We start from the raw sequence: 57211 nt of genomic DNA, 5'->3' as shown, positions 1-57211 counted from the left end.
CCGGCCAATCGAGACGACTTTTCCCATGAGGTGCGGGCGGCAATGCATACCTGCCTCGCCTGCAAGGCCTGCGCCGGCCAATGTCCCGTCAAGGTTAGCGTCCCGGCCTTCCGATCGAAATTTCTGGAACTCTATTACAGCCGATACCTTAGGCCCTTCAAGGACCCAATCGTTGCTGCCATCGAGACGACTCTGCCGCTAATGGCGCGTTTCAAACTAGGCTACAATCTGCTCACCGGATCGACCGCCGGCCAGAGCTTGATGCGGCTTGCCGGTCTCACCGCGCTTCCCGCCATGCCTGCGATATCACTGGAAAGGGAAGCCGCTCGGCTCGGCGTGCGGATCGCCACGCCGGAACGTCTGGAGAAACTCTCCTTAGCGGAGCGCCCCCAAGCGGTCGTCATTGTTGCCGATGTCTTCTCAACCTATTTCGATCCAGCCGTCGTCATCGCAGCACTCAAGCTCGCCCTGAAGATGGGCTTCAAACCGTTGCTCGCTATGTCGCAGAACAACGGCAAGGCCCTGCATGTGCATGGCTATCTCGGCCGCTTCGAGAAGGCGGCGGCGAAATCGCGTGACTATCTCGATCGTATCTCGCAAATGGGCATCCCGCTTGTCGGCATCGATCCGTCGATGACGCTGACCTATCGCAGCGAATATGTCGCCCTGCCCTCCGCCAAGCTGCGCGCGCCGGTGCTGCTGCTTCAGGAATGGCTCGCCGCCAATCTCGACCGAATACCAGCATCAGAGGCTGTGCCGCACGAACGCTTCACGCTGCTTGCCCACTGCACGGAGAGAACGAATGCGCCGGCCGCTCTCAAGCAATGGTCCGTGCTTTTCGGGAAATTGGGTATCAAGCTCGACATGGCCGATGTAGGCTGCTGCGGCATGGCCGGCACCTTCGGCCATGAGGTCCGCAATCGCGCCCTCTCGGAAAAACTCTATGCAATGAGCTGGCAGGACAAGATCGCCGAAAGCGGCATTCAAGCCGTTGTCATGGCGACCGGCTTTTCCTGTCGTTCGCAGGTTGCAAAGATCGATCACCAGATCATCCCGCACCCGATCGAAATCCTCGAACGGCTGATTGATTAGCCTTCAGAAAGTTTACTCAACAGCCGAAATACATGTGGCGCCCGAAGGCGCCACATACAAAACATCAAATAAAGTAGCCGCTTAGACGGCTTCTCTCATCCTGATTTTTTCCAGGCTGTAGACCTGCCCGAAGCGATTGGCGAGGAAATCGCCGAGATCGATCTCTTCCTGGCAGACGAAGCCTTTCGCAGGCAGTTTGCCTTGAGCCAGCAGATCGAGCACGGTGGTAATGCCGGCTGCGGTGGTGATCTGGATGGCGCTCATCTTCTTGCCCGCGACGATGCCCGCATAGACCTTGTTGGCATAGGTTTCCTGCATGTAACGGCCCTCGCGCCAACCGCAGACTGTGACGAAAACGACGACCACATCCTGCATGGTGGCCGGCAGCGCGTTCTCGAACAGATCCTTCAGCACATCGCGCCGGTTCTTGAGGTTGAGGTCGTTCAGCAGCGCCTTGATGATGGCCTGATGGCCGGGATAGCGGATGGTGCGGTAGTTCATCGTGCGCACGCGACCTGCCAAAGTCTTGGCGAGCGTGCCGAGACCGCCTGACGTGTTGAAGGCTTCATAGGTGACACCGTCGAGCGAGAATTCCTCGCGCTCTTCCATGGCCGGCACGGTCACGAGCTTACCTTCGACGATCGCTTCGCAGGGCTCGATATATTCGTTGATGAGGCCGTCCGTGCTCCAGGTCAAATTGTAGTTCAGAGCGTTGGACGGATACTGAGGCAGCGCGCCGACGCGCATGCGCACGCTGTCGAGACTGTCGAAATGCTTGGTAAGATCATTGGCGACGATCGAGATGAAGCCCGGCGCCAGGCCACATTGCGGGATGAAGGCGGTGTTTGCACCCTGAGCCAGTTCCTCAACCTTCTTGGTCGTGGCCACATCTTCGGTGAGGTCTAGATAATGGACGCCAGCTTCAAGCGCCGCCTCCGCGACGAAGCCGGTGAGATGGAACGGTGCGGCCGACAAGACGGCGAACTTGCCCTTCAGAACGCCAACGAGCCCGGCGCGGTCGGCGATATCGACGGCGGCGGTGGAAATCGCAGGATGGTGGTCGATCTTGTCCAGCTGTTCCTGGCTGCGGTCGGCGACGACGACCGTGTAATCGCCCGTTTCGGCCAGCATCAGAGCGATCGCCCCACCGATCTTGCCTGCGCCGATGACCACTATGTCTTTCATATGACTCCCCTGCATTTCATTGATAAGATTTTTATAAGTGTAGGTAGGAGTTGAACGATTCATAGCGACAAAAAATGCATTTCGTTGTACAAAACTATACAAACTGACGAATAGAATTTGCAAAACGCAGGAGCCGCCATGCAGGTGACCGATAAGGACCGCGAACTGATCGCCTTGCTCGGCCAGAATGCCCGGATGCCGGTCGCGACTCTCGCCAAAAAGCTGTCGCTGTCGCGCACCACCGTTCAGGCGAGGCTCGAACGGCTGGAGCGGGAGGGTGTGATTGCGGGCTATGGTGTGCGGCTGTCGGAGACCTATCTGTCCGGCCTTATTCGGGCGCATGTGCTGATCACGATCGCGCCGAAAGCGTTGTCAGCCGTGACGGCATCGCTGAATGCTATCCCCGAGGTAACAACGCTTCATTCGGTCAGCGGCACATTCGATCTGATCGCGATCATCGCAGCACCCTCGATCTCCGAGCTGGATCAGCTGATCGACGGCATCGGTACGATCGACGGAGTCGAACGCACCCTGTCATCAATCATTCTTTCGACCCGGATCTCGCGTTGAAGCCGGCAGATCAGCTAAGCGTCGCCGGCTCCATCTCGGGCGTAGTGGAAAGCACTGCTTCTTTCAAAGCCTGCGAATAGGGATGCTGCGGATTGTCGAGAACAGCGCGCGCACCGCCCTGCTCGACGATCTCGCCCTTTTTCATGATGATGATGCGATCGCTGATGTAATAGGCGGTCGCCAGATCATGGGTGATGTAGATGATCGACAGCCCGAGCTCTTTCTTCAGCTGACCGAAGAGGTTGACGATCGCCATTCTAAGCGAAGCATCGACCATCGAAACCGGCTCGTCGGCTACCAACAAGCGGGGCTGCGGTATGAGCGCGCGGGCAATGGCGGTTCGCTGCAGCTGCCCACCCGAAAGCTCATGCGGAAATCGCCCCTTCACCTCGGCAAGGGTCAAGCCGATATGGGCAAGCGCCTCGTCGGCAATACGCTCGACATCGGCTCGGCTTGGCCTTGGGCCCATCGGCGCGAAATTCCTTGCCGTTTCAAAAAGATATCGATCAACCCTCTTGAGTGGGTTGAACGCTTCGAATGGATTCTGAAGGACCGGCTGGACCTCCCGCATGAAGGCGCGCCGTTCGGATCGGCCATGAATGATCACTGGTCTTCCGCGAAAATTCAGGCTGCCCGATGTCGGTGCCGTCTGGCCGAGGATCATCGACGCAATCGTCGATTTACCCGAGCCCGACTCACCGACGATGGAGAGGATTTCCGGCTCCTCTCCCAGGCTCAGACTGACATCGCGAACCGCTGTGATATGACGGCGGCTGAGCATGCCGCCTTGACGATAGATCTTGCTGACATGCGAGAGTGAAAGAAGATCGCTCATCGCGCTCCTCCCGTCACCGCGAAACAGGCGACACGCCGATCCGGCTCGACGGTGACCATAGGCGGCACTTCGCGGCTGCAGATGTCCATGCGCTTCGGGCAGCGCGGATGGAAACGGCATGCCTCCGGCGGCATGGCGAGATTGGGCGGTCGTCCTTCCAGCGAGGGTCGCGTCGAGGCATCGCCGATCCGCGGCAGGCTTGCGACCAGATGCTGTGTATAGGGATGGAGCGGCAGGTGAAAAAGCTTGCGCGTCGGCGCCTCCTCCACCAGCCGGCCGGCATAGACGATGCCGATACGATCGGAAACCGCGGCGTGAACGCCCATGTCATGGGTGACGAACAGGAAGGAGGACCCCATCTCGCGCTGAATCTCGCGGATCATCTGCAGCACGTCGCGCTGGACGATGACATCGAGCGCCGTCGTCGGTTCATCGGCGATGATGAATTCCGGTGTCAGGATGGTGGCAAGCGCGATCGTCATGCGCTGGCGCATGCCGCCCGATAATTCATGCGGATAGGCATCGAGGAGGTGGGCATCGAGCTTCAGCCGCTGAAGGTGCGCACCAACCCGGTCGAAGAACGTCCCGCGATCGGCCTTCATGTGACGCAAGGCAAAATCCGTGAAGGAGTGCCGGATGCGGCGCACCGGATTGAGCACATTCATCGATCCCTGCATGACATAGGAGAGATGCCGCCAGCGAAGCGATGCCCGCTGCTCGGCCGTCATGGCGTAGATGTCCTGCGTCCCGTTGTTGAAATGGAATTTGACGGCACCCGAGACGACGCGAAGCGGCGGCCGGATCGCGCCCGCGATCGTCTTGATCAGCGTCGTCTTGCCGCTGCTCGATTCACCGGCAACGCCATAGATCTCGCCGCGGCCGATCGACAGGCTGATATCGTCAACCGCCCGCACCTCGCGATCGACGCCATAAAGGAAGGCCCGGTAATAAGCCTTGAGGTTGTTGACCTCGACGACAGCCTCCATCCCTCAGCCTCCCATCCGGTTCAAACGACTGCGGGGGTCGTTATATTCATTCATTGACATCGACAGCAGGAAGAGCGCCATGAACAGCACCACGATGGCGGCGACCGGCGCTGCAACCCACCACCATGTTCCGGCGATCAGCGCCGAATGCGCATTGGCCCAATAGATCATCATGCCCATGGTCGGCGTTTCGATATCGGTGAAACCGAGCACCGCGAGCGTGATCTCCATGCCGATCGACCAGATCATGTTGTTCATCGTCGTGGCAAAGACGATCGGCAGCACATAGGGCAGATGTTCCTCGACGAGGATCTTGCGCATACTCATGCCGGAATAGACGCTCTGTGTGGTGAAAGGCCGCGTCTTCAGGCTGATCGCCACCGAGCGGATCAGGCGTGCGTCATAGGACCAGCCAAGCGAGGCCATGACGATGATGAGCACCGTCCAGGTCATTTCATCCTTGAGCACGAAGTAGAACAGGATCAGCAGCGGAAACTGCGGAATGACCATGATGCTGTCATTGATCGCCATCAGCACTCGATCGACGGCGCCTCCGGCATAGCCAGCCACCAGCCCCACGACAAGCGAGATGATGCGCGAGAGAATGGCGACGCCGATGCCGAAATAGAGCGTGTTGCGGAGCGCCGTCGTGAGCTGCCAGAAGACATCCTGGCCGCGCGATGTCGTACCCAGCCAGTATTGCCCATCCGGCGGCATGTCGGGCGGCAGCAGATAAAGATCGGCTGGGCCATAGGGCGAGAAATAAGACAGGATCACCAGCCCGACGATGATGGCGAGCAACAGAAGACCGAAAAGGAATTCCATATTTTGGCGAGCAAGGTCGCGAACGATCGTCAGCATGGCCTACTCCACCTTTATGCGCGGGTCGATCAGCGGACCCAATATGTCGATGATGAATACGGCTGCAGCGACACCGACGATCGATAGCGCGCTGAGGCCCAGGACGAGGCTGTAGTCGCCGGCATGTACGGCCGAAATCAGGAGATTGCCGATACCAGGATAGCCGAAGACGATTTCTGTGATGACCGTACCGTTGAAGACCGCGCCGAGCGACATGGCAAGGCCGGTAAACTGCGGCACCATGGCATTGCGGGCGATGTAGGAGCGCAGGATCTTGCGCTTCGGCACGCCGCCGAGCTCGGCGAAAACGACATAATCCTCGGTGATGATGTTGGAGACCAGCGCCCGCATGCCGATGAGCCAGCCGCCCGTCCCGACGAGGATCAGCGACAGCGCCGGCAGGATGGAATGGCGAAGAATATCGAGCACCAGTGTGAAGGACAGTTGCAGGTTGGTGTTCATCTCATAGCCGCCATTGATCGGCAGGATCGGCCAGACATAGCCGAAGAGAATGATGAGCACGAAGGCGAGGATGTAATAGGGGATCGGCTGCATGGCGATGAAGACTAGGCTGACGGCCTTCAGCACCGAGCTCTTGCGATAATAGCCGGCGAGTGCACCAATCATGTTACCGAGAATGAACGTAAGGATGACGGAAACGGTCATCAGACCGATCGTCCAGGGCAGCGCCCTCGCGATGATGGCGGAAACGGGCGTGGGAAAGGCCGAAAGCGACGGCCCGAGATCGCCGGTCGCAAGACGCCCCCAGAAATGCAGATATTGCTGCCAGATGGAGCCCTCAAGACCATAAAGCTCACGCAACGATTGACGCATCAGCTCGACAGCGCGGGGATCGGATTGGCCCATCTGCTGGATGGTCCCGATGCTTTCCTCGACAGGATCGATCGGCGTCATGTGAGTGATGAAGAATGTTGCGGAAATGCCTAGGAAGACAACGAGCAGGAATTGGCCAAATCGTCTCAATACGAAAACTGGATAGGACGTCATGCCGCCGTCTTCCTCGCTGCTTGCGCTTCATCATCAATTCAAAAGATTCGCCGGACCTGCCTAGTGTCCGGCGAAAGGTGCCTGATGCGGCGGTTGCCGCATCAGGGTCGGGAGAAATCAGGGCTGTGCCGGCTTCAGTTTGACCATCATCAACCGGGAGTTCGCCCAATTGGGAACGGGGTCCGTATAGGGGTCGGCAATGGTCGGATAGCCTTTCCAGTAGGTCGTATCCATCGAGGTGAAGACGTTATAGGACATCAGCGGAATGGTCGGCATCTGCTGCGCGACCAGCTTCAGATAGTCCTTGCCAAGTTCGATGCCCTTCGGATCATCGGCGCTGACGCGGCGAATATTTTCGATGATCTTGTCGAGATCCGGATTGGACCAACGCTGCCAGTTGCGCGGTGCCTGGTTCTCACCCTTCTTGGCGACGAACTCCGAATGCCAGCTGTCGAGGAAGAAGGACAGATCGGGATCGCCACCCCAGGTCTCGACGCTCCATGCAATCGCAACCTGATAGTTGCCGGGCTGCAATCCCGCCTGCCAGACGCTGGTGGATGGAGCAGCTTTGGAATCGATCCCGAAGGCTGCCCATTGCTGGGCGATCAGAGTGCCCGCACGGGTAAAGACGGAGCGAGTATCGCCTTCGACCGTCAGTCGGATCTTGAACGGCTGCCCGTCAGGCGTCATCCATTTGCCGCCCACCTTCTTGAAGCCGGCTTTTTCCAAGAGCTCAGCGGCGGCCTGCGGATCGGGCTTCCACCAGCCGTAACCGAAGGCAGCACTGATGGCGGCCGGATCGGTCGGGATCTGATCCTTGTATTTCGGCTGCTTGCGTAGGATATCGGCGATTTGCTGACCGATCGTGGGATCATAGGGCTTTATCTTGCGCTTGCCTGTGTCAACTTCGAAATTCTTCAGCCAATCCTGCATCGGCGCCTGATAATCCGTCATGGCGATCGCCGTCGGCGGAACGCCGAGCGCGGAAAGCGTGGCCGCGCCACGATAGCTCGCCATATCGACAGCCTTGATATCGATGAGCAGTGCCAGCGCCCAGCGCACATCGGCATTCTGGAACAGCGGATCCTGATTGTTGAAAATCACAGCCGGCAGCGTCGGATCCGGATGCGCGAAGGGGAACCCTGGGAACCAGCTATCGACGGTCTTCGACTTTTCCTTCAGCGTGAACATGCCTTCCGGCGTGTTGTCGTGAATAATATCGAGATTGTGCTCGAGCTGCGCGATGGTGCGCTTATCCGGCGGACCGGGATCGACATAGGTGACATATTTCGGGGCCGGCTCGCCGAAACGGCCAAGCGAGGTGCGCTGCCAGTCGTCGCGCTTCTCCCAGGTGTACCATTTGCCCTGCGGATCGAACGCCTTCAGCTTGTAGGCGCCAAGCGAAACGGGATTGGCATTGTCGTAGCGAACCGGATCGGCGACCTTTTCGAAGACATGCTTGGGCATGATCCAGGCGCCGTTCCAGCGAACGGTGAAGATGGCGTGGAAACGCGAGTTCGGCTTCTTCAGCTTGAAGACGACCGTATAGGGATCCGGTGCTTCGACACTCGCGACCTGGACCGAGAAGGCCGCGCTCCAGTTCATGCCCGGATGGTCCATCTGGGTCTTGACGGTGTAGACGACGTCATCGGCGGTGAACTCGACACCGTCACTCCAATAGAGGCCCTTGCGCAGTTTCACCGTCATCTGGGTGAAATCGTCGTTATATTGCGGCTTGTCGGAAGCAAGTGAGTTGTCCCAGGCCGAGCCGCCCAGGCCTTTCTCTGGATCGATGTACCAGAGCGTGTCCATTGTCAGCTGCTGGAGGCCGGTCGAAACGCCGCCGCCGCCATTGACCCAAATGTTGAACCAGCCCGGATTCTTGATCGTTCCCTCAGGGTTTTCGACAATCAAGGTCTCCTTGCGGGGCAAGGCGGTATAGTCCTGAGCCTTGGCTGCCGCGATGAGGCCGAACGTGGCCAGCGCGACGCCGAAGGCAAGCTTCTTCCACTGCTTCATGATCTCCTCCCATTTTTATCGACTGCGCGGCACACTCAAGCGAAAGTGAGCAGACCGCAATTTTCACCCCTTTTCCCGGCCGGCCGCTCAAAGCAGCGTGCGGTGGTCCGGGCCTGCAACGGGTCGTCAGTCGCCTCCTCGCGACCATTTGTCCGTTTTCGGTGCCGGGGCACATTACCCCGGCGGCAAGACATCACACCGCCAGCCGGATTACCGTGTAGGACAGCGGCTTCAGCGTGGCACGAAGCCGGCCGTCCTCGATCTTGGCATCGCCCGTATTGGTCGGGACGACCGCGTTCGGATGCGCTGCGGTGTTGGTTGCCTGCAAATCGTTGTTGACGATTTCATGCTGTTCGACGACCCGGGCTCCGGCGAAGCCTTCGAGACGTGTATCTAGATCGAGCGCGCTGTCGGGATGGCGGTTGACTGCAAAGAGCGTAACCATCTTTCCCATCTCGTCGTGAACGGCCGACACATCGAGATAAGGCACGTCATCGGCCTCGTCGCTGTCATAGGTCGGACCATCCGTGACAAGGCGCAGCGCATAGCCGCGACCGTATTTCGAGGCGAAATAGAGCGGATAGTAGATCGTCTGCCGCCATGCCGGGCCGCCATCCTCCGTCATGATCGGTGCGATCACATTGACAAGCTGGGCGATGCAGGCAATGCGAACGCGATCGGAGCGGCGAATGAAGGTATTGAGAATGCCGCCGACCTGCAGCACGTCCTCGAAATTATAGATATCCTCGAGCAGATGCGGCGCATCCGGCCATTCATCGCGGGCAAGGATCTCCTTGTCCTGCTGGTTGGAGTGATACCAGACGTTCCACTCATCGAAGGAAATGCCGATGGTCTTCTTCGACCGCTTCTTCGCCTTGATATAGTCGATGACGCCGCCGATAGTGACGATGTAGCGATCCAGCTTCTCGGCCTTGGCCAGATAGTTCAGCGTGTTTCTCTCGCGGTTGGCGAAATACATGTGCAGCGAGATGTGGTCGGCGCTGTCGTAGCACTGATCCAGAACCTCAGCCTCCCAATCGGGATAGGTCTTCATGTCGGAATTGGACGAGCCGCAGACGACGAGTTCGAGCGACTTATCAAAGCCGCGCATGGCCTTGGCAGTCTCGTCGGCGAGGCGTCCATATTCGTAGGCGGACTTGTGACCCACCTGCCAGGGACCGTCCATTTCATTGCCGAGGCACCACAGCTTCACCCCATGCGGATCGGCCCAGCCGTGCTTGCGCCGCAGATCCGACCAGTATGTGCCGCCCGGATGATTGCAATATTCAACGAAGTTTCTCGCCGCATCCAGCCCGCGCGAGCCGAGATTGACGGCAAGCATCGGCTTGGTATTGGCCTTCTTGCACCAATCGACGAATTCATTGACGCCGATCTGGTTGCTCTCGCGTGTCCGCCAAGCAAGATCGAGACGCACAGGGCGCTCGGATCGCGGCCCGACGCCATCTTCCCAATTATAGGCCGAAACGAAATTACCACCGGGATAGCGGCAGTAGGGCGAGTTGAGCTCGCGCACAAGCTCAATCACATCCTTGCGAAATCCATTCTCATCCGCTGTCGGATGGCCCGGCTCGTAGATGCCGCCATAAATCGCCCGGCCTAGATGCTCCAGAAAAGAGCTGTAAAGCCGATCATCGATGTCGGCGATTCGGAAATCACGGTGGACGATCACATGCGCCTTCACGGCCTTCCTCCCATATATATCAGATATTTCGTTCTTATACCTTGATCTTGATACACTTTTGGAAGGTCGTCAACGCACTTGAGGCGGTAAACATCGCAAAAGCCATGAAGGCAACACTCGCGGATTGGCGAAATACTCCACAAAATCAGGCGTTTACGAAAAATGCGACTTATGGGAATTTAACTCTGCCGATATGCTATATATCAAAAGTTATGATACTATTGCGCCAAATCGATGCGCATAAGAATGTCGCGGCCATAGTTGCCGAAACCGCGGCCGAAAATATTGATGCCACCGGTGTTGCGCGCATCGTCGGCGATCCCGATCCGCAAGCGGATCGACGAATGCTGACTGATAGCAAGATCATCGATCGTCACATCGGAAGAGGCAACTCCGTCGATGAAGGTGCCCTTCTTGGAGATTCGCCAGGTCTTGAGCTTGCCGTATTGAGAGCCTTCAAGCTTCCACCAGCTTGGCGTAAAAGCCCCGCGCTTATCGCCATAATCGCCCGGAGACGTCCATGTGCCAACGGCCACGCCGTTGATCCACACAGTGATGTCGGATGGCCAGTCCGGATTGGTGCCAGGCACTTCGGAGGACAATTCCATCGAGAATTCGATGGCATTGACATTCCTGTTCAAGATCTTGGCATTGTTCGGGAATTTATATTCGACATGGCCACGCCCGAACCAGAGAAGACCTGCCTGCATGCGCTGCGGATCAAGGAAATAATCGGGGACATCAAGCAGGCCAATGACGCCCTCGGTCGAGCACAGGCCACAAGGCGCATGCGTCTCGCAGCTCGTATAGAGACCGATCGGCATGGCGACTTCGATCACGTCCTCATCATGCTTGAAGGCCTGATCCTCGAAGCTCAGCAGGATCTCGTCGTAAAGCGCGGTACAGATCTTCTGGTAACCCTTGCGCGCCTTTGCAGCCTTGGTCTCGACAAGACCGGCCTCCTCCAGGATCATGATACCAGTGGCGACAGTCGATTGCGGCAGATCAAGCTCCCGGGCGATCTCGTTGACATTCAGCGAGCCCCTTGCGCAGAGCAGCTTCAACATATCGACACGTGCCGGCGCCGATAGCGCCCGGAAAACCGCAGCGTTCTCACCCGCATAAATTGTCAGAAAGCCGCGCTGCATAAAATCCTGAATTCCCCATCAATAGATTTCATTTATATCAGGATTTTTGATTTCACAAGAGATATTACTCGAGATGGCCCGGCCTGGCGCCTTCTGCGCGCAATGAGAAGACGCCAGCCAGCTCGCGGGCTATACAACTTGGCGGGACGAAACTCCAGACGGCCGCTCAGCCTCAAGTTTTACCGGCATGTCTCTATCCGCTTCAGAGCAGCGGTAATGCCTGACAGCGAGTAGGAATAACTCGTTTCAGTACCTCGCTTAGAGGTTGCCTGCAGTTGCAGCTGCGCACCTCCCTTCATGGCAGTGACCATGGTCGGCTCCTGCGCCTCATTCCTTACCCAGCCGTGCCGGTCTTTCGTAAACATCGGGAATGTCTGGTCGCCGACCGTCGCCGTCATCTGAGCACCGTCTTTAAGGTCATAGCCCATCGCGGCCTCAGGAACCAATTTATCGCCGGGAGACAGACGCGAGACGATGAAGAAATTGTCGCCATGGTCGACACTGGCGGGCTGCTGCGCAACCGGCCTCGATAGAACATAGCAATTCACATTGTCGCCGGACTTATAAGAATATGCGCCCCAATGATCGAACTGATCGATACGGACGGGCACTTCCGCATGCGCGATACCGGCGCCGAATGCGACGAAGACCAGAGCGGGGGCGAAATTTCTTGCAAACATGGTTTCCTGCCATTTCTTGTTTCAAGGAGATTGAAAGCGAGAGATGCACTCACACGCGCGGCAGTTTCGGTGCGGTGCGTTATCTGATTGTTAATGTCTTCGTTAAAATTTGTTCATGTTAGGAAACACGCAGGAAACCATATATGAGAAGAACACAACCTCGTCGGCATTGACGATCAGTTCACAGATTGCGCTGTTCCATCCGCTGCATCCATGCACATATAGCCGCCTGAACCTACGGCCTTTGCAAACCATGCCATGAAGACGCAAACAGGCGGCGCCTTGGACGCTCTATGTATCTGCATGGACATAAGTGATGCGGGATCAGGCCGTGCTAACCGGATATAGTAGGATTGTACCATGAAGAAGATCGGTTTCCTTTCATTCGGCCACTGGACGCCCTCGTCCCAGTCGCAAACCCGTTCGGCTGCCGATACGCTGCTGCAATCGATCGACCTAGCCGTCGCGGCCGAACAGCTGGGTGCGGACGGCGCCTATTTCCGAGTGCATCATTTCGCACGCCAGCTTGCCTCACCCTTCCCACTGCTGGCAGCTGTCGGCGCCAAGACCAGCCGCATCGAAACCGGCACCGCCGTCATCGACATGCGCTATGAAAATCCTTTCTACATGGCCGAGGATGCCGGCGCTGCGGATCTTATCGCCGGCGGCCGGCTGCAGCTCGGCATTAGCCGCGGCTCGCCCGAACAGGTGATCGACGGGTGGCGCCACTTCGGCTATGCCCCAATGGAGGGCGAAAGCGATGCCGATATGGGCCGTAGGCATACGGAAGTGCTGCTCGATCTGCTGCGCGGCGAAGGCTTCGCACAGCCCAACCCTCGGCCAATGTTCCCCAACCCGCCAGGCTTGTTGCGCTTGGAACCCTATTCCGAGGGCCTGCGTGAGCGGATCTGGTGGGGTGCCGGCTCCAATGCTACGGCCGTATGGGCCGCGAAGCTCGGCATGAACCTGCAGAGCTCGACGCTGAAGGATGATGAAAGCGGCCTGCCCTTCCACGTCCAACAGGCAGACCAGATCAGGCTCTATCGCGAGGCCTGGAAAGAGGCCGGACACAAGCGCGAGCCGCGGGTTTCGGTCAGCCGCAGCATCTTCGCGCTGGTGAACGATCTCGACCGCGCCTATTTCGGCCAGAGCGGCAAGGATGCTGACAAGATCGGCTTCATCGATGAAAAGACACGCGCCATTTTCGGCCGCAGCTATGCCGCAGAACCGGATGTGCTGATCGAGGAGTTGGCAAAGGACGAAGCCATCGCCGCGGCCGACACCCTGCTGCTGACGGTGCCGAACCAGCTTGGGGTCGACTACAACGCCCATGTCATCGAAAGCATCCTGACGCATGTCGCACCGGCATTGGAGTGGCGCTAGGAGGGTTCTGAAACAGGACGAGACAAAACTGACCGCCCCGAAGCTCACCTTCGCGGGCGGTCGTTTCAGATTTTACCCCGTGAAGGGTACATGCTTGGCGGATCAAGCCAAGGCGGCGTGACGCCGCAGCCTATGAAGTGCTGCCAATACCAGCAGCGCCATGACAGCGGAGAAACCCGCAAGCGGCCATGCGCTATCGCCATCCAGCACGGCGACCGCCAGCGTTCCGACGACACTTACAATCAGACTCTGAATGCAGAAATAGAACGCGACAGCCGAGCCGGCGATATCGCCGAACTCGGCCAGCGCCCCATTCGCCGTCACCGATCCTGCGACAACGATGCCGACCGCCATGATCCACATCGGCAGCACGAAGCTTGCGAAGGACGGCGCCCCGTAAAGCTGACCGAGAACAAGAGCTGCCGCACCGATAAGAAGCAGTCCCATGCCCCGCGCAACACAGCCCGCAACACCCCATCTTTCGACAAAGCATCCGGCAAAGCGTGCCGTCGCGATCATCACGACGGCGACGGTCGCAAAGGCAAGACTAAAGCCGAGTTCTGAGTAGCCGGCCCTGCCGATGAGCACGCGCGGAGCGATCGAGAAGAATACGAAGAACGTCCCCATTCCCGCGCTGAAGGCGAGCGTATAGGTCCAGAACGACCGGCTTTTGAAGATGGGCCAGATGGGTCGGCGCGGCCCGGTCAAGCCTTGAGGTCTCGTTTCATGCCACCTCGCCAGAGCGTGAAAGGTGGCGGCCAACGCCAGAAGCGAAAGCAATATGAAAATGGCACGCCAACCGAACTGGTCGGCAATCATCGCTCCGGCTATCGGACCGAGCGCCGGCACGAAGGAGAGTATCGATCCGAATGTGGCATAGATAATGGCCTGCTCCGGGCGATTGCCGTAGACATCCCGCACAGTCGCGAAGGTCGCGACCAAGGCTGCCGACGCGCCGATGGCCTGCAGCAGACGGCACAGAACGAAGATGGGAGCACTCCCTGCAAGAGCTGCTCCAAAGGAAGATGAGGCAAACACAAGCGCGCCGGAAAGCAGGACCGGGCGACGGCCGATGCGATCCGAAAGAGGGCCGAACACGACCTGTCCGAGACCCAGCATGATCATATAGAGGCTCAAGGTCAGCTGGATCACCGCAGGTGTCGTGTTGAGAATGCCGGGCATCGACGGCACGACGGGAAGATAGATATCCATGGCCAGTGAAGCGAGGATATCAAAAGGCGCCATCAGCAGCAGTGCCGCCGGCAGCGAGTAGGCCCAGGACGGGCGTATATCAGACATGAGAAAATTCCGCTCGAAAGAGAGTTCGGGCGGCGCCTGCCATTGGCATCAATGGGAATGAGTTCGACAGCACGCCGCAACAACAAAAAGCTGTTGCGGCTTATCTATCTGCTGACTTGGAATTCCCCATGCCGATGGCCTCGTGTCGAGATACGTGATGGCCACAGCCTCTAGCAGATGACATCGAACGTGACAATGACGTGTGATGAGCACCGCCGCAACCAGCAGTTCATTCCAAACGGCTCCAGTCTCAGGTTCGGGGCCGTTTTGCCGCTGGTCTAGCCCGGCATCTCCTCGATTTCAGCCAACAGCCATTGGCGAAACACCTTCATGGACGCCGTTTCCGCCCGCGATTTTAGCCGGGTCAGCCAATAGCTGCCGGTCATCGCCATAATCTGGAACGGCTGCATGATCCTGCCGGCTTCGATGTCATGGGAAAACATGGCGACCGGCACCAACGCGACACCAACGCCGCGTGCTGCAGCCTCTACGAGCGTCAGCGACGAATCGAACATCCAGCCACGAAGATGCGGTGGCGGCAGGTCCGCCGCCCTGAACCAGAGCGACCATTCATCGACCCGATAGGATCGCAACAGTTCGACATCGACGAGATCGGCAGGCGTGCGCAATCGCGCGCCGATATCCGGCGTGCAAACTGGGGAGAGTGGCGCATCCATAAGATGGATCGCTTCCGTTCCATGCCAGGCGCCGTCGCCGAAGCGCAGGAAGAAATCCAGTCCGTCGAGCACGATATCGGCTCGGTTGTTGTTGGTCTTCAGGCGCAGATCGACATGGGGATGCTGTGCCTTGAAACTGCCGAGGCGCGGCAGGAGCCAGCCGATCGCGAAAGTCCCGACGACGCCGATCGTCAGGATCTCGGCGAAATTCCCCTCCTCCAACTGGCTGAGCGTGGCGCTCATGCGGCGGAAGGCGTCCGTCAGGACCGGCAGCAACGCATGCCCCTCGTCGGTCAGCGCGAGGCCGCGTGGCAGGCGCTTGAAGAGGGTCACGCCCAGCACGTCTTCCAACGCCTTGACCTGATGGCTGATCGCCGTCTGCGTGACTCGAAGCTCCAGGCCAGCCCGCGTAAAACTGCCATGCCGCGCCGAGGCCTCGAAAACCCGCAGCGCGTTCAGTGGCAGCTGGGAAATGTCCATTTGTGTCCTAAGGCCAAGTTTTTCTCATGTCTAAGCCCAGAATTGATCGTTTGTCTAGGGCAGAAACCAGAGCCATAGTCCGCCTCGCACGGTGATTTGCCAGACCCCAATGACGTCCGCGGGCTGATAGGCGCACCGTTGCCCAACGCAAAATCGAAGTGGAAACAAGATGACGATCTTATTGTCGCGCCGGCAAAGCCTTGCCGGCGGCTTGCTTGCGCTGCCTGTTCTGGCAGGGCTGAGCTCGGTTGGACGTACTGCAGACGATAATACAGGCGAGGCGCAGCTTGCCGCGCTCGAAAGCAAGCATCCAGGCCGCATCTGTGTCAGCATTCTCGACGTGGCAAGCGGCAGGCGCATCGAGCATCGCGCCGGCGAGCGCATCCTGATGTGCAGCACCTTCAAGGCGCTGGCGGCAGCTCTCGTGCTTGCCCGCGTCGACAAGGGAGAAGAGAAGCTCGACCGACGCGTTCATTACAAGAAGAGCGATCTCATCGACTATTCTCCGGCAACCGAACCCAATGCCGGAGAAAATGGCATGACCGTTGGCGAACTTTGCGCAGCGACAGTGACGCTCAGCGACAATACCGCGGCTAATCTGCTGCTCGCGAGCTTTGGCGGCCCAGGGGCAATTACGACCTTCTGCCGCAGCATAGGCGACGAGATCACCCGCCTCGACCGCACCGAGCCCACGCTGAACTATCACGACACTCCGAACGATGAGCGCGACACGACGACAGCTTCGGCGATGCTGGAAAACCTGCGGCGGCTTCTGTTCACCGATGTGCTGACGCCCGCCTCGCGATTGCAGCTTGCGGCTTGGCTGATCACCAACAAGACGGGTGACGCCCGCCTGCGCGCCGGGCTTCCGAAGGATTGGCTAGTGGGTGACAAGACCGGAACAAACGGCGACAAGCACGGCAATGCCAACGACATCGCGGTGCTATGGCCAACGAAGCGCGCGCCCATCATCGTGACGGCCTATTGCGAGATCCCCGCCATCGCAGCTGACGAACGCAATGCCATCATTGCCGAAATCGGCCGGATCGCTACGGCGATCTGAGATCGGGGCGCCGGATTACCACCGCCGCCAATCATCACCTCTTTTTCGACCATACGATTCTGCACGGTCGATCATCACAATGAGGATATCATCTTGAATATACGTACCAGTTCTTTGCAGAAGCTCGGCTTCGTCGCCAGCTGCCTTTTCTATGGGGTCGGCGCACACGCCGCCGATGGCAATGACCAGGATCGGCTGGAGCGAGCCGTCAACGAGATCATCCGCCCGTTGATGAAGGAAAACAACGTGCCGGGCATGGCCATCGCACTGACCGTCAAAGGCAAGCGTTACATCTTCAACTATGGCGTCGCCTCGAGGGAGAGCGGCCAGAAGGTGACGAACGACACGATCTTCGAGCTCGGCTCCATCAGCAAGACCTTTACGGCAGCGTTCGGCTCCTACGCTCAAGTCCACGGAAAGCTGTCCTTTTCCGACAAGGCGACGAAGTATATGCCGGAACTTGCAGGCAGCAGCTTCGACAGGATCAGCCTGCTCGATCTCGCCACATACTCGGCAGGCGGTCTGCCACTGCAGTTTCCCAGCGACGTGACGGATCAGGACAAGATGGTTGCCTATTATCGCAAATGGCATCCCACCTTTGCGCCCGGTACGTATCGGCAATATTCCAATCCCAGCATCGGCCTTTTCGGTTACCTGGCAGCGCAGGCCGTCGGAGAGCCGTTCGATAAGCTGATGGAGGAGAAAATTCTTCCTGGTCTTGGCCTCCGTCACACCTATGTCCGCGTTCCACCGGCCGAGATGGCCAATTATGCCTATGGCTATTCCAAGCAGGGCAAGCCGATCCGCGTCAACGGCGGCATTTTCGATACGCAGGCCTATGGCATCAAGACCACCAGCTCCGATATGCTTGCCTTTCTTGAAGCGAATATGGGCGAAGCAAAGCTCGACGATAAGCTTCAGCAGGCAATCGACGCGACGCATGTCGGCTATTACCGCGTCGACAACACGACGCAGGCGCTCGGTTGGGAGGTCTATGCCTATCCAACGACGCTTGCCCGGCTGCTTGCCGGCAATTCGTCAGACATGGCATTTGAGCCCCATAAAGTCACCCGGCTCGACCCGCCTCAGCAGCCGCGCAAGGATGTCCTGCTCAACAAGACGGGCTCAACGAACGGTTTTGGCACATACGCGGCCTTCATACCGGCCAGACAGCTCGGCATCGTTTTGCTTGCAAACAGGAATTTTCCGATCCCCGCGCGCGTCGCGGCAGCCTACAAAATCCTGACCGCCGTCGAGGACATGCAGGGATCCAATGCGGTCCAATAAAGTGCTGTTATGAGGATTTAATTGCCTCAACAAACGGCCGGCCTTGCGAAGCATCGAGGCCGGCCACCGTCATTTATCGATTGCCGGAAGACCGTCGCGCGGCAACATCAGCTTGGGAGGCTTCCGTTCCGTTGAAGAATTCCTGCAGAAGGCGGGTAATGCGCTCCGGTGGTGTACCCTTTGCATATTCTTCCTGCATCCGGCGTCTGACCAATATTTCTAAGACTGACATGTCTTTCACCTCATATATCCGGCGCAAGGAAAATGTCGCTCTCAATGGCGCGGGAGGCAAGTTACAGTTTTTTCATGATCTTAGCGGCGAGACCGAAGAAGCTCTGATCTTGCCAACATCGCATTCCACCCGAAGCGGAGTTGACCGAAGCGTGACCAATCTGCCACTTGCCAAATCCCGGCTCATCGTAGAATTGAAAGCGGCCAATCGGTCGGTTGTTTGCGCTTCCTTAACTTCCGTGCTTTAGCGGGCCACACCCCGACCATTGGATGATGTCGCCTGCAAGGAATGAATAATGCCCATAAAAAAAAGCTCTGCCTCTGACGTTTTCCAGCGCAAGATTTCAGATTTTTGCGATCTGCGGCTCAAGCCGCTGCTTCAGCCGCGTAGCTTCGAGAATATCAAAGGCTTCATGATCGGCCTTATCGTTTTCCAGTCGCGCCCTCCTCTCCGGGCAGGACGTGTGGATTTCCAGGAAATAGCCTCTCTTTGCGGCATGGACGAGGAAATGAGCCCCGAGTTCAAGCGGGCTGCCCAGCCTGGCTTCGATGCGATTCTTCGCTGGCTTGGAGCTGCGAAGACCAATACGCAACGCATGTCTCCGGTCGCCGCCAAACGACCTTTGCGCGTTCACGGCAAAGCGATGCCGGCAAAAACCGAGCGACGCGCTCTGGCCTCCTGATACGAACGGCATATCGCTCCCTGCAAGCGGAGCGATATGCCTCTTGCCTCACCTGCAAAAGGCTTGCGCAGGTGCGCGCCGGAAAAGTCCTCATCCGATACCCCGTTGTCGGAATTGCCGCGATGGCCCGATAAATGGGAAAGCCTACCGCCATCAATGCCGCATCCTTTACAAATCGAACAGTTGCGCGCTTGGGGCGGCAGGCACCGGCGATAGAGCTGCGAGCCGACCATCGATCACCGTCAGCACAATAAAAGCCAGGAGTATCGATCGTTTTCAACGCCGGCATGGTTTCGGGCAGCAATTGACCATAAATTCTATAGAGAAAGGAATGAAGAAGCGACGACATCTTCAAAAATGAAATGCCTTTTCTCGAAGCCTGGCTTTGAATGCGGCATCGTGGCGCCAAATGAAATCGGAGCCCGCCTATGAACGCGCAACTGCACCATATCAACGCTACGCATCCTGAGGCCACCTTGCTTGAGACCGAACAGCAGGCGCAGGCCGTCGCGCGGGAGCTGGCCCAGCGTTTTGCCGCCACCGCCTCGGAGCGCGATAGCGAAAGGCTGCTTCCCTTTGCCGAGATGGATGCGCTGGCACAATCCGGGCTCCTGGCAATTACGGTTCCCGAGGAGTATGGCGGCCTGGATGTCTCCAATGCCACCTTGGCGGAGATCACGGCGACGCTCGCCCAGGCCGACGGCTCGATCGGACAGATCCCACAGAACCACTTCTACATTCTTGAAGCCTTGCGCGTCGATGGTTCGGAAGATCAGAAGCGCTATTTCTTCGGGCGCGCATTGGCCGGCGATCGCTTCGGCAACGCTCTTTCCGAGCGCGGCACGAAGACAGTCGGGCATTATGATACGCGTATCACCCGCGATGGTCCCGGCTATCGCATCAATGGCCGCAAGTTCTATTCGACGGGCGTCCTCTTTGCCGATTGGGTCACCGTCTTTGCGCTTGACGAAGCCGACAAGCTGGTCATGGCCTTCATCCCGAAAGGAACGGAAGGCATCGAAATCATTGACGATTGGGATGGCTTCGGGCAGCGCACGACCGGTAGCGGCACCACGGTCCTCAACAATGTATATGTGAATGCCGACCATGTCGTTCTTCACCACAAAGGCTTCGAACGGCCGACGACAATCGGCTCCGTCGGTCAGATCATTCATGCTGGTGTCGATCTCGGCATTGCCCGGGCAGCCTTTGCCGAAACGCTTGATTTCGTGAAGACCCGATCGCGTCCCTGGATGGATAGCGGCGTAGAGCGAGCGAGCGACGATCCGCTGACAATCGCCAAGATTGGGCAGATCGCCGTCCGGCTGGAAGCCGCGACCGCGACCGTCGAGCGCGCCGGCCGCAAGGTCGATGCCGCCCAGGTCGAGACAACAGAAAAGAGGGTGGTCGAGGCGACGCTCGCGGTGGCGGCCGCAAAGGTGCTGACAACGGAAATTGCCATCGAAGCGACCAACACGCTGTTTGAGCTCGCCGGCACGGCCTCGGTCAAGCTGGATCTCAATCTCGATCGCCACTGGCGCAATGCGCGCACGCATACGCTTCATGACCCCGTCCGCTGGAAATATCACGTCGTCGGCAATTATCACCTCAACGACGTCATCCCGCCGAAGAATGGCGCGCTTTAACGGATAGACGAAAGCCCCGTCGCCGGCGACGGGGCTTTCACATAATCAAAAGCACAGATCCACAGCGCCACGCTGAAGCCAATTAGTGCCGATCTATATTGGTTTCCATGGGCTGACCGGCTGACATCGCGAGACTTTCCAGACCGGTTGCAACGACCGATACCCTGAATACGCCGTCGAGGGTCTTGTCGAAGATCGCACCGACGACGATATCGGCATCGGCAAAGACTTCGTCGCGGATGCGGCTGGCGGCCTCATCGACCTCGAACAGCGTCATGTCCGTTCCGCCGGAAATGGAGATCAGCACGCCGCGCGCGCCCTTCATGCTCATGTCGTCCAGAAGCGGATTGGAGACTGCGGCATCTGCCGCTTTCAACGCGCGGCCCGGTCCTGAAGCTTCGCCCGTTCCCATCATCGCACGTCCCATTCCCCGCATCACGGATTTGACATCGGCGAAGTCGAGATTGATGAGACCTTCCTTGATGATCAGGTCCGTGATGCAGCTGACGCCCGCATAAAGGACGCGGTCCGCAGTCACAAAGGCGTTTGCGAAGGTGGTCGTGGCGTCCGCAATGCGAAACAGATTCTGATTGGGAATGACGATAACGGTGTCCGCACTTTCACGCAGTCGCTCGATGCCCTCGTCGGCCGTGCGCATGCGCCGGTTGCCCTCGAACGTGAAGGGCTTGGTGACGACGCCGACCGTGAGGATGCCCGCCTGCCGCGCGACCTGAGCGATGATCGGCGCGGCGCCCGTACCGGTGCCGCCGCCCATTCCGGCCGTCACGAAGCACATGTGCGTGCCCTGGAGATGATCCATGATCTCATCGATGGATTCCTCGGCGGCGGCTCGGCCGATTTCCGGTAGGGAGCCGGCACCGAGGCCCTCCGTCACCTGTGCGCCAAGTTGAATGCGCCTGGTCGCTTTGGACGTCGCAAGCGCCTGCGCATCCGTGTTTGCCGCGATGAATTCAACGCCCTGAAGTTGTTGCGCGATCATATTGTTGATCGCGTTGCCGCCGCCACCGCCGACACCGACGACAGAAATCTTCGGTATCACCCCGGAAAGTGGTGCGCGCGTGTCAGCCATGAAGGACTCCATTGGATCGATTTCATTCTCAATCGAGATCGCCTGCCCTTCTGGAGGTTGAAAACGATTCGTGAGCGAAGAGATCCTAATGAGGAACGTGTGCGGATTGCGGCATGCGCCGGCAACCCTCCACAGAATAATGAATTGAGCACAGGATTTGTAAGCCGGATATTGAAACATCAATCATCCAGCATTGCGTAAAGGTCACAATCGGCGAGCCTGCTTGAAGCTGTGGTGTGTTCCAACCCTGACCCACACCACACCAGATATAAATGACGCTGACCGATCTTGAGTACAGGTGGTGTCAGCACCAGCGCAGCGCAGATTATGAGCCTATGCCCTTTTTAGACTGTGCCACGTCCTCGCCCTCGTATCAGCTGTAGAGACTGACTTCAGGAATCCGGTCGTTTAGAACGAATTCGCCAACTTCCTTGGCCTTGTAGAAGACCGGATCGTGCAGCGTGTGCGTCCGTACATTGCGCCAGAAGCGGTCGAAACGATATTTCTCCGCAGTCGAGCGTGCGCCGGTGAGCTCGAAGACGCGCGAGGTGACGTCGAGCGAAACATGGGTCGCATGCACCTTCGCCGCATAGGCTTCGGCTGCCGCCTCGCCACGCTCGCGCGCCGTTGCCCTGCTTCCTCTCGCAAGCGCCTCCTGCACCCTTGCCGCAGCCCTGTCGGCCAGCGCAGCGGAAGCCTTCAAGGCCGCAGTGAACTCGCCGACACGTTCAAGAATATAGGGATCGTCCGATGCACGCTCGACGCCGGAGGTGATCCACGGTCGCGTCGTCGTTCGGACATAGTCGACCGCCTCTCGCAATGCGCCTTCAGCCGTGCCGAGATAGAAGTTTACGAAAACGAGCTGAATGAGGGGCGTATTGAAGGTCGCAAGCACCGGCGCTTCGCCGCCGATGGTAGCTACCTTGTCGAGATCTTCTTCATAGACGGGAAAATCGTGAAATTCGACGCTGCCGCTGTCCGACAGTCTCTGGCCGAAATTGTCCCAATCGTCATTGGCCTTGTAACCGGCCCGATTGGTCGGAACGGCAAAGCCGACAATCTTGTCATCGAGGGCAGCATTGGCGTTGATGTAATCGGACACGTGAGCGGCCGTGGAGAAGGATTTGCGACCATTCAGGACATAGCCATTGCCACGGCGCGTCAATACGAGGCCCGGATCGCGCGGATTGACGGCAGCTCCCCAGTAGAGGCTGTTTGCCACCGTCTTGCTGCCGAGTTCCTGCGCACGCTCCTCTTCGAAGGCCCAATAGACATATTGGCTGTTGACGTAGTGATAGCCGAGAAGCTGACCAATGGAGCTTTCGCCGCGCGCAAGGATACGCACCAACCGCAAGCCATCCACCCAATCGAGGCCGCCGCCGCCAACCTGGGTAGCATGCAAGGCGTTCAACAGACCCGCATTCTTCAATTTGACGATTTCGCCGAGCGGTGGACGGCCTTCGCGATCAAGTTCTGGAGCGCGCTTGGAAAGATCGGCCGCAATTTCCTCCGCTCGGGCAAAAAGATCTTCCCGCGTGGCGTTTCGGCTGCCCGCAAAGACGACGTTGGACTGACTCATCATATGAACTCCGGTTCATGGACGTAGTCCGGCGAGATTAAGAAACTCTCGCCGGCGGATCGTGGACAGCTGCTTAGAAAAGCTTCTCCGGTATCCAGCTGGCGGTGACCGCATCGCTTGCATTGAAGGCCGGAACTTTCTTGGCCAGCTCCTCGATCGTCCGGACATTGGCGGCACGAAGCCCTTCCTGTGTCAGCAGCGTCGGCTTGACGGTGATCTGATGCGGAACTTCTTGGCCCGCCACCTGCAAAGCGGCGGCTCGGATGGAAACCGCACCGACGACGGCTGGATTGGTCGCTACCGTCGCAACCCACGGGCTACCCGGTTCAGTGATTTCCTGAATGTCGGCCGTCGATACATCGGCCGAATAGATCTTCAGCTTGCCCGTGATGCCGAGATCCGTCGCGGCAAGCTTCACGCCGCGCGCGAACTCGTCATAGGGTGCGAAAACGACTGATATGTCGGGATTGGCCGTCAGCGCCGCCTTTGCCTGGTCCGCAGTCGAGGTCGCCGTCGTATCGCTGACATTGCCGAAGCGAGCCTTTTCAACAACCCCTGCATTCTGCTTCTTGAAAGCGTCCCAAACTTCATTGCGGCGATCGAGCGGCGCAAAACCCGCTACATAGACATAACCTGCCTTAAAGCTGCTGCCGTTGTCCTTGACGACCTGCTTCAGGGCGAGATCGGCAAGCTCATGATCGCTCTGCTCGACCTGGGGGATCTTGGGATTGTTGAGATTGACGTCGAAGGCAACGACCTTGATGCCCTTGTCGAGCGCCTGCTGAACGACATCGCCGAGAGATTCCGGCAGGCCGTGATCGATAACGATGGCAGAGACACCAAGATTGATCGCCTGAAGGATCTGTTCGCGCTGCGCAGCCGCATCTTGGCGGCCGGGGAAGACGCGCAGATCGATGTCGAGTGCCTTTGCCTGAGCTTCTGCGCCAGCCTGATAGGCCTGGAAGAAGTCGCCGGCCGATATGTAGCTGATCAAGGCGATCTTCACGCCGCCCTTATCAAAGGGGGCGGGAGCGCCACTCACACCGCCAGCCAGCGCAGCCTGCGTAAGAAGAAGAGGAGCAACGGCCGTCAGGGCAAGCCGTGTGAGAAATTTCATTGTCGCGATCCTCACGATCAATCGGAAGCGTCGTCTAACGGAATGATGACCCTGCGACGCATGCAATTATTTAGATAGAAACTCTATGTTTTTAGTAGATTAAATCATCTGATTTTGCCCGCCTTCGGAGATTCTTTGTTCGCGACAGGAAGGCTTGGCGGCAAGGGCTTGCCTAAAAGATCGCGCAATCTCGAGGGCAGTCCACGCGGGTCAATGGCTGAGGGGCGATAGACCGGCATCCGAAAAAGTGACCATAAAGCTAACGATCATCACGCGGGCCGTGGAAACCCGATCTGTACATTAGAAAGGCAGATGACGGAAATTTCCCCTGCCGCTCCAGTTTTGGAAAAACGTTTCTCCCGCAAATCGTTTAAATCTACCTATCTTATATTCTATTGGCATTTAGGAATTGCTGGAGAGGATGCTTTCATGACCAAGGGACAGACGACCGGCCTCGGACGCCGGGATATTCTTAAACTGACGGCGGTTGCCGGAACGGCGCTCGCGGCCTCGAGCATTCTGTCGAAGACCGCCGCTGCTGCCGACGACGCATTGTCGTTGAAAGGCAAGCGGATCGCTATCAGCGCGACGGGAACCGACCACTATTTCGACCTGCAGGCCTACAATGCGCAGATTGATGAGGTGAAGCGGCTGGGCGGCACGCCGATTGCCGTTGATGCCGGCCGCAACGACGGCAAGCTTGTCTCGCAGCTTCAGACGCTGATTGCGCAGAAGCCGGACGCCATCGTCCAGATCCTCGGCACGCTGAGCGTCATCGACCCCTGGCTGAAGAAGGCCCGCGACGCCGGCATTCCCGTTTTGACCGTCGATGTCGGTTCGACCAATTCGATTAACAACACCACATCGGACAATTGGGGTATCGGCAAAGACTTGGCGCTGCAGCTCGTCTCCGATATCGGCGGCGAAGGCAATGTCATCGTCTTCAACGGCTTTTATGGCGTAACGCCCTGCGCAATCCGCTATGACCAGCTCGTCAATGTCGTCAAATACTTTCCGAAGGTGAAGATCATTCAACCTGAGCTTCGGGATGTCATTCCCAACACGGTTCAGGACGCCTTCGCGCAGATCACCGCGATCCTCAACAAATATCCGGAGAAGGGCTCGATCAAGGCGATCTGGTCGGCTTGGGACATTCCCCAGCTCGGCGCCACACAGGCTCTCACGGCCGCTGGTCGTACCGAGATCCGCACCTACGGCGTCGACGGCAGCCCGGAAGTCCTGCAGCTCGTCGCCGATCCCAATTCACCGGCGGGCGCAGATGCTGCCCAACAGCCGGCGGAAATCGGTCGCACGGCCATCCGCAACGTCGCCAAGCTGCTTTCGGGGCAGACCTTGCCGCGCGAAACCTATGTCCCTGCCCTTCTGGCAAACAAAAGCAATGTCGCCGACGTGATCAAGAAGCTCGGCATCGGCTGACCCGCAAACCGGCGATGCGGATTCCCCGCATCGCTCTCAAAAGGCGAAGGGCCTATTTCATGACCGCAGCCGATCATGCGACCAAAGCAGACAACGCGTCGCACATCCTGCGCTTCGATGGCATCGTCAAACGCTTCGGCGGCGCGCAGGCGCTGGCCGGAGCGTCGCTTGCCGTCAGGCGCGGCACCGTCCATGGGCTTGTCGGCCAGAACGGAGCGGGCAAATCCACCTTGATCAAGCTCCTGGCAGGTCTGCACACCCCGGATGAGGGACGGATCGAGATCGAGGACCGGGCCTATGACCGCCTGACGCCGCATCTGTGCGAAGAGCTCGGCATTCATTTCATCCACCAGGATCGGCTGCTGGTTCCAACCTTCACTGTCGGAGAATCGCTTTTTCTCGGGCGAGAGACCCGCCTCGGTAAGACGCCTTTCCTCGATCGCGGCGCCATGCAGCGGCGGGCCGCGGAACTCCTTGCCAATTATTTCGGCGTCGATTTGCCGAAGAACGCGCTGATCAGTGAGCTTTCGACGGCGGAACGGCAGATCGTACAGATCACCCGCGCACTGCTACATAAGCCGAAGATTCTCGTCTTCGACGAGCCGACCGCAGCGCTGGTGCGCCAGGAAGCTGAGATCCTGTTCCGCCTCATCCGCCGCCTGCGCAGCGACGGCGTGACCATTATCTACGTCTCGCATTATCTCAATGAAATCGAGGCCTTGTGCGACGATGTTACGGTTCTGCGCAATGGTGTCGATGTTGCTTCTCTGAGGGCAAGCGAAATCTCGGCAGGCAAGATTGCCAAGTTGATGGTCGAACGCGATATCGCCGACATGTTTCCCAAGCGGCAGGTCGAACTAGGGAATGAGATACTCAGAGTCAGGAATCTCTCGGCAACTGGCCGCTTTTACGATGTCAGCCTCTCATTGCGTCGCGGCGAGATCCTCGGCATTACGGGCTTGCTCGGCTCGGGGGCAAAGGATCTGGTCCGCACCCTCTTCGGGTTGCAGGCGGCAACAGGCGGGACGATCGATGTCGATGCGCGTGGCCTGAAGCCGCGCAACCCGGTCGAAGCTGTCGATCATCAGATCGCCTTGGTGCCGGAGGACAGACGCGGCCACGGCGTAGGCCTGGAGCTCAGCGTCCGTGAAAACATCACACTGTCGAGCCTGGGCCGCTATACCCGTTTCGGCTTTCTCAGCAGAAGGCGAGAATGCGCCGACGCCGACGAGCTGATCAAGCGGCTGCAGATCAAGACGGCTGGGCGCGAGGCACTGGTGCGGACACTCTCAGGCGGCAACCAGCAGAAGGTGGCGATTGCCAAATGGCTGAGCCGCCACTCGGAGATCTACCTGCTCGACGAGCCGACCGTCGGCGTCGATATCGGCTCGAAGGTCGAAATCTACACATTGATCGGCGAACTTGCCGCCCGCGGTGCCGGCGTAATCGTGCTGTCTTCGGATCTTCAGGAGCTTGTCGGCATCACCGACAGGATCCTTGTGCTGTTTCGCGGTCGCGTGACGCGCGAACTGATCTCCTCCGAGACGACAACGGACGAAGTTCTGTCGGCATCGACCGGTGCCTTGGAAGGATTGCGCCATGTCGGCTGACGTTCAATTTGCCTCCCTGCCCGAAACTTCGACGACAAAGGCGTCGCCGGCCAGCGGCAAGCTTGCCGCCGCCGCCTTGCGGTTCGGTTCGCTGCTTGCCTTTGCAGCCATTCTGGTGATTTTCGCGGCCACGGCGCCCTATTTTCTGACGGTCGGCAATATCGGCAACGTGCTCGGGCAATCGGCCATTTCGGGTGTTCTTGCCATCGGCCTCACGATCGTCCTGATTGCCGGCGGCTCCAATGTCGTCACCGGCGGTATCGACCTCTCGCTAGCCGCCAATATGGGGCTTAGTGCGGCAGTTTACGCCACCCTCATTCAGCTCGGCTTTAGCGATGTGGTCGCCGCGGCGGCGGCGCTGGCCACCGGGCTGGCGATCGGCATCGTCAATGCGCTGGCGATCGTTTTTGCGGGCATTGTGCCGTTGCTCGCGACGCTTGCCGTGATGAATGTGGTCGCCGGGCTGGAGCTGGTGCTGACGCAGAATACCGTGCTTCCGGCCTCGACTGACCTTCTCACCGCACTTTCATCGTCGGACGGGTTCGGCATTCCGATCCTCGCCTATGTGCTGATCGGCTTTACCATTATCGCCACGGCGATCGTGCAATTCACCCCGCTTGGCCTCAGGCTTTATGCCGTCGGCGAGTTTCCCGAGGCCGCACGCGCCGCCGGCCTGCCGTTGAAGAGCCTGGTTGCGGGGGCGTTCGTGGCGAGCGGGTTCTGCGGTGGAATCGCTGGCATCCTCTCCGTCGCCTATCTCAGCGGCAGCACCACCGGCTCCGGCGAGATGCTGCTTCCCGTCGTCGTCACCGCATTGCTCGGCTCGGTGTTTTCCCGCCGGCTCGTGCCGACCATCGCCGGCACGCTGATCTCGACGCTATTCGTCGGTTTTCTCATCAATGGCTTCCAGTTGCTCAACCTGCCGAGCACGCTGGTCAGCGGCGTTCAAGGTCTTCTGATCCTCATCGTGGTTTCGGCCACCACACTGCTTCGCAAACGGGAGATCTGAACCGTGACCGCTGCCATTGCCCCGACACGGTCATTCGCTGGCCTTGCCCGCTACGGGCTCATCGTCGCCCTTGTCCTCGTCTTCGCGCTGTTTTCGACCGTGGCGCCGACCTTCCTCAGCGTCGGCAATCTGCAGAGCATTCTTGTCAATAACTTCACTCTGCTTGCCATTGTCTCGATCGCCATGACCTTCGCTGTTGCCGCCGGCGGCATCGATCTCTCCGTCGGAACGGCAGTCGACTTCGCAAGCTTTGCGTTCGTCTCCGGCATATTGGCTGGTCTACCGGTACCACTGGCCGCCCTGGCGGGTCTTGGCGCGGGCGCATTGGTCGGTGCCTTCAATGCCATCCTGATCTCGGCAATCGGCGTATCGCCGTTCCTGGCGACGCTTGGAACACTGTTCATCGGCCGCAGCATTCAGCAACTTCTAACGGGTGGCGGCAATCCGGTCTATCTGCCGCCCTCCGGTGTTCCCGCAGCATTCCGCTTTATCGGGCATGGAACGCTTGTTGGCTTTCCGGTGCCGCTTCTGACCGCAGCAGTCATCATCGCGGCGGCAGCACTACTATTTGCCCGTATGCGCTTCGGCCGCGTCGTGCTTGCGATCGGCATTCAGCCGCGCACCGTTCGTTATTCAGGCATCGGTCTCGCAAAGCATGTCGCCGTGACCTTCATCCTTGCCAGCACGATTGCCGCTTTTGCCGGCCTGATCCTGACGGCGACCGTGACGGTCTATATCCCCTCTTCCGGCAACGGCTTTATGCTGAACGCCATTGGGGCCACTTTCATCGGCACGACCTTTTCGCCGCTGGGGCGGCCGAACGTCGCCGGCACGGTGCTTGGCGTTCTGCTCTTGAGCATCGTCGCCAACGGCCTGCTGCTGACGGGCCTGAACTTCTATTGGCAGCAGGTCGGCACCGGCCTTTTGATCTTCGCCGTGCTCGCCTTCAGCTTCGTCAACAAGAAAGCGGTTGGCGCCTGAGCGCCGACCGAACGATACAATCGCAGGAACAGCAAGATGACACGCGAAATCAGGCTTAATGCCTTTGACATGAACTGCGTCGGACACCAGTCACCGGGCCTATGGCGCCATCCCCGCGACAAATCCTGGACCTACAAGGATCTCGATTATTGGGTCCATCTGGCGAAGACGCTGGAGCGCGGCAAATTCGATGGCCTATTCATCGCCGACGTGCTTGGGGTTTATGACGTCCTGAACGGCAACGTCGATGCGGCCTTGCGCCATTCGGCGCAGGTGCCGGTCAACGATCCGCTGCAGCTCATCCCGACCATGGCCTATGAGACGGAACATCTCGGCTTCGGCCTGACGGCTTCGCTCTCTTTCGAGCATCCCTACACCTTCGCGCGGCGCATCTCGACACTCGATCATCTGACAAAAGGGCGCGTCGGCTGGAATATCGTCACCTCCTATTTGAACAGCGGCGCGCTCAACATCGGGCAGTCTGCGCAAACGCAGCATGACGACCGCTATTCCCTGGCCGAGGAATATCTCGAAGTCTGCTACAAGCTGTGGGAGGGTAGCTGGGAAGACGACGCCGTCATTCGCGACCGCGAGAGCGGCATCTTTACGAGACCGGAAAAGGTGCACCCGATCCGCCATTCCGGCAAGCATTTCAGCGTGCCCGGCATTCATCTCAGCGAGCCGTCGCCGCAGCGTACCCCCGTGCTTTACCAGGCGGGCGCCTCCAGCCGCGGCAAGGATTTCGCCGGTGCACATGCCGAATGCATTTTCGTCGCGGCACCTTCGAAGGCAGTCCTGAAGCGCTATGTCGCCAATGTTCGCGAAGCAGCCGAGCGCATCGGGCGCAATCCCCGCGAAATCCTTTCCTTCAATCTACAGACGGTGATCCTGGGCGAGACCGATGCCGAGGCGCAACGCAAGTTCAACGAATACCGTCAATATGTTTCGCTCGAAGGCGCGCAGGCGCTGATCTCCGGCTGGACCGGCATCGATTTCGGCCAATTCTCGCCCGACGAGGTGCTGCGCCATCGCTATACCAATGCAGTGCAATCGGCCGTCGAGACCTTCACCACAATCGATCCCGACAAGGAATGGACGGTGCGCGAAATGGCCGATTGGGTCGGCATTGGCGGCTTCGGCCCGGTCTTTGTCGGCTCGCCACAGACCGTTGCCGACCTGATGCAGGAATGGATTGAGGATACCGACGTCGACGGCTTCAATCTCGCCTACGCCGTCACCCCCGAAAGCTTCGAGGATGCCGTCGATCTTCTCGTGCCGGAACTGCAGAAGCGCGGCGTCTACAAGGCCGAGTACCGCACAGGCACCTTGCGCGAGAAGCTTGGCGGCAGCGGACCCAGGCTTGCAGCCCCGCATCCAGCGACCGGCTATCGCAATCTTGGCCAAGCCAACGCTCTTCCCAGACGCGTCGGATAGGCTTTAGACAAAGGCGCGTGTCTTTGGCTGAGACGGGACGATTCCCGTCTCAACCGCCCCATGTCTGTTCGAGGACTCGAAGCCAGTTTTGATGCGCGATCTTGGCAAGCGCCTGATCGTCAAACCCATGCGCGCGCAAGGCGTCGATCAGCTTCGGCAGGCCACTCGCATCACCGAGCGCTGCCGGAATGGTCGTACCATCGAAATCGGAACCCAGCGCGACATGCTCGATGCCGATGCGCTCGGCAATGTAAGCAACATGGCGAACGAGGACTTCGAGGGGCGTATCGGTGTTCCTGACGCCATCGTCGCGCAGGAACAGCACGCCGAAATTTATACCGACCAAACCGCCGGTATCGCGGATGGCGTCAAGCTGCTTGTCGGTCAGGTTGCGGCTGTGCGGGCTGATGGCATGCGCGTTGGAATGCGAGGCAACCAGCGGCGCATTCGACAATTTGGCGATATCCCAGAATCCCTGCTCGTTCATGTGCGAGAGGTCGATCATGATCCTGAGCTCGTTACAGGCGCGGATCAGATCCTTGCCAGCATCAGTGAGGCCGGGGCCGACATCGGGCGACGAGGGAAACCGGAAAGGCACCCCATAGGCAAAGACATTGGGCCGGCTCCAGACAGGTCCAAGCGTGCGCAAACCGGCCTGATGCAGGATGTATAGGGCATCGAGATCGGCCGCGACCGCCTCCGCGCCCTCAATATGGAAAACGGCGGCGAACTGGCCTTCGGCAATCGACCGCCTGATATCGGCGGCGGAACGGCAAACCTTTACGGCTCCTTGCGACCGGGCCTCGATCGCAAGCAAAAGCCGCGCCATGGCCAGGGTTTCGTTCAGCGCGTCCGGTTGGGCGGGCGTCGCAAAATCAGCATTTCCAGACTTCGGCTGATCCGGCGAAGGGATGAAGATGGCGCAGAGTCCGCCGGCAAGGCCGCCACGACGCGCGCGAGGCAGGTCGATATGTCCGGCAGCTTCGCCGTTCAGGAAAGCATCGCTGGAATTCAAGCCGCCGCGACGCAACCGGAGCAACACGTCGTTATGGCCATCGAATACGGGAATTATCGAGGATTCGGTCATGTCTCATTCCAAACACCGCAGTTGCTATCTGCCTAGGCAAGCTTGGCGAAATGGGCAACTGCAAATTATTCATAGCTCTGCAAAAAACGAATTGGCCGCTCACAAGACATCTGGCTAAAAACTCCTGCGAAAGTAAGACGGGGTGGAAGCCATGTCAGGTCGAGTGCAATAAAAACGGATAGAGTTGCGTTGAGCGTTGCAGAGGGCACGCATTGAGCGATTTGCGCTTTCGCTTCAAGCTCCTGAAATGGAGACGCCGACCCTCTGTCGCGCCGGCCAGCAAACGCATCTGCACAGATCGATGCGAACTGGTGCCATATATTGGGACAAGTGAAACGGGAATATTGATTTGCCAACCCGCGAGACTTGCCTTTTCGAAAAGGCGCAGCAAATGAAACCCGTATTGAGGTGAAAAAACCCGGGATAAGGCCAGGATCGCCGCGTATCGGCTCGCTGAAAAGAGCAATTCATAGCAAGTTTCGGGCTTATCCGATGGAAGCAGGCAGCAGGAACTATCGGTATGGCGGATGGAGAGTTGACAGCAATGCTTATCTTCCGCCCGACGGCATTCGGAGAGACTTGATTGTCTGATTTGCGACGCGAAGACCGATCCCAATCCGCATCAGACGAGGCGCAGGACGAGTCATGGCGTGGCGACAGGAAATCCATGCAGTCCGAACGGCGGCGCTTTCCGCGGCCGGAGAAGGCAGCGACGGAGGGCGCCCTGCCGCCGCCAGCCTTGCAGCCGTTGAAATTTTCGACACGTGGTATGGAGCCAGGCGATCAATTTGCCGCTTGGCAGACCTATGTCGCTCCCTTGGCCGACGTCCGGCTGCCGGATAATGCCTCTCCGGAAGCCGGCTTTCCGGCAGACCATACAGCATGGAATCTGGGCGGCATGCTTGTCGTTCAGCAGGATGCGCCGCCTCACAGTTACATGCGTTCGCAGGCGAAAGTGAAAGCCAATCACGTCGATCACTGGCACATTTCCGTATTGTCCAGCGGTCGGACGTGGACGGAAGTCGATGGCCATGTTCTGGACGGCGAGCCGGGCAAGGTGGAATTGCGTTCGCTAGGACACCCTTTTCGAGGGCGCTCGACCGAGGCGAAGGTTCTCTCGCTCTTTCTGCCGAGGGCGTTGTTGCTCGACGTTCCTGCACCGGTAGAAATCGAGAACAATATTGCCCTCTCCGGCGTCTTCACCAACATGCTGATCGAATTTCTCGATAGCGTCGAACACAATCTCGCGCGTCTTGCAGCCACTGATCTACCCCATGTCGTACAGACGGTGCGCAACATGATCGTGGCTGCCATTTCGACCTCAGCGGCTCAATCGACCGGCACAGAACAGCATAGCGCCCTCGCCCTGACGGAACGGGTGCGGCGGTTCGTCGAAGCCAACCTGATCTCGGGCGATTTGACCGCCGAACGCATATGCCGCGAGCTTGGCGTATCCCGCACCAGGCTCTATCAGATATTTGAACAATACGGCGGCGTGCATCACTATATTCAGCGCCGCCGTCTCCTGTCAGCGCATGCGGCTCTCAGCGATCCCGCCAATCGCGAGCAGATCGTCGACATCGCCTTTGCCGTAGGTTTCTCCTCGGCGGCGCATTTCAGCCGGGCATTCGGCAAGGAATTCGGCTATAGCCCTCGCGAAGCCAGAAACCTTACCATCCCACGCTATGTCGGACAGATCATGTCGCCGACGCCTGCCGGCAACAGCCACTCTTTCGACGAATGGCTGAAAACCCTCGGTTATTATCACTAGATAAGTCCGCATAGCGGACCTCGAGATCTCCTGAAAAACGCAGCCGAAAGGCTCTATTGCGCGGCGTCCTGTCGCGCACTCATCCATGCACAAGCCGAAACACCGCACTTCAGCAATTGCGAAAATGGACGCTGCTGCAAGTTTCCGGATGCATGGCTAACGACACGCGACAGGTAACTCATTAAAAACGAAAGGGAATAGTCGCTCAGACACCAAAGCCCCAATGTTTGGTGAATGTACCCTGCGTCCATCGGGGCAAGCCATAGGGAAAACAGCAATGGTATCTACTCGCCAAACAATAGAAATCAGCAAGCCCCAGCATCCCGTCAATGACTCATACCGCGCAGTCGAGCGCGAAGAGGTCCTCGAACTGGCCTTTCGCGATTTCGTCCAAACGGTGGTCGCCGCCGGCTGGAATGAGCCTGAGGTCGCTTTGACCTTGGCCGATATTGCCGACGACTACGTGATGGCTCTCGCCGGTAGAGTTGCGGAGAAATAGTGTTGCGGCCTCCGTCCGCGCTCCGCAGGGGTGAGCACGAACGGTAGAAGCAACTCTTCAGCATGCCGCCGGCGGCACCGTTCCATAAGAAGCGGGTCATCGGCGGCATGATTTTTTATTCGGCGAAAGGCAGGCGTAGCTCCTTTATGCCAATCGCCATCCATCCAGGATTTGATGAAAGCGCTACGATGAAGATCAGGCAGCATCTTTGGTTTCGCCGGGATATGGAAAGAGCGATAGAATTCTATACGGCGCTTATCCCTGGCTCGGCCGCCGGATGGATCTCGAACATATTGACCGATCAACCGAATGGACCGGCCGGCAGCGTAAAGTTTGCGGGCTTCAAACTCGGAAACCGTTCCTACATGGGATTCGAGGCTGGGCCATTCGCCCACCTGGAGCATAATTCTTCGGTCACCGTCGAGTGCACGACGGAAGACGAGGCGAACCATTTGCGTTATGCGCTGGGGAAGGGTCGCCCGGATGATCGCGGCGGAGTGACAGATCCCTGGGGCATATATTGGCAATTCCAAGTCAAGTCACCAGCTGCCGATATTGGAACATCAGCCAAAGCGCAACCGGAACGTGACGGCGATATCATTGCCGCAAAACCACGAGCCGCCGCAGCCTGACGCCCGAGTGAAGCAAGATCATCGGAAAGATGATCGCCTCAGCGGCACATGCGTCAACTTCAGCCCGTTGAAAGCATGCCCTGCCGCGAAGCAAGCGGAGGCCGATCCAAGCTCGGCTCCGCTCACATGCTGACTTTGAGCGTCAGTCGATAACCGGGCAGCCGCGCCGATTGGCGAAAACCATGCGGTCGGGGCCGCCGTCATTCCAGCCGCGGACGACAATTCGGCGCCCGTTGCTATCAACCGAATCGATGCGGCGAAAGCCTTCCGCGCGCGCAGCGCGCATCAGGTCACGTCTGTCGCAGCCCCGATCGCGGTCCCAACCTCTATCACGGTCCCAGCCTCTGTCGCGATCCCAACCACGATCGCGCGGCGGCCCTCTCCAGTCGCGACCTTGATCGCGCTGCCAGGGCGGCGGCGCATAACCGTCGTCGCCGCCGTAATACTGAGCCGATGCCGCAGAGGTCATCAGCTGCAACGCGACCAATCCGACCACGGCGACACGCGAGATCCGTACCAAACCTTCAAGCATTTTCCTTACCCCCAATTTCCTGTCTTGCGGATGAAAATAGAGATACGCCGATTCGCATGAACTCTGCCTGAACACAGCCAGAACCAGATCGCGCGCCCTGTCACATGGTCGCGCGAGCTTCGGATCGGCGCCGATCCGGCGTTCGGCTGGACAACATCTATTGTGACTTGGAACCTTTGGATGCGAAAGAGGATGATGTGCCATCGCGGCGTGGACGCGAAGCCACTTGCGAAAGCCGCGCATCCCTATGCCAGTCGGTGATTGCCGAATGAACGGATTGGGAAAGAAGCATCGCCCCTGCCAGGCAATAGAGCAACACAATGATGGCCGTTTCGACGATCAGCGGCAGAAAGGCAAAACGAGCGCTGGGGTTATCATCCTCTTCGGGGAGCAGATCCGGCAACCCAAGCATCATTGCCGTCAGCGGCGAAGCCAGGATCGCGAGGAAAGCGGCGCTATGAATCCACAGGCGCAAACGAGGCAATTTTCCCGCCATCCAAAAGGCTAGAAGCGGAGCGCCAATATTGCATAATAAGCCAAGCGAAACGGCGAACTCTATCGGCAGGATCGAATCGTCATGCATGAATTGCCAACCCTTCAATGCTGCACAGATTAGTGCCGCGCATCCGAAATGACAACTTTCTCTTGCGCTGCTCCTGCCCCTGCATTCTCCAAAAGACGATGCCGTCTTGACCTAAACCTTAACCGTCAATTCCCACGATCGTCGGCTTGAACACAATTGTTTTCCGCATCGGTTCCCGACCTATCCCAACTGCTTGACGCACCAATTGGGCCGCAGCCTCACCGATAGCGCGCCGGGGCGAGCGCGAGGTTGCGATCGGCGCGGGCAAGGAATTGACCAGATCCAGCCCGTTGAAGCCGGCAATCAGCATTTTATCAGGAACCGCAACCCCCAGTTCCATGCAGGCAAACAAGCCGCCGCTCGCCATATCGTCATTGGAATAATAGATGCAATCGAGGTCTGGCACCGCCGCAAGCAACGATGTCGTGAGCTGCTTTCCGAGCGCGATCGAAGAAAAGACGTCATCGGTCCGCTGCCCGGCAAACCCAAGGCCATGCGCATGCAGGACGCGCTCGAAGCCGGCCTTTCGCTTGCCCGCGCGCAGATCTCGAGCCAGGGCACTGCCGACATAACCGAACCGTCTTCGCCCGGCCGCAATCAACGCTTCGGCCATATCCTCTCCCGCAGCACCATGAGACAATCCGACATTGAAATCGATCGGCGTGCCGTCGAGATCCATGAGCTGGATGACCGGAATATTGGCGTGGCGGAGCAACTCCACCGTCTCCTCCGGTTGATCGAGCCCGGTGACGATGATGGCGCAGGGCTGCCAGGAGAGCATGTCGCGGATGATCTCGCGCTCTTTTGCCATGTCGTAGTCGGATATGCCGAACACGGCTTGCATGCCGGAACCATCGAGCCCGGCGGAAATACCGGCAAGTACTTCTGGAAAGACGATGTTCGACATGCTGGGAACGACGACAGCGACCAGGTTTGTGCGTTGCGAGGACAAGGAAAGCGCCAGCCTGTTGCCGACGTAATTCATCCGCGTTGCCGCTTCGATCACCCTGTCACGCGTTTCGCTGGAGACGTCGGCTACGCCACGCAAGGCGCGCGATGCCGTCATCTTGCTGACGCCCGCCTCGATCGCGACTTCCTCCAGAGTGGGTTTGCGCATCCCCAAGCAACCCTCGATGACCCATGGCGGCTGGCACAATGCCGCTCTTCTTCATAGAATGTTTCCGCGAAAAGGCAAACATCAGCCTATTGACAATTCCTGGGAAAATAAAGCTATGTTACCGATACCGGTATCGGTAACATAGCTAAAAATAGCAGAGGTAGCACTGTGCAGAACACGGAGAAGGCAGCCATTATCGGCCTGGGGTCCATGGGCTGGGGCGCAGCTCTCTCTCTTCTGAAAGCGGGCTTTGCCGTGCGCGGCTGCGATGTTCGCAGTGAGGTTCTCGCCCGTTTTGCTGAGAACGGCGGTACGCGCTGCACGACGCCGGCGTCAGCGGCGGAAGATGCCGACGTGATCCTCGTCTATGTCGTCAACAGCAAGCAGGTCGAAGACGTGTTTTTCGGCCAGGACGGCGCCCTGCAAACCGCACGGCCCTCGACCGTATTCCTGCTCTGCACTACCATGGCCCCGAGCGCCACGATCGCCATTGCCGAAAGACTGGAGGCAGCTGGCATGCTCGTCATCGACGCTCCCGTCTCCGGCGGCCATGTCCGTGCGCTTTCGGGTGAGATTACCGTCATGGCATCCGGCATGCCCGAGGCTTTCGATAAGGCATCCGCAGTGCTCGACGCCATCTCCGCCAAGGTATTCCGTCTCGGGGATCGCCCCGGCGCCGGTTCCCAAGTCAAGATGATCAACCAGTTGCTTGCCGGCGTGCATATTGCCGCAACGGCCGAGGCGATGACGCTCGCCGCCAAGGCGGGCATCGATCTGAAGACGCTCTATGACGTGATCTGTGTGTCCGCCGGCTCCTCCTGGATGTTCGAAAACCGCGGCGAACACATCGTATCGGGCGATTATACGCCGCGCTCGGCAGTCAACATCTTCGTCAAGGATCTCGGCATCGTCACATCGGAGGCCGGCAAAGCCGGTGCCGTCACTCCGCTCGCCGCCGCCGCGCTCAACCTCTTCGTCGAAGCATCGGAGGCGGGCCTGGGCCTGGAGGATGACGCAGCCGTTGCAAAAATCCTGGCGGCTAAAAGCGGTGCGAGCCTGCCGGGCGTAAAGGGCTAGGCCATGACACTCCTACTTGGCTGCATCGCGGATGACTTTACAGGAGCGACCGATCTTGCCGCGCTGCTGGCGCGCAGCGGACTGCCCGTTTCACTGCGGATCGGCATTCCGCAAGACAGACGCCACCCGAACGAGACGGCCGCCTTCGAAGTCATCGCCCTCAAATGCCGGACATCGCCCGTCGATACCGCCGTTAATCAGGCACATCAGGCGCTGGCATGGCTGGAGGAAGCCGGTGCTAGCCGCTTCTTCTGGAAATATTGCTCGACATTCGACAGCACGGCCGAAGGCAATATCGGTCCGGTCGCGGATATGCTGATGGCGGAGACCGGCGCGACCCAGACGATCTATTGCCCAGCCTTTCCGGAAAATGGGCGCAGCATCTTCATGGGTCATCTTTTCGTCGGCGAGCAGCTTTTGTCGGAGAGTCCGATGAAGGACCATCCGCTGACGCCGATGCGCGATTCAAACCTTGTACGGCTTCTGACGCCGCAGGTGAATGGCGCTGTCGGCCTTGCCAACCATAATATCGTCTCGAAGGGTGCGGAATCGCTGAGAGCAAAGTTGGCGCAACTCGGCAACGACGGCATTCGGCATGTAATCGTCGATGCTGTATCCGACGACGATCTTCGAACGATCGCAGCAGCATCTTTCGACATGCCGCTGGTGACGGGCGGCAGCGCGATCGCCGGCCAGCTTCCGCAATTTTACATGGAGCAAGGTCTCGTCAGCCTTTCCGAACATCGACAGGCACTGCCAAACATCACCGGCGGTTCGATCGTCCTATCCGGCAGCTGCTCCGCCATGACGCGGAAGCAGGTTGCCAATTACGCCGGCAAGGTCGCCAGCCTGCGGCTCGATCCGACCGCGCTTGCAGAGGAAGGCCCCGGTACCGCGCTGGAATGGCTGCGCCAACAATCCTCCGACGCGCCGAAGCTCATCTACGCCACCGCCGAGCCTAATGAAGTGCGGCAGGCGCAAGAGCGTTTGGGGCGGGACAAGGCAGGCCAGGTGGTCGAGGACGCTCTTTCCGAGATCGCCCGCACGGCCTTCGATTGCGGCACGCGCCGCTTCGTCGTTGCAGGCGGAGAGACGTCCGGCGCAATCACGCAGGCGCTCGCCGCGGCGCATCTGACTATCGGGCCGGAAATCGCGCCCGGCGTGCCTTGGACTTTCACGACCCTTGGGGGTGAAACAGTCGCTCTAGCTCTAAAATCTGGCAATTTCGGCGAAGAAACCTTCTTTACGGACGCTTTCGACCGATTGGAGACGGCATGAGCGAAGAAGCGAACTTGCGCGAACAGATATGCATGATGGCCAAGTCGCTCTACGACCGCGGGCTGACCGCCGGCTCTTCGGGCAATATTTCGGCACGCCTCAGCGACGGCAGACTTTTGGTGACGCCGACGGGCAGCTCCTTCGGACGCCTCGATCCGGCACGCCTCTCGCTATTCGACGACAAAGGGCGTCTGATCGGCGGCGACAAGCCGACCAAGGAAATGCCGCTGCATGCCGCCTTCTATGAGACACGGCCGAAGAAGACGGGCGCCGTCGTTCATCTCCATTCGAGCCATTCGGTGGCCCTCTCGATCCTGCCCGGCGTCGATGCCGACAACATGCTGCCGCCGTTGACGGCCTATTCGATCATGAAGCTCGGCAAAGTAAAACTCCTGCCCTATTTCATGCCGGGCGACCCAGCGATGGGCGATGCCATTCGCGGCCTTGCCGGCAAGCGCAGCGCCGTCATGCTGGCGGCACATGGACCTGTTGTTTCTGCGAAAGATCTGGAAGCGGCTGTCTATGCGATAGAGGAACTGGAGGAGACGGCAAAGCTTGCCATGTTGACACGCGGAGCCAATCCTTCGCTGTTGACGGAAGCGCAGATCGCCGATCTCATCCGCACCTATGATGTGGAATGGGACTGAACATGACGCGCTTTTCGGCCAATCTGGGTTTCCTGTGGCAGGAGCTTTCCCTTCCCGACGCCATCCGCGCCGCCAAGCGCGCCGGCTTCGATGCGGTGGAATGCCATTACCCCTATGACACGCCCGCTGAAGCCGTGCGTCAGGCATTGGAGGAGACTGGTCTTTCCATGCTCGGCCTCAACACCGCCCGCGGCAATATCGCGGCTGGCGACAATGGACTTGCCGCCATTCCGGGCCGCGAGGATGAAGCCCGTCGTCTCATCGATCAGGCCATCGATTATGCAGCCGCCATCGGCGCGCGAAACGTGCATGTGATGGCGGGCAAGTCCGCCGGCGACGTGGCACGGGGCACTTTCATCGCCAATCTGCGTTATGCCTGCGAACGCGCCGGCAAGACTGGGACGACGATCCTGATCGAGCCGCTCAACTATCGCGATGCGCCAGGCTACTTCCTCCAGACTGCTGATCAGGCACTCGACATCATTGCCGCGGTCGATGCCGCCAACCTCAAGCTGATGTTCGACTGCTATCACCTCCAGATCATGCAGGGCGACCTGACGCACAGGCTGCAGGATCATATGGCGGCAATCGGCCACATCCAAATCGCCGCCGTTCCGGATCGGCGGGAACCGGATCACGGGGAGATCGACTACCGTCATATTCTGCAGTTCCTGGAGAAGCTTGGCTATGACAGCCCGATTGGCGCGGAATATCGGCCGGCAACCACAACAGAGGCCGGGCTCGCCTGGCTGCAAGCATACAAATGAAAGGGTGATTGGCATCCTCGATGCCGGATAGCCATCAAAGACATTCGCTCGGGATCGGTCCCGAAGAGTAATATCAGCTTGGAGTGGTTCAGCTTTTCATTGAATCCTTGAGCCGCTCCGTCTGTTTGTTTTCTCGCAATTCCGGACGGAAAAGCTCTACGCACTTTTCCTGGAATTGCTCTATTGGGAGGAAAATCCAATATGCATGTTTTGATCCTGGGGGCTGCGGGCATGGTCGGCCGCAAGCTCGTCAACCGCATCGCCGACGAGCCGAAGATTCTCGGCAAGGCTATTGATCGTTTGACGCTGGTCGATGCCTTCCAGCCGCCGGTGCCGGAAGCGCTTCAATCCATATCAAAAGCCCTGACGATCGATCTTGCGAGCCCTGGTGTTGCGGAAAAGCTCATCGAAGATCGACCGGACATGATCTTCCATCTCGCCGCCATCGTCTCCGGCGAAGCCGAGGCCGATTTCGACAAAGGATACGCCGTCAATCTCGATGGCTCGCGGGCACTCTTCGAAGCCATTCGCCAGCAAGGCCTGAAATCGGCCTATACCCCGCGCGTCATCTTCGCCTCTTCCATCGCCGTGTTCGGCACCCCCTTCCCCGATGTCATCGGTGACGAATTCCTGACTGCGCCGCTGACGAGCTACGGCACGCAGAAGGCAATCACGGAACTCCTGCTTGCTGATTATTCGCGCCGAGGCATTTTCGATGGCATAGGCATCCGACTGCCAACCATCTGCGTGCGTCCCGGCACTCCCAACAAGGCAGCCTCCGGCTTCTTTTCCAACATCTTGCGTGAACCGCTGGTCGGCAAGGAGGCTGTCCTGCCCGTCAGCGATACGGTGCGGCACTGGTTTGCAAGTCCCCGCTCTGCCGTCGGCTTCTTCGTGCACGCCGCAACGCTCGATACGGTGAAGGTCGGGCCGCGTCGCAATCTCACCATGCCGGGACTTTCGGCGCTTGTTTCTGATGAGATCGATGCGCTCCGGCGTGTCGGCGGCGACAAGGCGGTTGCGCTCATCCGCCGCGAGCCGGATCCGGTGATCGAGCGCATCGTTTCCGGTTGGGCGACACAGTTCGACGCCAAGCGTGCGACCGATCTCGGCTTCAAGGCGGAACAGAGCTTCGACGAGATCCTGCAGGCGCATATCGAAGACGAACTGGGCGGGAGGGTCGCATGACGCAGGCATCATCGGATGTAAAAAATGCGATCGCATTGGTGACCGGCGGCGGTACAGGCATCGGCCGCGCCATCGCCAAGGCGCTCGGCTCGGCAGGCTTCAAGGTCGTCATCTCAGGACGCAGGGCTGACGTTCTCGAAAAAGCTGCCCGTGAGCTTTCGGAGGAGACCGGAGCGGAATTTCTTGCGGTTGCCGCCAATGTCAGTGACCCCGTATCGGTTCGCAGCCTTTTCGATGCGATCTCCAGTCACTATGGCCGCCTCGATCTTCTGGTCAACAATGCGGGCATGGGCCTGCCGGCCGTGCCGATGGAGGAGCTGAGCTTCGAGCAATGGAATGCGATTGTCGGTGCGAACCTGACGGGAGCGTTCCTGTGCACGCAGCAGGCCTTCCGCCTTATGAAAGGCCAGGTGCCGCAAGGCGGCCGCATCATCAACAACGGCTCGATCTCCGCAACGACGCCGCGGCCCCATTCCGCACCCTATACGGCCACGAAACACGCCATCACAGGCCTGACGAAATCGACAGCCCTTGATGGGCGTCCCTTCGATATCGCCTGTGGCCAGATCGATATCGGCAATGCCGCCACCGACATGACGGCGAGGATGAGCGCGGGCGTGCTGCAGGCGAATGGCGAGACCGCAACGGAGCCGACGATCTCGGCAGAGCATGTCGCCCGCGCCGTCGTCTATATGGCAACCCTGCCGCTCGACGCCAACGTTCTTTCCATGACCGTCATGGCAACGAAGATGCCGCTCGTCGGTAGAGGATAAGAGAGAACGGCGGCACCGCGAGTGCAATGCTGCCGTCTCAAGGATTAGCGCCATTCGTTAGATGGCAGGTCGTGCCGAAGGCTTGATCTGCCTTCGCTCGATCAGGCCGGCAACGCTGAAGATCAAGACCTCGATCTCCATGCCGATCTTGTCGCCATCAAGCAGCCGGACGACATCGTCTATCCCTGATACCGCATGACCGTCGATGGCAAGCAGGTAGTCACCCTCCTGTAGCCCGCCCTTTTCGGCCGGACTATCCTTCTCGACACGACGTAAACGCACCGCCGTCGAATGTGTGACGCCGGCCTCAAGCGCGATGCGCCGATGCAACTCGACCGTATCAGCGGCGATGCCGATATAGGCGCGCCGGACATGGCCGAAACGCAGGATTTCGGACACGACGTGCTTCGCCGTGTTGGAGGCGACCGAAAACGCGATGCTCTGAGCGCCCTGGATAACAGCGGTATTGACGCCGATGACCTCACCCGCCGACGAGACCAGCGGGCCGCCGGAATTGCCGGGATTGAGGGCGGCATCCGTCTGGATGATGTCTTCCATCAAACGTCCGCTGGCCGCACGCATGGAGCGGCCCAGCGCCGAGACGATGCCGGCGGTGACGGTCCATTCGAAGCCGAGGGGATTGCCGATGGCGATCGCGATATGACCACGCTTCAGCGATTTGGAATCGCCAAGTCGTGCCCAATTGCCCGGCCAGTCGTTGGCGCGAATGAGCGCAAGGTCGGTATCCGGATCGCGCCCGAGCACCCTGCCCTCAACGGTCGCCCCTTCCGGGGTCTTGATGCGTACCGCCTTGGCATCGTCGACGACATGATTGTTGGTGACGACGAGGCCATCAGGCGAAATGGCAAAGCCCGAGCCATGTCCGGCACGGCCGCCCAAACGCTCGATCCGGCTAACGGCCGGCCCGACGAGATCGACGGCACTCGATACCGACTGTGAATAGGCATCCAGCAGCCCGGCATCGGATGACGGCTGGATGTCGCGATCAATAAAGCCCATGAAAACTCCTCCGACGCGGACGCGTCTCATAGAGGAACGGCAGCAACTGTTGAAAAGCAGGAGGCTGTCGGTTCGACAGATTGAAACAGTGACTACTGAAATGAGGAGAGATCAACCCAAGTTCAAGAGCCACATATGCCCGTGCGTTTTTGAACCGCCTCTTATCTCACGCGTGCTGAAACAGTCTGTTGGCGTTGGTCACTGCTCGCCATCCGCCATGTGTTCCGGCCGTTGGCTTTGGCTCGGTAGAGGGCACGGTCTGCTTCCTGAATCAGAACTTCTCCGTTCTCGCCATTCTCCGGCGCCGCCGAAACGCCGATGCTGATACCGATATCGACGGTGGTGCCCTCAATGCGAAAGGAGGATTTGAAGGCAGCAATGCAACCCTTCGCCACATCGGCGACATCGCCCACCTCCCCGGTCATCAGGATGGCAAACTCATCGCCGCCCAAGCGCGCAACCATGTGGCCTCTGGCCGCGCCACGCAGCCGCTCGGCCACCATCTTGAGAACCTCGTCGCCGGCAGCATGCCCGAAAGTGTCGTTGACCGGCTTGAATCCATCGAGATCAAGGCAGAAAACGGCGACGTTCCTTCCATTATTTACCTTCAAGGCGTCATCGAGGGCCTTGTAGAAGCACATCCGGTTCGGCAATCCGGTAAGCATGTCGTGCCGTGCCAGGCGATTGGCTTCGGCCTCCGCGAGAATGCGATCGCTGACATCGGCAATGGTCAGCAGGAGACGGCGTTCCAGGCCTTCGTGGAGCAATCGAACGTAAACAAGCACGTGGCGCTCCGTCCCGTCGGCGACTCTTTGTCGCCAGACGGTTCTGGCCTCGCAATCGCCTTCGAGTTCGAGAAGCCCATCTGCAAAGCGATCCGCCTCGCTCTCGGCATGCATGTCGCACGCCCTCCGCGAGAGCAGCGTCGCTTTTGAAAAGCCATAGAAGTCGATAGCTGCACGATTTACCTGAAGGATCTGCAGATTGCTGCCATCGCATAGGAGCATCGGCATCGGATTGGCATCGAAAAGCTGCCGCAACCGCTCTTCGCGCTGTTTCAGCTCACTAATGTCTATCCGCATTCCGATGGCCCCGCCATCGGGCGTGCGCCGATCATCATGCCGAAGCCATCGCCCATCCTGGAGCTGCTGCTCCTCCTGTGAAACCGGCTGGCGAAACTTTCGCATGCGCTGCTTCAGCCACATATCCTTGTCTTCGACGACCTCCGGCATGCGGCCGCTGGCAAGGCTGATCTTCAGAATATCTTCGAAAGCGATGCCCGGTTTGAGGTGATCGGCGATATCCGGATAGAGTTCCGCATATTTCTCGTTCCACAAAACGTAGCGATCACTCGCATCGAAGACGCAGACCGCTTCCGGCAGCATCTCGATCACATATCGAAGGCGCAGATTGGCCTCTCTCGCCGCCACCGCGGCATGGCGGTCTTCGCTCCCTGGTTCGATAAGAACCGCAGTCAACCTTCCTGAAGCCGAGGGCCAAGTCATGACGTTGACCCGGCAATCCCGTCGATGGCCGGCGCCTGTCACGAGCAATGGCTGCGAGGCATCGCCCATCAGCGGCCAGTCCGGTATCAAATCCGAGACGGATAGGTCGTGAGGTGCATCCGAAAGAATAAAGAGCTCCAGGGCTCCCGCATTGGCGAAGACGATCGTGCCGACGGCGTCGAGCACAAGTGCCGCCATCGGACACGCTTCCAGGAATGCGACGATTTCCGCGTCCAGCATCTTCTCCCAGCGGGCCTTCAAATTTATCCCCAAGCCCTATTATAACATCGGATAGTAAAGAAATGTCGTAGATCATGACAAGACGTACCGTGCTCCTAAAATCGGAGCATCGTCCTCCGGCGATGGAATTCAGCTCTTGTCCTGCTGTAACAACCGCTCGAGCTCTCGCTCCTGCATCTCGATGGCTTGCGTGACGAAGCGCAAGATCACCTGCTTTTCCGCCTCGGAAAACTGTTTAAGCATCTGCGCGCCGGCCTGCTCGATTGGGCCATAGGCTTCGCGTCCCAGCCTAATCGCCTTCTCGGACGGCGCCACCAGCACACGACGTCGGTCGTTCGGATCGGGAACGCGGTGGAGAAGGTCGCGGGCCGAAAGGCGATCGATCAAGGCAGTAACCGATGGCGGCGCAAGGCCGATAGCCTTGGCGACGGCGTTTGCAGGCTGTGGCGCGCGCATGATCACGCTGAGGCATCGCCGCTCGGCGCTATTGAGCCCATGCAGCTTGCCAAAGGTTTCGTCGAAGCTCTCGGTCGCCTCCTGCCAGCGCATGCAGGCGAGGCTGATGGCTTCCACGAGATGACGCTCATCTTCATTTGACTTTTGTTCGATCATCGAATAATTCATTTATCAAACTATTAGAAGGAAGAACCAATGTGCCCCATTGACGATCCTGCCGCAACCATGAATCGAGCGACAAACCCCGAGGCGACCATCGGCATATGCGGCGCCGGCATAGGCGGGCTTGTGCTCGCGCTCCGGCTGGCAAGACTTGGCTTTTGCCCGATACTGTTCGAAGCGCGCTCCAAGGAAGCCACCTTGTCCGAAGGAGAGTTTCTGACGCTCGCGTCCAACGGCATGAACGGGCTGCGTGCGGTGGACTGCTACGAAAAAGTATTGCGCCAGGGTTTGGAAACTCGCGCCATCGAACTCTGCAATGCTCGCGGCAAAAGGCTTGCGCTCGTCGACCAGAGCGACCATTTGGCGGCATTCGGCACACCCGCCGTCACCATCAGGCGCGGCGTTCTCGCAGGCATCCTGATCGAAAAGTGCCAAGCCGAAGGCATCACCATACAATTTGGCCGGCGCGTGACCAAGGTCGACAATCATGCGCATGCCGTAACGCTTAATTTCTCCGAAGGGGCAGGCCTTGCCGTCGACCTGCTCGTCGCCGCCGACGGACTACGATCCTTCGTCCGCACGCAAATATTTCCGAATTATCCCCTGCCGCAATTTACCGGCCTGATCGGCACAGGCGGCATCGTCGATGCCGAGATACCGGATACAAATGGCGTCATGCGAATGACGTTCGGAGAGAAAGCCTTCTTCGGCTGCATCAAAACGGCATCCCATCCAGTATATTGGTTCGATTCCTTCCCCGCCGATACGCCGGACGCCGTGCGCGCATTGGAACCGGCAGCACTCGCCGCTCATGTTCGCGAGATGCATGCCGACGATCCCGAACCCAACAGATCGATCCTTCAAGCGGTCGGCCAGATCGAGCGTAGCTATCCAATTTTCGATATGCCGCAGCTTCCGGTCTGGTCGAGGGGGCGTGTCGTCTTGCTCGGCGACGCCGCGCATGCCATCGGCCCCCATGCCGGCCAAGGCGCCTCTATGGCCATAGAGGATGCCGTGGTCCTGTCATCCTGTCTGGCGGCGACGCTCGACTACGGCGCAGCCTTTGCCCGCTATGAGGCCCTGCGGCGCCCACGCATTGCCCGCGTGGTGAAGCTCACCCGGCAAAATGCTTCCAGGAAACGAAAAAACAGTCGGCTTAGCCTGTTTCTGCGAGATTTGCTTCTGCCTCTGCTTATTCCGTTGACCGTCAGAGCTAGCCGTAGATTGTTCGCATATCGGGTCGATCTCGATCCGCTGGAGGCAAATCCCTCGTTCGAAAGCGGTCGCAAGAATGCCGCCTGACATTCGATCGATCTGCTGAAACCGATCTAGGAAGGCGGGAATAGCCGGCGAAGTTTCCACGCCCCCGCCGACACAAGAAAGCTATCTCCGCGGCCAAGCCAGCCTGCTCCAATTTGCAATATAGATTACGAATGCAATGAACATTCCCGATCCAATAAGATCCAGTCGGTGCCGGCCGAACAGGAAGAGGCCGAGAAGTGCCAAGCCGATCGAGGAAGCGATCAGGAAGAGAGAGGGGATTACGCTTGTGATGGGCACCCCCGCCTCGCCTTCGGCTTCGACACCATCGCCGGTCACGTGACTATGGGAGCCTGGGGACCTATTGCCGAGCCTGACCGTCACCTTGCCGCGTCTGGTGGCGAGCCTGCCCCTAACCTTCTTTCTCGAAGTCAGAAGCACGAGTGCCATCGATATGAGCATGCTCCCGAAGCCCCAGGAGAAAACCGTGCATGCTGCCATGGCGGTCGCGTTTGCGTAGGTCCGATAAAGGTGAAGCGCCAAGGCTCCCATCGCTATGGCAATGGCAAGAAACACCGAACCGACAATCAGGAACGTGATCCTGCCGGACAATTGCGTTTCGCCTTCCACGCGACCTCCCATCGACATCAATCCACTCCGATTGTCCAAACTAGGAGACTATCGACGATCTTCAAACACTGGTGCGACATTTGTCGAGTTTGGCCGTCTGCCGGGATGACCTTTACGAAACCGCCAGCAGCGATAATTAGCTTCGGTGTCGGAGGATGGAGGTACCCATGAAGATTGCAAGTTTCGCCTCGGCGGTAGTCATCATCGGCTTATTTGCCATGAACGCCGAAGCCGCAGGGATCGATTGCGCAAAACCTGGTTCGACAGTCGACCACGTGATTTGTCGGGACAAATCGCTGCTGGCCCGGGATGCGATTGTGAGCGATCTCTATGCTGCTGCGCTGAAGCACGACGATGCGGGCAAAATCCAGGAACAGCAACGACATTGGATTGCGACGGTACAGTCCTGCAGCGACGCTGAATGCATCCGGCAGGCCTATGACGACCGGATTGCGTCTCTCCAGAGGACCAAGGGCGGACGAAGTGCCTCGACGGATTTTCAGTCGAAGAGTGCCGACGGCAATGAGGGCCATCTTGCAATCTTCGGGCCGGTCGATGGTCTTCTCGCGGTCTCGCTCGCTTCGACCTATGTTGGTCCGGGCGGCGCCGACGCCGGCGATGTCAATGCCGATGGTATCGACGGTGTCGTCCCGCTGACGAAGGAGCACGCTGAACTCACCAGAGAAACGTGCAAGATCGGCCTGGACCGTCTCAACGCAAGGACCTGGCGCGTATCACAGGCGGGTGTGTGTGATTTTGCCGATGGCGTGACCCTGCAAGGTACCTACCGCAAGGAATAATATGGTCCGAACTCCGTTGCCTGCTGGGTGAAGCATAGCTCGCAAGACCGGAATTACTGATCGCCGGATCGACGTCGGTAGCGAGGCGCTTTTTGACCCGGCCGCCAACGGCGGCCGAAGCCTCTTGAGACAAGACAAAAAATTGAGCGATCAGCTGCCGGCGGCGTCGGACGTGCACTTCTTGACGAAGCTGGTCTTTGCGGCGCCGGCAAGCTTCTTCGATGCTGCCTGAGTATCGCAGGCGGCTGCGGCATCCTTCTCGCATTTCTTGGTGAAACTGGTCAAAGCGGCGCCTGCCAGCTTCTTGTCGGCGGCCTGGGCCTTGCATGTCGCATCCGCCGCCATCGCACCACCGGCAATGCAGGTCGAGATAATGGCGATTCCGAGCAGTCTGATCATCGAATTCCTCCGGGGCTTACCGCGGCAAAAGGCCGAGGTAACCAGACAACTAACGCAATGTCAGCCGCAGTAAAGAGACGCGCAGATGATCTATGGAAGAGAAAAAACGCCATGCACTCCCGTTCAAACGGCGCGACCTCAGCTGATCGCCGCTTGAACGCATCGGCAAAAGCATAGAAACTCCATATAGACGCAGAAGCGGCATGCGGCCCCTCCTCCACGCCATGGCAAGCGTGGCAAGCAACAACATAAAATAAAGTCATCTCCGGTCCTCACATGAAGACAATTTCAGGCACGAATCTCGAACAGGCCAAATCGCATAATCGGCGTGTCGTGATCGAAGCCATTCGCACCAACGGGCCGATGTCGCGCGCAGCGATTGCGCGCATGACAGCACTGACCACACAGACGGTTTCGAATATCGTGGAGGAACTCGCGCGTTCGCACCTCCTCATCCCAATGGAGGCGCAGAGGATCGCCCGCGGCCAGCCCATCATCCCATACACCATCAATCCCATGGGAGCCTACTCAATCGGCCTCGAACTCGGCCGCCAGCGTGCGGCCGGGGTACTCACGGATCTTTCCGGCACGGTTTGCGCCCGCATTGACCGCCATGTCGACAGGCCAGGACCGACCGAGGCGATGCCGGTCTTTGCCGAGATCGTCAGGGATCTGCAGGAAGCCTTTTCCTTCGATCGCGCCCGGTTGCTGGGCATCGGTATTGCCCTGCCCGGGCGCTACGCCGATGGCGGCGTCACCTCGCTGAGCCCACTGAACCTGCCGGGCTGGCAGGATTTTCCCGTGGCCCGTGAACTCGAACGCCTGATCGGCCTGCCTGTGCTTGTCGAAAACGATGCCACAGCGGCGGCGATCGGCGAGCGGCTCCATGGTGTTGCCCGCGGCCTCGGAAGCTTCGTTTATCTCTTTCTGGCGGGTGACGGCGGCATCGGCGCCGGCATGTTCCTCGACGGCCACCTCTACAAGGGCAGCCGTGCCAATGCCGGCGAAATCGGCCACATCATCGTCGAGCCGCATGGCAGGCTTTGCACCTGCGGTAAACGCGGCTGTCTCGACCGCTATGTCTCGCCATCCGTCGCCTACGAATGTCTGGAGATCGAGGACGCGCAGGAGCTGGACCCGGATGAACTGGATGCGATGATTGCGGCCAACAGCCGCGGCCTGGAGGTCTGGTTGGAACAGGCGGTGCAGCCGCTTCGACAGACGATCGATTTTCTCGAACTGGCCTTCGATCCGCAGACGATCGTGCTTGGCGGCAGCGCTCCCACATCCCTCATGATCGGACTGGCCGAGCGCGTGGAACCGCTATACACTCCAGTGAATCCGATGGAAACGCGCACCATTCCCCGTTTGATGATCGGCGCCACCGGCAAGGATACAGCCATCCTCGGCGCGGCGGCCTTGCCCATTTTCTCGGAAACCAACCCTCAATTCGATGTGCTTCAGAAGCCGCTGACGCACCGCGCCGTCATGGGCTAGGCAAACGGCTCGACCTGCGTTCTGGCAACCTTGCTCAGGCGCGACCCGGCTGGGTCACGCCTGAGGGCCGTGCACCAAGCTGTCAAAATTGATGCAGGCCGTAAAGCAGCGGCATCGTGCCCGCGAGCGCCTTGAATCGCTCCCAGGATTTGGCCGAAGGCTTGGTCCAGCCGGCTTCCGCCAGCGCCGAAAGACGTGGGAAGACGAGCCGGTCGAAAACGGCGCGGTCGGTCATCGGTTCCGACCAGATGCAGGCCTGGATGCCGCGAAGCTTCTCCTTCTGCGCATCCGTCCAACCGCCGACGGGATCGAAGGTGTAGATCTTCTCCGCATCGGAATAGCCGGCCCAGCTGCCGCCTGGCTCGTCCCAGTCTGGGCGCATCGCCATATCGAGATAATAGACCTGGCCAGGGCAGACGACGATCTCGTAGCCACGTCCAGCGAGCTCAGCCGCCACTTCGACATTGCGCCAGCTGCAGAGATAGCTCTTGTCCTTGTCGATCCTGTCACCATGCGCCGCTTCTTCCCAGCCGCCGGTTATGCAGCCCTTCGAGGCAAGAAACGCCTGGATACGCTCCAGGAATTCGGCCTGTAGGACAGCAGCACCCGAGCCGTGAATATCGTCGGCCCCGTGCGTGTTGGTGATGACGTTCAGGCGCTTGGCATGGGCCTCCGCTACCTCGTCGCCGGCCAGTTCGCGCAGACGGGCAAGCGCCTCCGGGGAGCCGGACCAAGCGCCAAGCGGTACTTCATCGGCGCCGATATGGATCGTCTTGAACGGGAAGAGTTCGATCAGTTCGGAAAGGATGGTCTCGATGACCTCATAGGTCTTTTCGCGCGCCGGATTGATGCAATTATCCGGGAAGCCTTGCACCGAATAATAGCTGCCGACTTCGTTCGGATCGCGAAGCTCCGGGATTGCCTGCTGCATCGCATAGCAATGGCCGGGCATATCGATCTCGGGCAGGATCTCGATGCCGAAACCCTTGGCGTAAGCGACGATCTCGCGCACGGCCGCCTTGGTATAATAGCCGCCGGTGCGAGCCGGGCTAGAGCCGAGAAGCGGCGGCAACGGCAGTCCGTGGCCCCGCCATGCGCCGATCTCCGTCAATGCCGGATAGGCATCGATCTCGACGCGCCAGGATTCGTCGTCCGACAGGTGCCAATGGAAGCGATTGAGCTTGTTCCAGGCAAGAACCGCCATCAGCTTCTTGATTTCAGCCGTGCCGTAGAATTGGCGCGAGACGTCGAGATGCAGGCCGCGCCAGCTCATGGACGGCTCGTCGACGATCTCGCCGGCGGCCGGGAAATGGAAAGCCTGTGGATGCAGGCGTGCGCCGCGCCAGATCTGGCCGATGGTGACGAGGCCATAGACGAAGCCCGTCTGGGTGCTCGCCTCGACAGTGACGCTCTCCGAGGCAAACTCCAGCCTATAGGCTTCGGGGCCTAGACCTTCCGTTTGACGCAGTACCACCGTGGCTGCACCTTCCGCCTCGGAGCGGACGAGACCTTCGGCCGCGAAGAGATGCTCGACCAGAGCCGTGAAGCTTGCAGCCGCGGCCTGTGCTTCCAGTGTCGTCGCCTTCAGCGCAAAGCCTGCCGGCAGCGGACGGCGCGACGAAACGGCAACGCGGTTCGGCCAGGGAATGATCGCCAGTGGAACGGGAGGATTGGCCGGAACGGGATAGATTTCGGCGCCGCGCTTCAAAGGCGCATTGCTTGACGATGTGCGCGTCGGCTCAGTGGCAAGGGACACGGCAGTTCCATCGGAAAGCGCCAGATAAGCACTGGTGGCACCGTCGGTCCAATGGCGAAACGGCCAGCTGAGCGCGTGCACCGTGATGGTCCATGTCTCACCGCCAGCCAGCACGAAGCCTTCCGGCGGCTGGAATTCGGTGAAATTGGACAGCCGTTTCGTGACCGTCGCGCCTTCGACGACGCCGGCGGGATCGACGCGGCCAGGGCCGCTGACGCAGAGCGCGAAGCCGGAAAGCGGCTCCGACGATAGGTTCTTCAGCCGCAGGACATAGGAAAACTCCTTGTCGTCGGCGGGCGGGTTCCAGGTTGTTTCAAGCCGCAAAGCCAGGGATCGCGGTGTGGACATGAGCATTCTCTCTTCCTGAAGGTATCGTTCAAAGCTTGAGCATGCCGGCGTAGATGCCGGGTGCGGAATTGGGGATCTGGATCGCGCCGACCGTCTTCTCGTAGAATTCCGATGGGCCGACATCGCCGATGACCGTATAGGCGTAGCCCATGGCCTTCTGATCGTTGAGGCAGGCAAACAGCAGCGCGCGCCCGATGCCGAGGCCGCGAACGCTTTCGTCGACGCCGGTTGGGCCGAAGAAACCGCGAGCAGTCGCCTCGTGGCAGGCAAAGCCGACAAGCTCCCGATTGCGCGTGGCGATGAAGCATGTCGGCGGCTGGCGGGTCATCGCGACCGTCGTCTCGCTTGCCCAGCCCTCGCTGAAATGTTCGGCCACCCAACCGGTAATAACACGCAGTTCCGGCGGCAGTGCGCGCCTTACGGTAACGCCCGTCTTCGCCATGCGCTCGGCCGATTGCGTGTCGACCGGCAGGGTCGATAGATTGACCAGGTAGTCCAAGGGGAATTCCTCCTAATTCGATGCGACGAGCGCACGCATGAAATGATTGGGACCGACCTCCTCGACCTCAGTCGAGATCGGCCGGCTGAGCGCGCGGATCTTCTCCGCCTGCTCCAGGAAGCGGGCGCTGCCGCCGGTCACGAACCTGCGGCCACCATCCGGCACCGCCGAAAGCAGAAGCTGCGTATAAGGATGCTTCGGATTGGCGAGGACAGCATTGCTCTCGCCCCACTCGACCATCTGGCCGGCAAACATCACCACGATCTCCTCCGCAACATGAGCGGCCGTCGCAATATCATGGGTGATGTAAAGCATGGCCAGATCGTTTTCCCGTTTTACCCGTGCCAGCAGATCGAGAATATCCTTGCGGATCGAGACGTCGAGCATCGAAGTCGGCTCGTCGGCCACCAGTACGCTCGGAGAAACCGCAAGTGCTCGGGCAATATTGACGCGTTGGCGCTGACCGCCGGAGAGTTCGTGCGGAAACTTCTGGCGTGTCACCGCAGGATCGAGCCCGACACTCTCCAGCAGCTTCGCTATATCCTCGTCGCGTTCGGCCTTCGGCTTGTCCCCACCGTGCAACTGCAGTGGCCTTGCGATGTGATGATTGATCGTGAAGGCCGGGTTGAGCGAGGAGAACGGATCCTGAAACACCATCTGCACATCCTTGCGGTACATCCGCTCGTCCTTGCTCGCCCCTCGCGCCGTGCGATCCTGTCCGCGAAAGAGGAGCCTGCCGGCCGTCGGCTTGTCGAGCCGAGCGATGATGCGAGCGCATGTCGTCTTGCCGCAGCCGGACTCGCCGACCAATGCAAGTGCCTTTCCCGCGAATAGCGAGAAGGAGACGCTTTTCAACGCGTGCACGGGGCCGAAATGGCGCTGGATATCATCCAGCCGGATGACGGGTTCTGCAGTCACAGCCTGTATCTGCGGTTTCATGCGAAAACTCCGAGAGGATGGGCGCTGGCCGGAAGCTGCGGGATGGCATTCCAAAGCTTGCGCGTGTACTCATGAACGGGCGACTGGCTGACCTGAGTGACATCACCGACCTCGACCAGTTCGCCCCTCAGCATGACGCCGATGCGGTGGCAAAGCTGCGCCATCAGATGCAGGTCATGGGTGATGAACAGCACCGAGAAGCCATAGGTCTGCTGCAGGTCGAGAACCTGTTCGAGAATCTCACGCTGCACGACGACATCGAGCGCCGTTGTCGGTTCGTCCATGATGATGAGTTCAGGATGCAGCGCCAGGCAGATGGCAATGACGATGCGCTGGCGCATGCCGCCGGAAAACTGGTGCGGATAATCGCCGACGCGATGCGGGGGGATGCCGACCAGCTTGAACATTTCTTCGGCCCGCGCACGCGATTCCTGACGCGTGCATCCGGTGTGGCGACGCAAGACGTCGTGGAATTGTGCCTCCACCCGCATGAGCGGATTGAGAGAATTCATGGCGCTCTGGAACACCATGCCGATACGTTTCCAGCGAATCTTCTGCAGATCGCCTTCCGGCATCTTCAGCAGATCCTGGCCGTCAAGGCGGATGCTGCCACCGCTGATCCAGGCCGGCACCTTGGAGAGCCGGGTGATCGCATAGGCGATCGTGCTCTTGCCGCAGCCGGATTCGCCGGCAAGACCGAAGATTTCGCCGCGGCCGATATTGAAGGATACATCCTTCACCGCGCGGAAATCGCCCTTGTCGAGCAGATAGTCGATATTGAGATGTTCGATCTCAAGCAGATTGCCGCTCATTGCTCGGTCCTCATCATGCGGTTGCGAGCGCGTGTCAGGCGGAACCAGCGGGTCAAGGCCGGGCCGGAACGCAATTGCGGATTGGCGATTTCATCGAAGGTGAAGTTGATCAGCGCGAGACCAAGCCCCGTCAGCGCGATGCCGATGGCCGGTATGCCGATATCCCACCAGGCGCCGACCATGATGGCCGAGGCATTCTGAGCGTTGTAGAGCATGGTGCCCCAAGTAACCTTCAGCGGATCGCCGAAGCCGAGATATTCGAGCGTGGTCTGGGCGACGATCGCGTAGATGATGCTGCCGACCAGGTTGATGCCGATGAGCGGCGTCAGGTTCGGCAGGATCTCGACGAAGATGATACGCCATGCCGGCTCGCCGATCATCTTGGCGGCGGTGACGAAATCGCGGTTGCGCAAGGCCATCGTCTGCGACCGCGTCATGCGCGCCCCCCAGGGCCAGGACGTCAGGGCGATGATGGTCATGATTGTCATCGGCCCGACCGTGCCGGCAAAGGAAGCGAGCAGGATGAGGAGCGGCATGTTCGGGATGACCAGGACGGCGTTGGTGGCAAGGTCGAGCGCAGCGTCCGTCTTGCCGCCGGTATAGCCAGCGATCAGGCCGATGGCCGTGCCCAGCACGGTAATCGCAATGCCCGTGGCGAAGCCGACCGAAAGCGAGCTTCTGGCGCCCCAGACGAACTGCTTGTAGACGTCGCGGCCCATCTTCGTCGTGCCGAAGACATGTTCGACTGATGGCGGCTGATGCGAGCGGCCGACACGGGCGCCTGGTTCGCCCGGCGCGATGATCGGGGCGAAGATTGCCATCAGGCATAGTGCCGCAACGATGACGAAGCCGACAAGTGCCTTTTTCTGGCTGAAAATGGATCGGAAGGAGAAGCTCATCGGCCTGCCTCCTTCAATCGCGGATCGACGAGGCCATAGAGGATGTCGACGAGGAAATTTGCGCCAAGCGTCGCAAGCGTCATCAGCAGCAATTGCCCCTGAACGACGGGATAGTCGCGCGCCACGCTGGCGGTAAACAGCGTCAGCCCAAGACCCGGATAATTGAAGACGATCTCGGTAACGATCGAGCCGCCGAAGACGGCGCCGAGTATCAGCGCAAGATTGGTGAGCACCGGCAAGAGCGCATTACGTGCGCCATAACCGAACATGACGGCGAGGTTGCTGAGGCCCTTGGCGCGGCCCATCGTCACGTAATCCTCGCCAAGCACGACGATCATCGAAGAACGCATGGTGGTCTGGAACTCACCGATAAGGAATGGCGACAGCGTCAGGACCGGCAGGATCGCATGCACGAAGACGCTGCCGAAGAAGGTGAAATTGAAACCCGGATCGAGGTTGGGATCATAGGCATATCCCACGGGAAACCAGCGCAGCGACACGGCAAAGACGAATAGGGTCGTAAGCGCCACGATGACTGGCGGTATCGAGAACAGGATGACTGCGAAAGGCGATACGACGGTATCGAACCGCCCGCCGCGCCTCCAGGCCGCGATGGCGCCGAGCACGACACCGACACATAGCGAAAATATGATCGCGGTGACCACAAGGAAGATGGTCCAGAGCGTCGCCCGGCTCAGCACTTGGACCACCGTCTGCGGGTAATACTTGACCGAAACACCAAGATCGAAGGTGGCGAGGCCTTTAAGGTAATCGAAGAACTGCATCATGATCGGCTGATCGATCTCGCCGAAACGGGCTTTGATCGCCTCCACGGCCGCGGGGGTGGCCCGCGGCCCAAGCTGGGCGACCATGGCATCGACGGGGCTCCCCGGCATAAGCCGGGGAAGAATGAAGTTCACGACGATCGCGAAAGCCAAAGCCACCG

Annotated in this window: 54 protein-coding genes (2 of these 54 cut by a window edge); 23 read left to right on the top strand and 31 right to left on the bottom strand. The window is 59.3% G+C overall.

What is annotated here, in order from left to right; genetic code table 11:
• A protein-coding gene (gene ydiJ / locus AC13QE_RS04290) for a D-2-hydroxyglutarate dehydrogenase YdiJ (RefSeq protein ID WP_488482716.1) crosses the window boundary here: on the top strand, window positions 1–1092 show its end. The gene continues 1944 nt to the left of window position 1, outside the view; only the last 1092 of its 3036 coding nucleotides appear in the window; its start codon lies off the left edge, out of view; its stop codon occupies window positions 1090–1092.
• An 81-nt stretch (window positions 1093–1173) separates the two neighbouring features.
• Here the strand turns inward: ydiJ and AC13QE_RS04285 are convergent, their stop codons facing one another.
• Window positions 1174–2277 carry a saccharopine dehydrogenase family protein gene (locus AC13QE_RS04285; RefSeq protein ID WP_132718220.1) on the bottom strand — a complete coding sequence of 368 codons (1104 nt, stop codon included), beginning with the start codon at window positions 2275–2277 and terminating at the stop codon, window positions 1174–1176.
• A gap of 138 nt (window positions 2278–2415) precedes the next feature.
• Here AC13QE_RS04285 and AC13QE_RS04280 point away from each other — a divergent pair, with 138 nt between their 5' ends.
• Window positions 2416–2847: an Lrp/AsnC family transcriptional regulator gene (locus AC13QE_RS04280; RefSeq protein WP_041678395.1), complete on the top strand. Its 432-nt coding sequence runs from the start codon at window positions 2416–2418 to the stop codon at window positions 2845–2847.
• A 10-nt stretch (window positions 2848–2857) separates the two neighbouring features.
• On the opposite strand, the gene AC13QE_RS04275 is transcribed toward AC13QE_RS04280, so the two are convergent.
• From AC13QE_RS04275 to AC13QE_RS04240, 8 genes are all read right to left on the bottom strand, one after another.
• Window positions 2858–3682 (bottom strand): ABC transporter ATP-binding protein, encoded by an 825-nt coding sequence (locus AC13QE_RS04275; protein WP_488482715.1) that lies wholly within the window; start codon window positions 3680–3682, stop codon window positions 2858–2860.
• The gene (locus AC13QE_RS04270) at window positions 3679–4668 is read right to left on the bottom strand and encodes an ABC transporter ATP-binding protein (protein WP_488482714.1); all 990 of its coding nucleotides are present in this window, start codon (window positions 4666–4668) and stop codon (window positions 3679–3681) included. The genes AC13QE_RS04275 and AC13QE_RS04270 overlap by 4 nt, the downstream gene beginning before the upstream one ends.
• Window positions 4669–4671: 3 nt before the next feature.
• Window positions 4672–5529 (bottom strand): ABC transporter permease, encoded by an 858-nt coding sequence (locus AC13QE_RS04265; RefSeq protein WP_015342901.1) that lies wholly within the window; start codon window positions 5527–5529, stop codon window positions 4672–4674.
• Window positions 5530–5532: 3 nt separating this feature from the next.
• On the bottom strand, window positions 5533–6537 hold the full coding sequence (locus AC13QE_RS04260) for an ABC transporter permease (protein WP_113390417.1): 1005 nt from the start codon (window positions 6535–6537) through the stop codon (window positions 5533–5535).
• A gap of 117 nt (window positions 6538–6654) precedes the next feature.
• Window positions 6655–8556: an ABC transporter substrate-binding protein gene (locus AC13QE_RS04255; RefSeq protein WP_488482713.1), complete on the bottom strand. Its 1902-nt coding sequence runs from the start codon at window positions 8554–8556 to the stop codon at window positions 6655–6657.
• A gap of 193 nt (window positions 8557–8749) precedes the next feature.
• On the bottom strand, window positions 8750–10258 hold the full coding sequence (gene arfA, locus AC13QE_RS04250) for an arabinosylfuranosidase ArfA (RefSeq protein ID WP_488482712.1): 1509 nt from the start codon (window positions 10256–10258) through the stop codon (window positions 8750–8752).
• A gap of 218 nt (window positions 10259–10476) precedes the next feature.
• Window positions 10477–11406 (bottom strand): ArsR/SmtB family transcription factor, encoded by a 930-nt coding sequence (locus AC13QE_RS04245; protein WP_095436627.1) that lies wholly within the window; start codon window positions 11404–11406, stop codon window positions 10477–10479.
• Window positions 11407–11585: 179 nt separating this feature from the next.
• On the bottom strand, window positions 11586–12086 hold the full coding sequence (locus AC13QE_RS04240) for an invasion associated locus B family protein (RefSeq protein ID WP_488482711.1): 501 nt from the start codon (window positions 12084–12086) through the stop codon (window positions 11586–11588).
• 360 nt (window positions 12087–12446) lie between these two features.
• Here AC13QE_RS04240 and AC13QE_RS04235 point away from each other — a divergent pair, with 360 nt between their 5' ends.
• Complete coding sequence (locus AC13QE_RS04235) at window positions 12447–13469, top strand: LLM class flavin-dependent oxidoreductase (RefSeq protein WP_488482710.1); 1023 nt, start codon at window positions 12447–12449, stop codon at window positions 13467–13469.
• 102 nt (window positions 13470–13571) lie between these two features.
• On the opposite strand, the gene cml is transcribed toward AC13QE_RS04235, so the two are convergent.
• Window positions 13572–14768 carry a CmlA/FloR family chloramphenicol efflux MFS transporter gene (gene cml, locus AC13QE_RS04230; RefSeq protein ID WP_488482709.1) on the bottom strand — a complete coding sequence of 399 codons (1197 nt, stop codon included), beginning with the start codon at window positions 14766–14768 and terminating at the stop codon, window positions 13572–13574.
• A gap of 278 nt (window positions 14769–15046) precedes the next feature.
• The gene (locus AC13QE_RS04225) at window positions 15047–15925 is read right to left on the bottom strand and encodes a LysR family transcriptional regulator (RefSeq protein ID WP_488482708.1); all 879 of its coding nucleotides are present in this window, start codon (window positions 15923–15925) and stop codon (window positions 15047–15049) included.
• A 169-nt stretch (window positions 15926–16094) separates the two neighbouring features.
• On the opposite strand from AC13QE_RS04225, the gene bla reads away from it, so the two are divergent.
• The gene (gene bla, locus AC13QE_RS04220; RefSeq protein ID WP_488482707.1) at window positions 16095–16988 is read left to right on the top strand and encodes a class A beta-lactamase; all 894 of its coding nucleotides are present in this window, start codon (window positions 16095–16097) and stop codon (window positions 16986–16988) included.
• Between the two features lie 99 nt (window positions 16989–17087).
• Window positions 17088–18275 carry a class C beta-lactamase gene (gene ampC / locus AC13QE_RS04215; RefSeq protein WP_488482872.1) on the top strand — a complete coding sequence of 396 codons (1188 nt, stop codon included), beginning with the start codon at window positions 17088–17090 and terminating at the stop codon, window positions 18273–18275.
• 73 nt (window positions 18276–18348) lie between these two features.
• Here ampC and AC13QE_RS04210 read toward each other — a convergent pair whose 3' ends face one another.
• Window positions 18349–18507 carry a hypothetical protein gene (locus tag AC13QE_RS04210; protein ID WP_015342889.1) on the bottom strand — a complete coding sequence of 53 codons (159 nt, stop codon included), beginning with the start codon at window positions 18505–18507 and terminating at the stop codon, window positions 18349–18351.
• Window positions 18508–18850: 343 nt separating this feature from the next.
• The gene (locus tag AC13QE_RS04205) at window positions 18851–19099 is read right to left on the bottom strand and encodes a hypothetical protein (RefSeq protein ID WP_488482706.1); all 249 of its coding nucleotides are present in this window, start codon (window positions 19097–19099) and stop codon (window positions 18851–18853) included.
• Between the two features lie 518 nt (window positions 19100–19617).
• On the opposite strand from AC13QE_RS04205, the gene AC13QE_RS04200 reads away from it, so the two are divergent.
• Window positions 19618–20835, top strand: a complete 1218-nt coding sequence (locus AC13QE_RS04200) for an SfnB family sulfur acquisition oxidoreductase (protein WP_488482705.1) — start codon at window positions 19618–19620, stop codon at window positions 20833–20835.
• 82 nt (window positions 20836–20917) lie between these two features.
• On the opposite strand, the gene ftsZ is transcribed toward AC13QE_RS04200, so the two are convergent.
• From ftsZ to AC13QE_RS04185, 3 genes are all read right to left on the bottom strand, one after another.
• Window positions 20918–21925, bottom strand: a complete 1008-nt coding sequence (gene ftsZ / locus AC13QE_RS04195; protein ID WP_488482704.1) for a cell division protein FtsZ — start codon at window positions 21923–21925, stop codon at window positions 20918–20920.
• 373 nt (window positions 21926–22298) lie between these two features.
• Window positions 22299–23504, bottom strand: a complete 1206-nt coding sequence (locus AC13QE_RS04190) for an acyl-CoA dehydrogenase family protein (protein ID WP_488482703.1) — start codon at window positions 23502–23504, stop codon at window positions 22299–22301.
• Window positions 23505–23577: 73 nt separating this feature from the next.
• Complete coding sequence (locus tag AC13QE_RS04185; protein WP_488482702.1) at window positions 23578–24621, bottom strand: substrate-binding domain-containing protein; 1044 nt, start codon at window positions 24619–24621, stop codon at window positions 23578–23580.
• Window positions 24622–25050: 429 nt separating this feature from the next.
• On the opposite strand from AC13QE_RS04185, the gene AC13QE_RS04180 reads away from it, so the two are divergent.
• From AC13QE_RS04180 to AC13QE_RS04160, 5 genes are read left to right on the top strand one after another with little or no spacing between them, the layout of a single operon-like run.
• Window positions 25051–26058 (top strand): sugar ABC transporter substrate-binding protein, encoded by a 1008-nt coding sequence (locus AC13QE_RS04180; RefSeq protein WP_132718176.1) that lies wholly within the window; start codon window positions 25051–25053, stop codon window positions 26056–26058.
• A gap of 59 nt (window positions 26059–26117) precedes the next feature.
• Window positions 26118–27668 (top strand): sugar ABC transporter ATP-binding protein, encoded by a 1551-nt coding sequence (locus tag AC13QE_RS04175; RefSeq protein ID WP_488482701.1) that lies wholly within the window; start codon window positions 26118–26120, stop codon window positions 27666–27668.
• On the top strand, window positions 27658–28677 hold the full coding sequence (locus AC13QE_RS04170; RefSeq protein WP_488482700.1) for an ABC transporter permease: 1020 nt from the start codon (window positions 27658–27660) through the stop codon (window positions 28675–28677). The genes AC13QE_RS04175 and AC13QE_RS04170 overlap by 11 nt, the downstream gene beginning before the upstream one ends.
• Window positions 28678–28680: 3 nt before the next feature.
• A complete protein-coding gene (locus AC13QE_RS04165) occupies window positions 28681–29658 on the top strand; it encodes an ABC transporter permease (RefSeq protein ID WP_488482699.1) in 978 nt (325 codons plus the stop codon).
• A 36-nt stretch (window positions 29659–29694) separates the two neighbouring features.
• Window positions 29695–31092, top strand: coding sequence for an LLM class flavin-dependent oxidoreductase (locus tag AC13QE_RS04160; protein WP_488482698.1), 1398 nt, complete (start codon window positions 29695–29697; stop codon window positions 31090–31092).
• Between the two features lie 49 nt (window positions 31093–31141).
• Here the strand turns inward: AC13QE_RS04160 and AC13QE_RS04155 are convergent, their stop codons facing one another.
• On the bottom strand, window positions 31142–32179 hold the full coding sequence (locus AC13QE_RS04155; RefSeq protein WP_488482697.1) for a dipeptidase: 1038 nt from the start codon (window positions 32177–32179) through the stop codon (window positions 31142–31144).
• Window positions 32180–32846: 667 nt separating this feature from the next.
• Between AC13QE_RS04155 and AC13QE_RS04150 the strand changes: the two genes are divergently transcribed.
• From AC13QE_RS04150 to AC13QE_RS04140, 3 genes are all read left to right on the top strand, one after another.
• A complete protein-coding gene (locus AC13QE_RS04150) occupies window positions 32847–33950 on the top strand; it encodes a helix-turn-helix domain-containing protein (RefSeq protein ID WP_132718666.1) in 1104 nt (367 codons plus the stop codon).
• A 277-nt stretch (window positions 33951–34227) separates the two neighbouring features.
• Window positions 34228–34449, top strand: a complete 222-nt coding sequence (locus AC13QE_RS04145) for a hypothetical protein (RefSeq protein WP_112422300.1) — start codon at window positions 34228–34230, stop codon at window positions 34447–34449.
• A 188-nt stretch (window positions 34450–34637) separates the two neighbouring features.
• Window positions 34638–35081 carry a VOC family protein gene (locus tag AC13QE_RS04140; protein ID WP_488482696.1) on the top strand — a complete coding sequence of 148 codons (444 nt, stop codon included), beginning with the start codon at window positions 34638–34640 and terminating at the stop codon, window positions 35079–35081.
• 142 nt (window positions 35082–35223) lie between these two features.
• On the opposite strand, the gene AC13QE_RS04135 is transcribed toward AC13QE_RS04140, so the two are convergent.
• From AC13QE_RS04135 to AC13QE_RS04125, 3 genes are all read right to left on the bottom strand, one after another.
• Window positions 35224–35613 (bottom strand): hypothetical protein, encoded by a 390-nt coding sequence (locus tag AC13QE_RS04135; RefSeq protein WP_488482695.1) that lies wholly within the window; start codon window positions 35611–35613, stop codon window positions 35224–35226.
• Between the two features lie 157 nt (window positions 35614–35770).
• Window positions 35771–36196 carry a hypothetical protein gene (locus AC13QE_RS04130; RefSeq protein ID WP_488482694.1) on the bottom strand — a complete coding sequence of 142 codons (426 nt, stop codon included), beginning with the start codon at window positions 36194–36196 and terminating at the stop codon, window positions 35771–35773.
• Window positions 36197–36314: 118 nt separating this feature from the next.
• Window positions 36315–37313: a LacI family DNA-binding transcriptional regulator gene (locus tag AC13QE_RS04125; protein WP_488482693.1), complete on the bottom strand. Its 999-nt coding sequence runs from the start codon at window positions 37311–37313 to the stop codon at window positions 36315–36317.
• A gap of 168 nt (window positions 37314–37481) precedes the next feature.
• On the opposite strand from AC13QE_RS04125, the gene ltnD reads away from it, so the two are divergent.
• The 6 genes from ltnD (at window position 37482) to AC13QE_RS04095 (ending at window position 43043) form a co-directional block, all read left to right on the top strand.
• A complete protein-coding gene (gene ltnD / locus AC13QE_RS04120; protein ID WP_488482692.1) occupies window positions 37482–38390 on the top strand; it encodes an L-threonate dehydrogenase in 909 nt (302 codons plus the stop codon).
• Between the two features lie 3 nt (window positions 38391–38393).
• Entirely contained in the window at window positions 38394–39668 is a 1275-nt protein-coding gene (gene otnK / locus AC13QE_RS04115; protein WP_488482691.1) for a 3-oxo-tetronate kinase, read from the top strand.
• Window positions 39665–40315, top strand: coding sequence for a 3-oxo-tetronate 4-phosphate decarboxylase (otnC, locus tag AC13QE_RS04110; protein ID WP_015342868.1), 651 nt, complete (start codon window positions 39665–39667; stop codon window positions 40313–40315). The genes otnK and otnC overlap by 4 nt, the downstream gene beginning before the upstream one ends.
• Before the next feature lie 2 nt (window positions 40316–40317).
• Window positions 40318–41082 (top strand): hydroxypyruvate isomerase family protein, encoded by a 765-nt coding sequence (locus AC13QE_RS04105; RefSeq protein WP_488482690.1) that lies wholly within the window; start codon window positions 40318–40320, stop codon window positions 41080–41082.
• Window positions 41083–41283: 201 nt separating this feature from the next.
• Window positions 41284–42270: a D-erythronate dehydrogenase gene (gene denD, locus AC13QE_RS04100; protein WP_488482689.1), complete on the top strand. Its 987-nt coding sequence runs from the start codon at window positions 41284–41286 to the stop codon at window positions 42268–42270.
• Window positions 42267–43043 carry an SDR family oxidoreductase gene (locus AC13QE_RS04095; protein WP_488482688.1) on the top strand — a complete coding sequence of 259 codons (777 nt, stop codon included), beginning with the start codon at window positions 42267–42269 and terminating at the stop codon, window positions 43041–43043. The genes denD and AC13QE_RS04095 overlap by 4 nt, the downstream gene beginning before the upstream one ends.
• A gap of 57 nt (window positions 43044–43100) precedes the next feature.
• Here the strand turns inward: AC13QE_RS04095 and AC13QE_RS04090 are convergent, their stop codons facing one another.
• The 3 genes from AC13QE_RS04090 to AC13QE_RS04080 form a co-directional block, all read right to left on the bottom strand.
• Window positions 43101–44063, bottom strand: coding sequence for a S1C family serine protease (locus tag AC13QE_RS04090; RefSeq protein ID WP_488482687.1), 963 nt, complete (start codon window positions 44061–44063; stop codon window positions 43101–43103).
• A 161-nt stretch (window positions 44064–44224) separates the two neighbouring features.
• A complete protein-coding gene (locus AC13QE_RS04085; protein WP_488482686.1) occupies window positions 44225–45808 on the bottom strand; it encodes a diguanylate cyclase domain-containing protein in 1584 nt (527 codons plus the stop codon).
• A 129-nt stretch (window positions 45809–45937) separates the two neighbouring features.
• Window positions 45938–46420 (bottom strand): MarR family winged helix-turn-helix transcriptional regulator, encoded by a 483-nt coding sequence (locus tag AC13QE_RS04080; RefSeq protein ID WP_488482685.1) that lies wholly within the window; start codon window positions 46418–46420, stop codon window positions 45938–45940.
• A gap of 39 nt (window positions 46421–46459) precedes the next feature.
• Between AC13QE_RS04080 and AC13QE_RS04075 the strand changes: the two genes are divergently transcribed.
• Window positions 46460–47728: an FAD-dependent monooxygenase gene (locus AC13QE_RS04075; RefSeq protein ID WP_488482684.1), complete on the top strand. Its 1269-nt coding sequence runs from the start codon at window positions 46460–46462 to the stop codon at window positions 47726–47728.
• Between the two features lie 81 nt (window positions 47729–47809).
• Here AC13QE_RS04075 and AC13QE_RS04070 read toward each other — a convergent pair whose 3' ends face one another.
• A complete protein-coding gene (locus AC13QE_RS04070) occupies window positions 47810–48334 on the bottom strand; it encodes a hypothetical protein (RefSeq protein ID WP_488482683.1) in 525 nt (174 codons plus the stop codon).
• A 149-nt stretch (window positions 48335–48483) separates the two neighbouring features.
• Between AC13QE_RS04070 and AC13QE_RS04065 the strand changes: the two genes are divergently transcribed.
• Complete coding sequence (locus AC13QE_RS04065) at window positions 48484–49116, top strand: lysozyme inhibitor LprI family protein (protein WP_488482682.1); 633 nt, start codon at window positions 48484–48486, stop codon at window positions 49114–49116.
• A gap of 150 nt (window positions 49117–49266) precedes the next feature.
• Here AC13QE_RS04065 and AC13QE_RS04060 read toward each other — a convergent pair whose 3' ends face one another.
• Entirely contained in the window at window positions 49267–49515 is a 249-nt protein-coding gene (locus tag AC13QE_RS04060; protein WP_112603861.1) for a hypothetical protein, read from the bottom strand.
• A 276-nt stretch (window positions 49516–49791) separates the two neighbouring features.
• Between AC13QE_RS04060 and AC13QE_RS04055 the strand changes: the two genes are divergently transcribed.
• Window positions 49792–51012 carry an ROK family transcriptional regulator gene (locus AC13QE_RS04055; protein ID WP_488482681.1) on the top strand — a complete coding sequence of 407 codons (1221 nt, stop codon included), beginning with the start codon at window positions 49792–49794 and terminating at the stop codon, window positions 51010–51012.
• An 82-nt stretch (window positions 51013–51094) separates the two neighbouring features.
• On the opposite strand, the gene AC13QE_RS04050 is transcribed toward AC13QE_RS04055, so the two are convergent.
• The 6 genes in view from AC13QE_RS04050 to AC13QE_RS04025 are tightly spaced (at most 22 nt apart) and all read right to left on the bottom strand, a layout consistent with a single transcriptional unit that may run on beyond the window.
• On the bottom strand, window positions 51095–53122 hold the full coding sequence (locus AC13QE_RS04050) for a beta-N-acetylhexosaminidase (RefSeq protein WP_488482680.1): 2028 nt from the start codon (window positions 53120–53122) through the stop codon (window positions 51095–51097).
• Between the two features lie 22 nt (window positions 53123–53144).
• On the bottom strand, window positions 53145–53615 hold the full coding sequence (locus tag AC13QE_RS04045; protein ID WP_488482679.1) for a GNAT family N-acetyltransferase: 471 nt from the start codon (window positions 53613–53615) through the stop codon (window positions 53145–53147).
• 12 nt (window positions 53616–53627) lie between these two features.
• Window positions 53628–54554 (bottom strand): ABC transporter ATP-binding protein, encoded by a 927-nt coding sequence (locus tag AC13QE_RS04040; RefSeq protein WP_488482678.1) that lies wholly within the window; start codon window positions 54552–54554, stop codon window positions 53628–53630.
• Complete coding sequence (locus AC13QE_RS04035) at window positions 54551–55366, bottom strand: ABC transporter ATP-binding protein (RefSeq protein WP_488482677.1); 816 nt, start codon at window positions 55364–55366, stop codon at window positions 54551–54553. The genes AC13QE_RS04040 and AC13QE_RS04035 overlap by 4 nt, the downstream gene beginning before the upstream one ends.
• Window positions 55363–56265, bottom strand: coding sequence for an ABC transporter permease (locus AC13QE_RS04030; protein WP_112603870.1), 903 nt, complete (start codon window positions 56263–56265; stop codon window positions 55363–55365). The genes AC13QE_RS04035 and AC13QE_RS04030 overlap by 4 nt, the downstream gene beginning before the upstream one ends.
• On the bottom strand, window positions 56262–57211 hold the 3' portion of the coding sequence (locus tag AC13QE_RS04025; RefSeq protein WP_488482676.1) for an ABC transporter permease. 34 nt of this gene lie beyond the right edge of the window; only the last 950 of its 984 coding nucleotides appear in the window; its start codon lies off the right edge, out of view; it ends in the stop codon at window positions 56262–56264. The genes AC13QE_RS04030 and AC13QE_RS04025 overlap by 4 nt, the downstream gene beginning before the upstream one ends.

This window comes from Martinezella sp. CNPSo 3957, from assembly GCF_057784395.1.
The sequence above is the reverse complement of the archived record's forward strand: the minus strand, read 5'-3'. Positions and strand labels throughout refer to the sequence as shown.

Coding starts and splice junctions, on each gene's coding strand:
- AC13QE_RS04175 (WP_488482701.1), top strand. CDS start 26,118: ATGACCGCAGCCGATCATGCGACCAAAGCAGACAACGCGTCGCACATC.
- AC13QE_RS04130 (WP_488482694.1), bottom strand. CDS start 36,196: ATGCATGACGATTCGATCCTGCCGATAGAGTTCGCCGTTTCGCTTGGC.
- AC13QE_RS04080 (WP_488482685.1), bottom strand. CDS start 46,420: ATGATCGAACAAAAGTCAAATGAAGATGAGCGTCATCTCGTGGAAGCC.
- AC13QE_RS04145 (WP_112422300.1), top strand. CDS start 34,228: ATGGTATCTACTCGCCAAACAATAGAAATCAGCAAGCCCCAGCATCCC.
- AC13QE_RS04270 (WP_488482714.1), bottom strand. CDS start 4,668: ATGGAGGCTGTCGTCGAGGTCAACAACCTCAAGGCTTATTACCGGGCC.
- AC13QE_RS04075 (WP_488482684.1), top strand. CDS start 46,460: ATGTGCCCCATTGACGATCCTGCCGCAACCATGAATCGAGCGACAAAC.
- AC13QE_RS04280 (WP_041678395.1), top strand. CDS start 2,416: ATGCAGGTGACCGATAAGGACCGCGAACTGATCGCCTTGCTCGGCCAG.
- AC13QE_RS04170 (WP_488482700.1), top strand. CDS start 27,658: ATGTCGGCTGACGTTCAATTTGCCTCCCTGCCCGAAACTTCGACGACA.
- AC13QE_RS04055 (WP_488482681.1), top strand. CDS start 49,792: ATGAAGACAATTTCAGGCACGAATCTCGAACAGGCCAAATCGCATAAT.
- AC13QE_RS04240 (WP_488482711.1), bottom strand. CDS start 12,086: ATGTTTGCAAGAAATTTCGCCCCCGCTCTGGTCTTCGTCGCATTCGGC.
- bla (WP_488482707.1), top strand. CDS start 16,095: ATGACGATCTTATTGTCGCGCCGGCAAAGCCTTGCCGGCGGCTTGCTT.
- AC13QE_RS04260 (WP_113390417.1), bottom strand. CDS start 6,537: ATGACGTCCTATCCAGTTTTCGTATTGAGACGATTTGGCCAATTCCTG.
- AC13QE_RS04070 (WP_488482683.1), bottom strand. CDS start 48,334: ATGTCGATGGGAGGTCGCGTGGAAGGCGAAACGCAATTGTCCGGCAGG.
- AC13QE_RS04095 (WP_488482688.1), top strand. CDS start 42,267: ATGACGCAGGCATCATCGGATGTAAAAAATGCGATCGCATTGGTGACC.
- AC13QE_RS04030 (WP_112603870.1), bottom strand. CDS start 56,265: ATGAGCTTCTCCTTCCGATCCATTTTCAGCCAGAAAAAGGCACTTGTC.
- AC13QE_RS04180 (WP_132718176.1), top strand. CDS start 25,051: ATGACCAAGGGACAGACGACCGGCCTCGGACGCCGGGATATTCTTAAA.
- AC13QE_RS04150 (WP_132718666.1), top strand. CDS start 32,847: ATGCAGTCCGAACGGCGGCGCTTTCCGCGGCCGGAGAAGGCAGCGACG.
- AC13QE_RS04255 (WP_488482713.1), bottom strand. CDS start 8,556: ATGAAGCAGTGGAAGAAGCTTGCCTTCGGCGTCGCGCTGGCCACGTTC.
- otnK (WP_488482691.1), top strand. CDS start 38,394: ATGACACTCCTACTTGGCTGCATCGCGGATGACTTTACAGGAGCGACC.
- AC13QE_RS04155 (WP_488482697.1), bottom strand. CDS start 32,179: ATGACCGAATCCTCGATAATTCCCGTATTCGATGGCCATAACGACGTG.
- AC13QE_RS04085 (WP_488482686.1), bottom strand. CDS start 45,808: ATGCTGGACGCGGAAATCGTCGCATTCCTGGAAGCGTGTCCGATGGCG.
- AC13QE_RS04050 (WP_488482680.1), bottom strand. CDS start 53,122: ATGCTCATGTCCACACCGCGATCCCTGGCTTTGCGGCTTGAAACAACC.
- AC13QE_RS04090 (WP_488482687.1), bottom strand. CDS start 44,063: ATGGGCTTTATTGATCGCGACATCCAGCCGTCATCCGATGCCGGGCTG.
- AC13QE_RS04225 (WP_488482708.1), bottom strand. CDS start 15,925: ATGGACATTTCCCAGCTGCCACTGAACGCGCTGCGGGTTTTCGAGGCC.
- AC13QE_RS04275 (WP_488482715.1), bottom strand. CDS start 3,682: ATGAGCGATCTTCTTTCACTCTCGCATGTCAGCAAGATCTATCGTCAA.
- AC13QE_RS04185 (WP_488482702.1), bottom strand. CDS start 24,621: ATGAAATTTCTCACACGGCTTGCCCTGACGGCCGTTGCTCCTCTTCTT.
- denD (WP_488482689.1), top strand. CDS start 41,284: ATGCATGTTTTGATCCTGGGGGCTGCGGGCATGGTCGGCCGCAAGCTC.
- AC13QE_RS04060 (WP_112603861.1), bottom strand. CDS start 49,515: ATGATCAGACTGCTCGGAATCGCCATTATCTCGACCTGCATTGCCGGT.
- AC13QE_RS04140 (WP_488482696.1), top strand. CDS start 34,638: ATGAAGATCAGGCAGCATCTTTGGTTTCGCCGGGATATGGAAAGAGCG.
- AC13QE_RS04105 (WP_488482690.1), top strand. CDS start 40,318: ATGACGCGCTTTTCGGCCAATCTGGGTTTCCTGTGGCAGGAGCTTTCC.
- AC13QE_RS04065 (WP_488482682.1), top strand. CDS start 48,484: ATGAAGATTGCAAGTTTCGCCTCGGCGGTAGTCATCATCGGCTTATTT.
- AC13QE_RS04035 (WP_488482677.1), bottom strand. CDS start 55,366: ATGAGCGGCAATCTGCTTGAGATCGAACATCTCAATATCGACTATCTG.
- AC13QE_RS04200 (WP_488482705.1), top strand. CDS start 19,618: ATGAACGCGCAACTGCACCATATCAACGCTACGCATCCTGAGGCCACC.
- otnC (WP_015342868.1), top strand. CDS start 39,665: ATGAGCGAAGAAGCGAACTTGCGCGAACAGATATGCATGATGGCCAAG.
- AC13QE_RS04135 (WP_488482695.1), bottom strand. CDS start 35,613: ATGCTTGAAGGTTTGGTACGGATCTCGCGTGTCGCCGTGGTCGGATTG.
- AC13QE_RS04235 (WP_488482710.1), top strand. CDS start 12,447: ATGAAGAAGATCGGTTTCCTTTCATTCGGCCACTGGACGCCCTCGTCC.
- ftsZ (WP_488482704.1), bottom strand. CDS start 21,925: ATGGCTGACACGCGCGCACCACTTTCCGGGGTGATACCGAAGATTTCT.
- AC13QE_RS04160 (WP_488482698.1), top strand. CDS start 29,695: ATGACACGCGAAATCAGGCTTAATGCCTTTGACATGAACTGCGTCGGA.
- AC13QE_RS04210 (WP_015342889.1), bottom strand. CDS start 18,507: ATGTCAGTCTTAGAAATATTGGTCAGACGCCGGATGCAGGAAGAATAT.
- AC13QE_RS04265 (WP_015342901.1), bottom strand. CDS start 5,529: ATGCTGACGATCGTTCGCGACCTTGCTCGCCAAAATATGGAATTCCTT.
- AC13QE_RS04285 (WP_132718220.1), bottom strand. CDS start 2,277: ATGAAAGACATAGTGGTCATCGGCGCAGGCAAGATCGGTGGGGCGATC.
- AC13QE_RS04125 (WP_488482693.1), bottom strand. CDS start 37,313: ATGCGCAAACCCACTCTGGAGGAAGTCGCGATCGAGGCGGGCGTCAGC.
- AC13QE_RS04245 (WP_095436627.1), bottom strand. CDS start 11,406: ATGCAGCGCGGCTTTCTGACAATTTATGCGGGTGAGAACGCTGCGGTT.
- AC13QE_RS04040 (WP_488482678.1), bottom strand. CDS start 54,554: ATGAAACCGCAGATACAGGCTGTGACTGCAGAACCCGTCATCCGGCTG.
- AC13QE_RS04190 (WP_488482703.1), bottom strand. CDS start 23,504: ATGAGTCAGTCCAACGTCGTCTTTGCGGGCAGCCGAAACGCCACGCGG.
- cml (WP_488482709.1), bottom strand. CDS start 14,768: ATGTCTGATATACGCCCGTCCTGGGCCTACTCGCTGCCGGCGGCACTG.